Source organism: Escherichia sp. E10V5, from assembly GCF_004212315.1.
Classification (GTDB): domain Bacteria; phylum Pseudomonadota; class Gammaproteobacteria; order Enterobacterales; family Enterobacteriaceae; genus Escherichia.
Map to the genome: position 1 here is coordinate 57,672 of NZ_RHJM01000024.1, position 47,416 is coordinate 105,087.

The 47,416-nt window shown below is 51.6% G+C and carries 49 protein-coding genes (1 of these 49 running past the window's edge); 31 read left to right on the plus strand and 18 right to left on the minus strand.

Annotated features, from left to right (window positions below; genetic code table 11):
• On the minus strand, positions 1-455 hold the start of the coding sequence (gene hemL / locus D9738_RS17455; protein ID WP_130260753.1) for a glutamate-1-semialdehyde 2,1-aminomutase. 826 nt of this gene lie to the left of the window's left edge; only the first 455 of its 1,281 coding nucleotides appear in the window; the start codon lies at positions 453-455; its stop codon lies beyond the left edge, outside the window.
• 162 nt (positions 456-617) lie between these two features.
• On the opposite strand from hemL, the gene D9738_RS25195 reads away from it, so the two are divergent.
• Genes D9738_RS25195 through erpA form a run of 4 tightly spaced genes read left to right on the plus strand, consistent with a single transcriptional unit; the run spans position 618 to position 2,524 of the window.
• Complete coding sequence (locus D9738_RS25195) at positions 618-680, plus strand: hypothetical protein (protein WP_214251109.1); 63 nt, start codon at positions 618-620, stop codon at positions 678-680.
• Positions 677-2,098 carry a H(+)/Cl(-) exchange transporter ClcA gene (gene clcA / locus D9738_RS17465; RefSeq protein WP_130205006.1) on the plus strand — a complete coding sequence of 474 codons (1,422 nt, stop codon included), beginning with the start codon at positions 677-679 and terminating at the stop codon, positions 2,096-2,098. The genes D9738_RS25195 and clcA overlap by 4 nt, the downstream gene beginning before the upstream one ends.
• A gap of 23 nt (positions 2,099-2,121) precedes the next feature.
• Positions 2,122-2,187: a small protein YadW gene (gene yadW, locus D9738_RS17470; protein ID WP_130260766.1), complete on the plus strand. Its 66-nt coding sequence runs from the start codon at positions 2,122-2,124 to the stop codon at positions 2,185-2,187.
• Positions 2,180-2,524 carry an iron-sulfur cluster insertion protein ErpA gene (erpA, locus tag D9738_RS17475; protein WP_130260755.1) on the plus strand — a complete coding sequence of 115 codons (345 nt, stop codon included), beginning with the start codon at positions 2,180-2,182 and terminating at the stop codon, positions 2,522-2,524. Before yadW ends, erpA begins: the two co-directional genes overlap by 8 nt.
• Positions 2,525-2,570: 46 nt before the next feature.
• On the opposite strand, the gene D9738_RS17480 is transcribed toward erpA, so the two are convergent.
• From D9738_RS17480 to mtnN, 3 genes are read right to left on the minus strand one after another with little or no spacing between them, the layout of a single operon-like run.
• Positions 2,571-3,194, minus strand: coding sequence for a TRIC cation channel family protein (locus tag D9738_RS17480; RefSeq protein ID WP_064525034.1), 624 nt, complete (start codon positions 3,192-3,194; stop codon positions 2,571-2,573).
• 37 nt (positions 3,195-3,231) lie between these two features.
• Positions 3,232-4,032, minus strand: a complete 801-nt coding sequence (gene btuF, locus D9738_RS17485) for a vitamin B12 ABC transporter substrate-binding protein BtuF (RefSeq protein ID WP_130205008.1) — start codon at positions 4,030-4,032, stop codon at positions 3,232-3,234.
• Positions 4,025-4,723, minus strand: a complete 699-nt coding sequence (mtnN, locus tag D9738_RS17490) for a 5'-methylthioadenosine/S-adenosylhomocysteine nucleosidase (RefSeq protein ID WP_130260756.1) — start codon at positions 4,721-4,723, stop codon at positions 4,025-4,027. Before mtnN ends, btuF begins: the two co-directional genes overlap by 8 nt.
• Before the next feature lie 83 nt (positions 4,724-4,806).
• Here mtnN and dgt point away from each other — a divergent pair, with 83 nt between their 5' ends.
• The 3 genes from dgt (at position 4,807) to cdaR (ending at position 9,193) form a co-directional block, all read left to right on the plus strand.
• Positions 4,807-6,324, plus strand: a complete 1,518-nt coding sequence (gene dgt, locus D9738_RS17495; protein WP_130205010.1) for a dGTPase — start codon at positions 4,807-4,809, stop codon at positions 6,322-6,324.
• Between the two features lie 129 nt (positions 6,325-6,453).
• On the plus strand, positions 6,454-7,881 hold the full coding sequence (gene degP / locus D9738_RS17500) for a serine endoprotease DegP (protein WP_130205012.1): 1,428 nt from the start codon (positions 6,454-6,456) through the stop codon (positions 7,879-7,881).
• 154 nt (positions 7,882-8,035) lie between these two features.
• The gene (gene cdaR / locus D9738_RS17505) at positions 8,036-9,193 is read left to right on the plus strand and encodes a DNA-binding transcriptional regulator CdaR (RefSeq protein ID WP_130260757.1); all 1,158 of its coding nucleotides are present in this window, start codon (positions 8,036-8,038) and stop codon (positions 9,191-9,193) included.
• 88 nt (positions 9,194-9,281) lie between these two features.
• Here the strand turns inward: cdaR and D9738_RS17510 are convergent, their stop codons facing one another.
• From D9738_RS17510 to map, 5 genes are all read right to left on the minus strand, one after another.
• Complete coding sequence (locus tag D9738_RS17510) at positions 9,282-9,668, minus strand: DUF3461 family protein (protein WP_000272188.1); 387 nt, start codon at positions 9,666-9,668, stop codon at positions 9,282-9,284.
• A gap of 161 nt (positions 9,669-9,829) precedes the next feature.
• Positions 9,830-10,642, minus strand: a complete 813-nt coding sequence (gene yaeI, locus D9738_RS17515; protein WP_130260758.1) for a phosphodiesterase YaeI — start codon at positions 10,640-10,642, stop codon at positions 9,830-9,832.
• A gap of 53 nt (positions 10,643-10,695) precedes the next feature.
• The gene (gene dapD, locus D9738_RS17520; RefSeq protein WP_001186656.1) at positions 10,696-11,520 is read right to left on the minus strand and encodes a 2,3,4,5-tetrahydropyridine-2,6-dicarboxylate N-succinyltransferase; all 825 of its coding nucleotides are present in this window, start codon (positions 11,518-11,520) and stop codon (positions 10,696-10,698) included.
• A 30-nt stretch (positions 11,521-11,550) separates the two neighbouring features.
• Entirely contained in the window at positions 11,551-14,223 is a 2,673-nt protein-coding gene (gene glnD / locus D9738_RS17525) for a bifunctional uridylyltransferase/uridylyl-removing protein GlnD (RefSeq protein ID WP_130260759.1), read from the minus strand.
• Positions 14,224-14,402: 179 nt separating this feature from the next.
• Positions 14,403-15,197, minus strand: a complete 795-nt coding sequence (gene map / locus D9738_RS17530) for a type I methionyl aminopeptidase (RefSeq protein WP_001018190.1) — start codon at positions 15,195-15,197, stop codon at positions 14,403-14,405.
• Between the two features lie 367 nt (positions 15,198-15,564).
• Here map and rpsB point away from each other — a divergent pair, with 367 nt between their 5' ends.
• From rpsB to tilS, 20 genes are all read left to right on the plus strand, one after another.
• Positions 15,565-16,290, plus strand: a complete 726-nt coding sequence (gene rpsB, locus D9738_RS17535) for a 30S ribosomal protein S2 (protein ID WP_000246884.1) — start codon at positions 15,565-15,567, stop codon at positions 16,288-16,290.
• 258 nt (positions 16,291-16,548) lie between these two features.
• Positions 16,549-17,400 (plus strand): translation elongation factor Ts, encoded by an 852-nt coding sequence (tsf, locus tag D9738_RS17540; RefSeq protein WP_000818112.1) that lies wholly within the window; start codon positions 16,549-16,551, stop codon positions 17,398-17,400.
• Positions 17,401-17,546: 146 nt separating this feature from the next.
• Positions 17,547-18,272, plus strand: coding sequence for a UMP kinase (gene pyrH / locus D9738_RS17545; protein WP_000224573.1), 726 nt, complete (start codon positions 17,547-17,549; stop codon positions 18,270-18,272).
• A 291-nt stretch (positions 18,273-18,563) separates the two neighbouring features.
• Positions 18,564-19,121 carry a ribosome recycling factor gene (frr, locus tag D9738_RS17550; RefSeq protein WP_000622419.1) on the plus strand — a complete coding sequence of 186 codons (558 nt, stop codon included), beginning with the start codon at positions 18,564-18,566 and terminating at the stop codon, positions 19,119-19,121.
• A 92-nt stretch (positions 19,122-19,213) separates the two neighbouring features.
• On the plus strand, positions 19,214-20,410 hold the full coding sequence (ispC, locus tag D9738_RS17555; protein ID WP_130205022.1) for a 1-deoxy-D-xylulose-5-phosphate reductoisomerase: 1,197 nt from the start codon (positions 19,214-19,216) through the stop codon (positions 20,408-20,410).
• A gap of 188 nt (positions 20,411-20,598) precedes the next feature.
• Positions 20,599-21,357, plus strand: a complete 759-nt coding sequence (gene ispU / locus D9738_RS17560) for a (2E,6E)-farnesyl-diphosphate-specific ditrans,polycis-undecaprenyl-diphosphate synthase (RefSeq protein ID WP_112014149.1) — start codon at positions 20,599-20,601, stop codon at positions 21,355-21,357.
• Between the two features lie 12 nt (positions 21,358-21,369).
• Positions 21,370-22,227: a phosphatidate cytidylyltransferase gene (gene cdsA, locus D9738_RS17565; protein WP_130205024.1), complete on the plus strand. Its 858-nt coding sequence runs from the start codon at positions 21,370-21,372 to the stop codon at positions 22,225-22,227.
• A gap of 11 nt (positions 22,228-22,238) precedes the next feature.
• Positions 22,239-23,591, plus strand: coding sequence for a sigma E protease regulator RseP (rseP, locus tag D9738_RS17570; protein WP_130260760.1), 1,353 nt, complete (start codon positions 22,239-22,241; stop codon positions 23,589-23,591).
• A 29-nt stretch (positions 23,592-23,620) separates the two neighbouring features.
• Complete coding sequence (gene bamA, locus D9738_RS17575; RefSeq protein WP_130205028.1) at positions 23,621-26,053, plus strand: outer membrane protein assembly factor BamA; 2,433 nt, start codon at positions 23,621-23,623, stop codon at positions 26,051-26,053.
• Between the two features lie 121 nt (positions 26,054-26,174).
• Entirely contained in the window at positions 26,175-26,660 is a 486-nt protein-coding gene (gene skp, locus D9738_RS17580; RefSeq protein ID WP_000758958.1) for a molecular chaperone Skp, read from the plus strand.
• 3 nt (positions 26,661-26,663) lie between these two features.
• Positions 26,664-27,689 carry a UDP-3-O-(3-hydroxymyristoyl)glucosamine N-acyltransferase gene (lpxD, locus tag D9738_RS17585; RefSeq protein WP_064524990.1) on the plus strand — a complete coding sequence of 342 codons (1,026 nt, stop codon included), beginning with the start codon at positions 26,664-26,666 and terminating at the stop codon, positions 27,687-27,689.
• Between the two features lie 104 nt (positions 27,690-27,793).
• Complete coding sequence (fabZ, locus tag D9738_RS17590) at positions 27,794-28,249, plus strand: 3-hydroxyacyl-ACP dehydratase FabZ (RefSeq protein ID WP_000210739.1); 456 nt, start codon at positions 27,794-27,796, stop codon at positions 28,247-28,249.
• A 3-nt stretch (positions 28,250-28,252) separates the two neighbouring features.
• Complete coding sequence (gene lpxA / locus D9738_RS17595; protein WP_000565966.1) at positions 28,253-29,041, plus strand: acyl-ACP--UDP-N-acetylglucosamine O-acyltransferase; 789 nt, start codon at positions 28,253-28,255, stop codon at positions 29,039-29,041.
• Complete coding sequence (gene lpxB / locus D9738_RS17600) at positions 29,041-30,189, plus strand: lipid-A-disaccharide synthase (RefSeq protein WP_130260761.1); 1,149 nt, start codon at positions 29,041-29,043, stop codon at positions 30,187-30,189. Before lpxA ends, lpxB begins: the two co-directional genes overlap by 1 nt.
• Entirely contained in the window at positions 30,186-30,782 is a 597-nt protein-coding gene (rnhB, locus tag D9738_RS17605) for a ribonuclease HII (protein ID WP_130205032.1), read from the plus strand. Before lpxB ends, rnhB begins: the two co-directional genes overlap by 4 nt.
• 36 nt (positions 30,783-30,818) lie before the next feature.
• On the plus strand, positions 30,819-34,301 hold the full coding sequence (dnaE, locus tag D9738_RS17610) for a DNA polymerase III subunit alpha (protein WP_130205034.1): 3,483 nt from the start codon (positions 30,819-30,821) through the stop codon (positions 34,299-34,301).
• A gap of 12 nt (positions 34,302-34,313) precedes the next feature.
• Complete coding sequence (gene accA / locus D9738_RS17615; RefSeq protein WP_000055746.1) at positions 34,314-35,273, plus strand: acetyl-CoA carboxylase carboxyl transferase subunit alpha; 960 nt, start codon at positions 34,314-34,316, stop codon at positions 35,271-35,273.
• Between the two features lie 222 nt (positions 35,274-35,495).
• Positions 35,496-35,750, plus strand: coding sequence for a DUF4282 domain-containing protein (locus tag D9738_RS17620; RefSeq protein ID WP_130205036.1), 255 nt, complete (start codon positions 35,496-35,498; stop codon positions 35,748-35,750).
• Positions 35,751-35,914: 164 nt separating this feature from the next.
• Positions 35,915-36,304 carry a VOC family protein gene (locus tag D9738_RS17625; protein WP_130205038.1) on the plus strand — a complete coding sequence of 130 codons (390 nt, stop codon included), beginning with the start codon at positions 35,915-35,917 and terminating at the stop codon, positions 36,302-36,304.
• A gap of 64 nt (positions 36,305-36,368) precedes the next feature.
• On the plus strand, positions 36,369-37,667 hold the full coding sequence (gene tilS / locus D9738_RS17630; RefSeq protein WP_130260762.1) for a tRNA lysidine(34) synthetase TilS: 1,299 nt from the start codon (positions 36,369-36,371) through the stop codon (positions 37,665-37,667).
• Positions 37,668-37,715: 48 nt separating this feature from the next.
• Here tilS and rof read toward each other — a convergent pair whose 3' ends face one another.
• Together rof and D9738_RS17640 are read right to left on the minus strand one after the other, a co-directional pair.
• The gene (gene rof / locus D9738_RS17635) at positions 37,716-37,976 is read right to left on the minus strand and encodes a Rho-binding antiterminator (RefSeq protein ID WP_000062312.1); all 261 of its coding nucleotides are present in this window, start codon (positions 37,974-37,976) and stop codon (positions 37,716-37,718) included.
• Complete coding sequence (locus D9738_RS17640; protein ID WP_000417058.1) at positions 37,963-38,163, minus strand: YaeP family protein; 201 nt, start codon at positions 38,161-38,163, stop codon at positions 37,963-37,965. The genes rof and D9738_RS17640 overlap by 14 nt, the downstream gene beginning before the upstream one ends.
• Before the next feature lie 165 nt (positions 38,164-38,328).
• On the opposite strand from D9738_RS17640, the gene D9738_RS17645 reads away from it, so the two are divergent.
• The 3 genes from D9738_RS17645 to nlpE are packed head-to-tail and all read left to right on the plus strand — an operon-like array spanning position 38,329 to position 40,017.
• The gene (locus D9738_RS17645) at positions 38,329-38,874 is read left to right on the plus strand and encodes a YaeQ family protein (RefSeq protein WP_001185282.1); all 546 of its coding nucleotides are present in this window, start codon (positions 38,329-38,331) and stop codon (positions 38,872-38,874) included.
• The gene (gene arfB, locus D9738_RS17650; protein ID WP_130205042.1) at positions 38,871-39,293 is read left to right on the plus strand and encodes an alternative ribosome rescue aminoacyl-tRNA hydrolase ArfB; all 423 of its coding nucleotides are present in this window, start codon (positions 38,871-38,873) and stop codon (positions 39,291-39,293) included. The genes D9738_RS17645 and arfB overlap by 4 nt, the downstream gene beginning before the upstream one ends.
• 13 nt (positions 39,294-39,306) lie before the next feature.
• Complete coding sequence (gene nlpE, locus D9738_RS17655) at positions 39,307-40,017, plus strand: envelope stress response activation lipoprotein NlpE (RefSeq protein WP_130260763.1); 711 nt, start codon at positions 39,307-39,309, stop codon at positions 40,015-40,017.
• 29 nt (positions 40,018-40,046) lie between these two features.
• Here the strand turns inward: nlpE and D9738_RS17660 are convergent, their stop codons facing one another.
• From D9738_RS17660 to metN, 7 genes are all read right to left on the minus strand, one after another.
• Positions 40,047-40,871 carry a YaeF family permuted papain-like enzyme gene (locus D9738_RS17660; RefSeq protein ID WP_130260764.1) on the minus strand — a complete coding sequence of 275 codons (825 nt, stop codon included), beginning with the start codon at positions 40,869-40,871 and terminating at the stop codon, positions 40,047-40,049.
• A gap of 52 nt (positions 40,872-40,923) precedes the next feature.
• Positions 40,924-42,642, minus strand: coding sequence for a proline--tRNA ligase (proS, locus tag D9738_RS17665; RefSeq protein WP_001260707.1), 1,719 nt, complete (start codon positions 42,640-42,642; stop codon positions 40,924-40,926).
• 110 nt (positions 42,643-42,752) lie between these two features.
• On the minus strand, positions 42,753-43,460 hold the full coding sequence (tsaA, locus tag D9738_RS17670; protein WP_130205048.1) for a tRNA (N6-threonylcarbamoyladenosine(37)-N6)-methyltransferase TrmO: 708 nt from the start codon (positions 43,458-43,460) through the stop codon (positions 42,753-42,755).
• Positions 43,457-43,861 carry an Rcs stress response system protein RcsF gene (gene rcsF, locus D9738_RS17675; RefSeq protein WP_001202329.1) on the minus strand — a complete coding sequence of 135 codons (405 nt, stop codon included), beginning with the start codon at positions 43,859-43,861 and terminating at the stop codon, positions 43,457-43,459. Before rcsF ends, tsaA begins: the two co-directional genes overlap by 4 nt.
• 117 nt (positions 43,862-43,978) lie before the next feature.
• Positions 43,979-44,794, minus strand: coding sequence for a methionine ABC transporter substrate-binding lipoprotein MetQ (gene metQ / locus D9738_RS17680; protein ID WP_130205050.1), 816 nt, complete (start codon positions 44,792-44,794; stop codon positions 43,979-43,981).
• A 39-nt stretch (positions 44,795-44,833) separates the two neighbouring features.
• The gene (locus D9738_RS17685; protein WP_001294600.1) at positions 44,834-45,487 is read right to left on the minus strand and encodes a methionine ABC transporter permease MetI; all 654 of its coding nucleotides are present in this window, start codon (positions 45,485-45,487) and stop codon (positions 44,834-44,836) included.
• The gene (gene metN / locus D9738_RS17690) at positions 45,480-46,511 is read right to left on the minus strand and encodes a methionine ABC transporter ATP-binding protein MetN (protein ID WP_000593990.1); all 1,032 of its coding nucleotides are present in this window, start codon (positions 46,509-46,511) and stop codon (positions 45,480-45,482) included. Before metN ends, D9738_RS17685 begins: the two co-directional genes overlap by 8 nt.
• Positions 46,512-46,698: 187 nt before the next feature.
• Here metN and gmhB point away from each other — a divergent pair, with 187 nt between their 5' ends.
• On the plus strand, positions 46,699-47,271 hold the full coding sequence (gmhB, locus tag D9738_RS17695) for a D-glycero-beta-D-manno-heptose 1,7-bisphosphate 7-phosphatase (protein WP_130260765.1): 573 nt from the start codon (positions 46,699-46,701) through the stop codon (positions 47,269-47,271).
• Positions 47,272-47,416: the final 145 nt, after the last annotated feature.

The window sequence follows — 47,416 nt, forward strand, 5'->3', positions numbered from 1 at the left end:
TTCACCAGCAGGCAGTCAGCGTGACCGTGGTAACAACCTTCAAATTTAATGATTTTGTCGCGACCGGTAAAACCACGGGCCAGGCGGATGGCGCTCATCGTCGCTTCAGTGCCGGAGTTCACCATGCGCACCATATCCATGGTCGGGACCAGTTCGGTCACCAGTTGCGCCATTTTCACTTCCATTTCGGTCGGTGCACCAAAGCTTAAACCACGCTCAGCGGCTTCAATCACGGCATTGCGGATTGCCGGATGGTTATGGCCCAGCACCATCGGCCCCCAGGAACCGACATAATCGATATAGGCTTTGCCATCAACATCGTACAGATAAGCACCGTCCGCTTTTTCGATAAACAGTGGAGTGCCGCCCACGCCAGTAAAGGCGCGAACAGGGGAGTTCACACCGCCAGGGATCAGCTCACGCGCTGCGCTGTAAAGATTTTCAGACTTACTCATGGAGGGGTTCCTGATTCGTAGAAAAAGTGAATGGCTGCTATTCTAGGTTATTCATCACAAGTTAAATACTCGTCAACAAGTTGCTTTTACTACTGCAACTTTGACTTCGTAGAGTATAAAAGTTTTGTGCATTTGAAACATTACGCTTTGCAAAGGATTTTCATTGAATGTGCGAGTAAAATGCCGTCATCTTATTTGTATGACCAATATGTGATCATTGGATGAAAACTGATACTCCCTCTTATGAAATACCGCAGGCTGCGCGTCTGCGACGCAGACAACTCATTCGCCAGCTTCTTGAGCGTGATAAAACGCCATTAGCTATTTTGTTTATGGCGGCGGTCGTCGGTACCCTTGTCGGGCTGGCAGCGGTTGCTTTTGACAAAGGTGTCGCCTGGTTGCAGAACCAACGAATGGGCGCGCTGGTACATACTGCCGATAATTACCCACTTCTGTTAACCGTTGCTTTTCTCTGTTCGGCAGCGCTGGCGATGTTCGGTTATTTCTTGGTGCGCAAATACGCGCCGGAAGCGGGTGGTTCGGGTATCCCGGAAATTGAAGGGGCGCTGGAAGATCAACGTCCCGTTCGCTGGTGGCGTGTATTGCCAGTGAAATTCTTTGGTGGTCTGGGGACGCTGGGCGGCGGTATGGTCCTGGGGCGCGAAGGGCCAACCGTGCAGATTGGCGGTAATATTGGCCGGATGGTGCTTGATATTTTCCGCATGAAAGGTGACGAAGCTCGCCATACGTTACTGGCAACCGGTGCGGCGGCGGGTCTGGCGGCGGCTTTTAATGCGCCGCTGGCGGGTATTCTTTTTATTATTGAAGAGATGCGTCCGCAGTTTCGCTATACGCTAATTTCGATTAAAGCGGTATTTATTGGCGTCATTATGTCGACCATTATGTACCGGGTATTTAACCACGAAGTTGCACTTATTGATGTCGGTAAACTTTCTGACGCCCCGCTCAATACGCTTTGGCTTTATCTGATCCTCGGTATTATTTTTGGTATCTTCGGCCCTATTTTTAATAAATGGGTGCTGGGGATGCAGGATTTGCTGCATCGCGTGCACGGCGGCAATATTACCAAATGGGTACTGATGGGAGGTGCGATTGGCGGTTTGTGTGGGCTGCTGGGTTTTGTCGCTCCTGAAACCTCAGGCGGTGGTTTTAACCTGATTCCTATCGCCACGGCGGGGAACTTCAGCATGGGAATGCTGGTATTTATCTTTGTCGCGCGGGTCATCACCACCTTACTCTGTTTCTCTTCCGGCGCGCCGGGCGGTATTTTTGCCCCGATGCTGGCGCTGGGTACCGTGCTGGGAACCGCGTTCGGAATGGTTGCCGTTGAACTGTTTCCGCAATATCACCTTGAAGCAGGCACCTTTGCTATTGCCGGAATGGGCGCGTTACTGGCGGCATCCATTCGTGCGCCGTTAACGGGGATCATTCTGGTATTAGAGATGACAGATAACTATCAGCTCATTTTGCCAATGATTATTACCGGTCTTGGCGCAACACTATTAGCACAATTTACCGGCGGAAAACCGCTATACTCGGCGATTCTTGCGCGCACGTTGGCAAAACAGGAAGCGGAACAACTGGCGCGAGCCAAGGCCGCACCAGCCAGCGAGAATACTTGAACGAAATACCAGGGTATTAGATAATGGTGATTATTATTGGGTTAGAATTTGCCCAATTGCCGATGTCGTTTGGAGCAAAATATGAGTGATGACGTAGCACTGCCGCTGGAGTTTACCGACGCAGCAGCCAACAAAGTTAAAAGCCTGATCGCTGACGAAGATAACCCGAATCTGAAATTACGCGTGTATATCACCGGTGGCGGTTGCAGCGGCTTCCAGTATGGTTTCACCTTTGATGATCAGGTGAACGAAGGCGATATGACCATCGAAAAACAGGGCGTTGACCTGGTCGTTGACCCAATGAGCCTGCAATATCTGGTTGGTGGTTCCGTTGATTATACTGAAGGACTGGAAGGTTCGCGTTTCATCGTGACCAACCCGAACGCGAAAAGCACCTGTGGTTGCGGTTCTTCCTTCAGCATCTAATCTGCTGTTAATGTGCCGGATAAACTATCCGGCACATCTGCTCTCTTTAACGCCCATTCTCATCCAGCGCAAACGTCGGCAGTTTAAGATGCCAACGGATAGCTGCCAGTCGAATCAATAGCGTTACCACCATCCCCATCATACTGGCCGTTTCTAACGGGACGGAAAACGTATAATAAGCCGTAGCGTGGACAATACCGCCGATAATACAGGCTGTAGCGTAGATTTCTGTACGTAAAATCATGGGGATTTCGCGCGCCAGTACATCGCGAATGATCCCGCCGCCGACGCCCGTAATAACGCCCATACATACCGCAATCAATGGACCCGCATCCGCATTAAAGGCTTTGTTGACGCCAATGCCAACAAAGACTGCCAACCCAACAGCATCCAGCACCGGCAGCATCCATTTCGGCAAGCGTCTTGGCTGGCGTACCAGGACGATCGTCAGCATGCTGGTTACCATTGCAACGACCAGATCGGTGGGATCTTTCACCCAAAATACCGGACCGTGATCCAGCGCCATGTCGCGAATGGTTCCACCGCCTACCGCGGTAACCACGCCTAATACCAGGACGCCAAAAGGGTCCATACGCAATTTTCCGGCAAGTAAAACGCCGGAGATGGCAAATACCGCTGTGCCGACTATATCCAGCCAATAGACGAGCATTGTTCAATCCCCACTGAGCACCTGAAAAGGTCAGGCGCTAATCCACTTGTGAAAGCGCATTACAGAGTTGTTGTGCAGCGAGGATAATACGTGGGCTTGCACGTTCAAACCAGTCACTTGTGAGAGGAATAATGGGAATTTTGAGCTGTTCACCCCAGTATTGCTCGATTTTAGGAGTTTGGTCCGATCCGCCAGTGATGACAATTGCCTGTGGCGCGCGTGCTAATACCTGTTCGCGGCTAACCTGCGGCCAGGGAACATGGCTGTTTTTAAAGATGTTTTCTCCACCGCAAACTTCCAGTACCTGGTTCTGAATCGACTCTTTTCCGCTGGTGAACGGCGGATTTATGCCGAATTGTAAGAAAACACGTTTTTTAGGCTTATCGGCGAATTTAGCTTTGAGTTGCGCATACTGTTCCAGCAAGGTTTGCGCGGCTTTCTCGGCCTTGTCAGGTTGCGGGCTCCACGGGGCCAGTTGACGTAACGCATCGGCAATTTGTTCAATGCTTGTCGCATCGACCCACATCACTTTTATTCCCAGCGAAGCAAGCTGGTCAACTTGCCGCTCGGCGTTACCCCCGCGCCAGGCTACGACCAGATCGGGTTTTAGCGCCACAATACGTTCCAGATTCATCCCTTGCCAGGTGGAAACCTGCTCTATTTTTTGTGCTTCTGGCGGATAGTCGGAATAACTGCTGACCGCTACCGGCGTGATCCCGGCGGCAAATGCGAGTTCGGTGTTAGCGGGGGAAAGTGTGATGACACGCGGCGCGGCGTTGAGCCACAGTGGCGCAAGAAAAGACAGGGCGACCAGCGCCCTGAAGAGTGACTTAGCCATGAGCCAGTTTCTGCACCAGTGACTCAACCATCAGGCTGGACTGTTTGGCAGCAACGGCCAGGAACTCGTCGAAGCTAAGGTGAGACTGTTGATCGGCGACGTCAGAGATGGCGCGCACCACCACAAACGGGACGTTAAAATTGTGGCAAACGTGAGCGATAGCCGTCGCTTCCATTTCTACTGCAATGGCCTGCGGGAAATTGTGGCGGATTTTCGCCAGACCAACAGAGCCGTTGATGAAAGCGTCGCCGCTAACAATCAGGCCACGTACAGCGTTAAGATTCAGTTCGGCAATGCAGGACTCGGCGGCAGCGATCAGTTTATCGTTAGCTTTGAAGCCTGCAGGGCAGCCAGGCAGTTGACCGTATTCATAGCCAAACGCCGTGACATCCGCGTCGTGATAACGTGCTTCGTCCGAGACAACGATATCGCCCACTTTCAGCGTTGGCGCCAGGCCACCCGCGGAACCGGTGTTAATAATCACATCAGGCTTGCAGTGTTCCAGCAGCAGAGTTGCACCCAGCGCCGCTGCGACTTTACCAATGCCTGATTTCAGAAGCGCAACCTCGGTTCCGTTCAGTTGGCCGGTATAGATTTCGCAACCGCCCAGGCTGATAGTTTGACGGTTTTCGATTTTGTCACGCAGCAGCGTAACTTCTTCTTCCATTGCACCAATGATGCCGATTTTCATAGATTTACTCGCGATAAGCTCGATTTGAAGGCATAGTTTATCATGCGCTTGAGGGGAAGCGTATTTCTCACGCGGGAGAGGACATGGCACAGATTGATTTCCGAAATAAAATAAACTGGCATCGTCGTTATCGTTCACCGCAGGGCGTTAAAACTGAACATGAGATCCTGCGGATCTTCGAGAGCGATCGCGGGCGTATTATCAACTCCCCGGCGATTCGCCGTCTGCAACAAAAGACCCAGGTCTTCCCACTTGAGCGCAATGCTGCCGTGCGCACGCGTCTTACCCATTCTATGGAAGTTCAGCAGGTGGGGCGTTATATCGCTAAAGAGATTTTAAGCCGCCTGAAAGAGCTTAAATTGCTGGAGGCTTACGGTCTGGACGAGTTGACCGGGCCGTTTGAAAGCATTGTCGAAATGTCGTGTCTGATGCATGACATAGGAAATCCGCCGTTTGGTCATTTTGGCGAGGCAGCTATTAATGACTGGTTCCGTCAGCGTTTGTACCCGGCGGATGCCGAAAGCCAGCCATTAACCGACGATCGCTGTAGCGTGGCGGCGTTGCGATTGAGGGAAGGGGAGGAGTCACTTAACGACCTGCGGCGAAAAATTCGTCAGGACTTATGTCATTTTGAAGGTAACGCACAGGGTATTCGTCTGGTGCATACATTGATGCGGATGAATCTTACCTGGGCTCAGGTCGGCGGTATTTTAAAATATACCCGTCCGGCGTGGTGGCGCGGCGAAACGCCCGAGACTCACGATTATTTAATGAAAAAGCCGGGCTACTACCTTTCTGAAGAATTCTATATTGCGCGTTTACGTAAAGAACTTAATTTAGCACTTTACAGTCGCTTCCCATTAACGTGGATTATGGAAGCGGCCGACGATATATCTTATTGTGTGGCTGATCTTGAAGATGCGGTAGAAAAAAGAATATTTACCGTTGAACAGCTTTATCATCATCTGCATGAAGCGTGGGGCCAGCATGAGAACGGTTCTCTGTTTGCGCAGGTGGTAGAAAATGCCTGGGAAAAATCGCGCTCAAATAGCTTAAGTCGTAGCACGGAAGATCAGTTTTTTATGTATTTACGCGTAAATACCTTAAATAAACTGGTGCCGTATGCGGCACAACGATTTATTGATAACTTACCTGCAATTTTTGCCGGAACCTTTAATCATGCACTGTTAGAGGATGCCAGCGAATGTAGCCAGTTGCTGAAGTTATATAAAAATGTCGCTGTAAAACATGTGTTTAGCCATCCAGATGTCGAGCAGCTTGAATTGCAGGGCTACCGGGTGATAAGCGGTTTATTAGAGATATATCGACCGTTGTTAAACATGTCGTTATCAGACTTTACCGAACTTGTTGAAAAAGAACGTGTGAAACGTTTCCCTATTGAAACGCGTTTATTCCATAAGCTCTCAACGCGTCATCGGTTGGCCTATGTTGAGGCTGTCAGTAAATTATCGTCAGATTCACCTGAGTTCCCGCTATGGGAATATTATTACCGCTGCCGGCTGTTACAGGATTATATCAGCGGTATGACAGACCTTTATGCGTGGGATGAATACCGCCGTCTGATGGCCGTAGAACAATAACCAGGCTTTTGTAAAGACGGACAATAAATTTTTACTTTTTGCAGAAACTTTAGTTCGGAACTTCGCGCTATAAAACGAATCTGAAGAACACAGCAATTTTGCGTTATCTGTTAATCGAGACTGAAATACATGAAAAAAACCACATTAGCACTGAGTGCACTGGCTCTGAGTTTAGGTTTGGCGTTATCTCCGCTCTCTGCAACGGCGGCTGAGACTTCTTCAGCAACGACAGCCCAGCAGATGCCAAGCCTTGCACCGATGCTCGAAAAGGTGATGCCTTCAGTGGTCAGCATTAACGTAGAAGGTAGCACAACCGTTAATACGCCGCGTATGCCGCGTAATTTCCAGCAGTTCTTCGGTGATGATTCCCCGTTCTGCCAGGAAGGTTCTCCGTTCCAGAGCTCCCCGTTCTGTCAGGGTGGTGGACAAGGTGGTAACGGCGGTGGCCAGCAACAAAAATTCATGGCGCTGGGGTCTGGCGTCATCATTGATGCCGATAAAGGCTATGTCGTGACTAACAACCACGTTGTCGATAATGCGACGGTCATTAAAGTTCAACTGAGCGATGGCCGTAAGTTCGACGCGAAGATGGTCGGCAAAGATCCGCGCTCTGATATCGCGCTGATCCAGATCCAGAACCCGAAAAACCTGACCGCGATTAAGATGGCGGATTCCGATGCGCTGCGCGTGGGTGATTACACCGTCGCAATTGGTAACCCGTTTGGTCTGGGCGAGACGGTAACTTCCGGGATTGTCTCTGCGCTGGGGCGTAGCGGTCTGAACGCCGAAAACTACGAAAACTTCATCCAGACGGACGCAGCAATCAACCGGGGTAACTCCGGTGGTGCGCTGGTTAACCTGAACGGTGAACTGATCGGTATTAACACCGCGATCCTTGCACCAGACGGCGGTAACATCGGTATCGGTTTTGCTATCCCGAGCAACATGGTGAAAAACCTGACCTCGCAGATGGTGGAATACGGCCAGGTGAAACGCGGTGAGTTGGGCATTATGGGGACCGAGCTGAACTCTGAGCTGGCGAAAGCAATGAAAGTTGACGCCCAGCGTGGCGCTTTCGTAAGCCAGGTTCTGCCGAACTCTTCTGCTGCAAAAGCGGGTATTAAAGCGGGTGATGTGATCACCTCACTGAACGGTAAGCCGATCAGCAGCTTTGCCGCGCTGCGTGCTCAGGTGGGGACTATGCCGGTGGGCAGCAAACTGACCCTGGGCTTGCTGCGCGATGGTAAGCAGGTCAACGTGAATCTGGAACTGCAGCAGAGCAGCCAGAATCAAGTTGATTCCAGCTCTATCTTCAACGGCATTGAAGGCGCTGAAATGAGCAATAAAGGCAAAGATCAGGGCGTGGTCGTGAACAACGTGAAAACCGGTACTCCGGCTGCGCAGATTGGCCTGAAAAAAGGTGATGTGATTATTGGCGCGAACCAGCAGACAGTGAAAAACATCGCTGAACTGCGTAAAGTTCTCGACAGCAAGCCGTCAGTGCTGGCGCTGAACATTCAGCGCGGCGATAGCACCATCTACCTGTTAATGCAGTAATCTCCCTCAACCCCTTCCTGCAAACGGGAAGGGGTTCTCTTTTCAATTTGTGACCCCCTCCACAACTCCATATTTCTCTGTCGTCCTTTGTGCATTTGCACAATGCTGTGCGTTGCGTACTTCCTTATGCTAAACCGTGCACAACGGAGGGCTTATGGCTGGCTGGCATCTTGATACCAAAATGGCGCAGGATATCGTGGCGCGTACCATGCGCATCATCGATACCAATATCAACGTAATGGATGCTCGCGGGCGAATTATCGGCAGCGGCGATCGTGAGCGTATTGGTGAATTGCACGAAGGTGCATTACTGGTACTGTCGCAAGGGCGGGTGGTCGATATCGATGATGCGGTAGCGCGCCATCTGCACGGTGTACGTCAGGGGATTAACCTGCCGTTACGGCTGGAAGGCGAGATTGTCGGCGTTATCGGCCTGACCGGTGAACCGGAGCATTTGCGCAAATATGGTGAACTGGTCTGTATGACGGCGGAGATGATGCTGGAACAGTCGCGGTTGATGCACCTGCTGGCGCAGGATAGCCGACTGCGTGAAGAGTTAGTCATGCATCTGATTCAGGCTGAAGAAAATACGCCAGCGTTAACCGAATGGGCGCAACGACTGGGTATCGATCTCAATCAACCCCGTGTGGTGGCCATTGTCGAGGTCGATAGCGGCCAGCTTGGCGTGGACAGCGCGATGGCGGAACTACAGCAACTGCAAAATGCACTCACCACGCCGGAACGCAACAATCTGGTGGCGATAGTCTCGCTAACCGAAATGGTAGTGCTGAAACCGGCGTTGAATACGTTTGGGCGCTGGGATGCGGAAGACCATCGTAAGCGAGTAGAGCAACTTATTACTCGTATGAAGGAGTACGGTCAGCTGCGTTTTCGCGTGTCACTGGGCAATTATTTTACCGGCGCTGGCAGTATTGCGCGTTCTTATCGTACGGCGAAAACAACGATGGTCGTGGGTAAACAGCGAATGCCGGAGAATCGCTGCTATTTTTATCAGGATCTGATACTGCCAGTATTACTCGACAGTTTGCGTGGCGACTGGCAAGCCAACGAACTAGCGCGCCCTCTGGCACGGCTAAAAGCGATGGATAATAATGGCTTGCTGCGGCGGACGCTGGCAGCGTGGTTTCGCCATAATGTGCAGCCGCTGGCAACGTCAAAGGCGCTGTTTATCCATCGCAATACTCTGGAGTATAGGCTTAATCGTATATCGGAACTGACCGGGCTGGATTTGGGCAATTTTGATGACAGGTTGCTGCTGTATGTTGCGTTGCAACTGGATGAAGAGCGGTAGGTTACGCGTTAAGGTCGAGGCGGCGCTGGCTTGTTCCCCTCACCCCGAAGGGAAGAGGGGATTGCCCGAGCTAACTGTCTGTTCGGGATTATTTACGCGTCAGTTTTTCCAGATCGGCTTCAATCTCGCTGATCTTATTGGTTACTACTGACTCCAGGTGACGTAAGTCGTCGAGGATCTTACGTTTAAGATCAACTTCGCTGCGGTCACGCTGGCAGATTTGATCAAGCTCATCAATGATATAACGCAGATTCGGGCTGATCTCCTGCACTTCTTTATAACCCTGACCCACACCATCGGCGACCACTGTTTTGCGCTGACGCGGATATTTAAACTTCACGCTCTTAGCGAAAAACTCGCCTTTGTCTTTCTGAAAATAGATTTTCAGAATATCGTTGTTGGCTTCCTGCCGGAGGCTGTAACGATCAATTTCTTCAGGATTGGTAATACCCAGACTTTTCAGATTGTCGTACATAGCGTTACCTCAAAATGAGTCAGTAAATTGTGCTTATCTTAGCATTTGGCCTGGCCCGCCCGGCTCGACTGTGATCGCAGAAAGCCTTTTTCTTCCAGACTTCTATCATGGCGTAAAATTAAAAAAATTACCTGCTTTATTCTGGCGATATCATTCATGTTCTACACCAGTTCCAGCATTGTCACTTCCGGACGGCAGTTCAGACGCAAGCCATACAAACTTCCCACACCTCGAGTCGTGTTGATGTGTCGTTCGCCAAAAGCGTTTAACCCTGCGACATAGCGTTTATCTTTAACTGGCGCAAAAGGTTCGCCAACTAATGGCACGTGTAACTGACCGCCGTGAGTGTGACCACAAAGCATCAGATCCCACTTTTCATTACGCATGACTTCTTTGCTGTCGGGATTATGCGCCAACACCAGTCGTGGCAGATTGGCTTCGCTGGCGGGAGGCGGTTTGCATTGTCCGGCCCATAAATCACCAGTGCCTACCAGTTCGAATTGCCTGTTCGGCGTGGCGATCACGGTTGCCTGGTTAACCAACACCGTGATGCCCGCCGATTGCAACGCCTCGCCAATTAAGCGATTTTTCTCTGTACCAACAGGGCGATCGTGGTTGCCGAAGCAGGCAAACGTCGGCGCACATTCGGCAAGGGGGGAGAGTACGTCAGCAAACGCCGGAAAATTCAGCGGCATATCAAATAATACGTAATCGCCGCCCAGCAATATCAAATCGGGCTTTTGTGCTACGCCAAGAGCAATCGCGTCAGAAATCAGGCTTAGAGGAACAAAACGAGAGTAATGGAGATCTGCCAGAAAAAGGATTTTGAAAGGTGGAACGTTGTCTTTAAAAAAGGCGAGGCGGTGACGGATTAATTCAAGCCAGCCAGGTTCCCAGTAATGCATATAACCGAAACCTGAGCCCGCGGCTAACGTCGCGGCGGCAGCCTGCAAAAATCGTCGGCGTGAAATCATCGCTCATCCCTGCAAAAAAATCGGGCAGCGTCGTGCTGCCCGTGTGCATACTTTTAGTCGATGGTACGCAGCAGTTCGTTAATGCCAACTTTACCGCGAGTTTTCGCGTCAACTTTCTTAACGATAACCGCACAGTAGAGGCTGTATTTGCCATCTTTCGACGGCAGGTTGCCGGATACCACCACAGAACCCGCCGGAACGCGACCGTAGTGGATTTCGCCGGTTTCACGGTCGTAAATACGGGTGCTTTGACCGATGTATACGCCCATAGAGATGACGGAACCTTCTTCGACAATCACCCCTTCAACCACTTCAGAGCGTGCGCCGATGAAGCAGTTATCTTCAATAATGGTCGGGTTAGCCTGCAGCGGCTCCAGTACGCCACCAATGCCTACGCCGCCAGACAGATGCACGTTTTTACCAATCTGCGCACAGGAACCGACGGTGGCCCAGGTATCAACCATCGTACCTTCATCAACGTATGCGCCGATGTTGACATAAGATGGCATCAGCACGGTATTGCGGGCGATAAATGCGCCCTGACGCACTGCCGCTGGTGGCACTACGCGGAAGCCTTCTTTCTGGAAACGCGCTTCATCGTAGTTAGCGAATTTCATCGGCACTTTATCGAAGTAGCGGCTTTCTGCCCCTTCGATCACCTGATTATCATTAATACGGAAAGAGAGCAGCACCGCTTTTTTCAACCACTGATGCGTCACCCACTGACCGTCAATTTTTTCCGCTACACGCAGTGCGCCGGAATCCAGCAGGGCGATCACCTGATTTACCGCTTCGCGGGTAACGGTGTCTGCATTGGCTGGCGTGATCTCGGCACGGCGTTCAAAAGCGGTTTCAATAATGTTCTGTAACTGCTGCATTGTTAAACTCTTTTCATATCAGTAAACACATCACCCTTTATCGTTTGGATTGAGGGCCTCTGTCAACCGCTGATGCACTTCCTGCTGCAACTCGTTATTAAGTGCGCGCCGATCAGCGGTGGCGATTATGAATAAATCTTCTACTCGCTCGCCAATGGTTGTAATTCGAGCGCCATGAAGCGAAATTCCCAGATCGGCAAAAATTTTCCCAACTCGGGCCAGTAGTCCAGGTTGGTCGAGAGCGATCAGTTCGAGGAATGATTTTCGATCGGTATGGGTAGGCAAAAACGTCACTTCGGTTTCAACAGTAAAGTGACGTAGTTTGGCCGGTTGACGACGCGGCTGTGGTGGCTGCCAGCTACTTTGCGTCAGTGCCTGCTCAAGTCCAAAACGAATGACTTCATGGCGATCTGCGGACAGCGGGCTGCCATCCGGTTCCAGTACGATGAAGGTATCCATTGCCATTCCGTCGCGGGTAGTGAAAATTTGTGCGTCGTGAACGCTTAAATTGCGACGGTCTAGCTCGGCACAGACGGCGGCAAACAGATAGGGGCGGTCCGGGCTCCAGATAAATATCTCCGTTCCGCCGCGTGTGGCTTGCGGACTAAGCAATACCAGCGGCTTGCTTAAATCATGCTGCAATAAATGGCGCGCATGCCAGGCCAGTTGATTTGGGCTATGGCGGACAAAATAGTTAGCGCGACAGCGCGACCAAATCTGGTGCAGCGCCTCTTCGTCGATGTTATCCATACGCAGCAGCGCCAGCGCCTGAAGCTGATGATGGCGAACTCGTTCGCGCATATCCGGCGTGTTTTGCATCCCGCGTCGTAGCTGTTTTTCGGTGGCGAAATAGAGTTCGCGCAGCAGGCTTTGCTTCCAGCTATTCCACAGCGTTTCGTTGGTGGCGCAAATATCGGCCACTGTCAGGCATACCAGATAGCGCAGCCGGGTTTCCGTTTGCACTTCTTCGGCAAACTGCTTGATGACTTCCGGGTCCTGAATATCGCGGCGTTGGGCGGTGACCGACATCAGCAAGTGCTGGCGAACCAGCCAGGCTACCAGTTGCGTTTCGCGCGAGTTCAGCCCGTGGAGCTCGGCAAAATGCACTACGTCTTGTGCGCCGAGTATAGAGTGGTCGCCGCCGCGCCCTTTGGCGATATCGTGAAACAGTGCGGCGATAAAGATAAGCTCAGGTGACGGCAATCGCGGCCAGACATCCACACACAACGGATGGCGCTGGCGCGTTTCTTCACTGGCAAAACTCTCCAGTTTCAACATCACGCGAATAGTATGTTCATCCACCGTGTAGGCGTGGAACAGGTCAAACTGCATCTGCCCGACGATATGCGACCATTGCGGCATATAGGCACCGAGCACGCTATGGCGATGCATCGGTAACAGTCCACGACGCACCGAACCAGGGTGACGCAGAATGCTCAAAAATAGCTTTCGCGCTTGCGGAATATTGCACAGCGGTTGTTGCAGATGGCGACGGGCATGACGTAACTGGCGCAGTGTGGTGGAGTAAATGCCGGTGATCGCACTGTTGCGCACCATGGTATAGAACATGCGTAATATCGCTTCTGGTTGGCGCATAAACAGCGTTTCATCGCGCAGATCGATAAGCGTGCCGCGTAGCTGAAATTCATCGTCTATTGGTCGCGGTTTTTCGTCGGCAGGGAGGGCGAGGATAGCCTCGTCGAACAGTTGCAATAGCATATGGTTAAGTTCGCTAACGCGGCGCGTAACGCGAAAATAATCCTTCATCATCTGTTCGACAGGCTCGTTACCTTCGCCACCGTAATTCAGACGCTGGGCAACGCTAAGCTGGCGATCAAATAACAGGCGATTATCGTAACGGTTGACCACCAAATGCAGGGCGAAGCGAATTCGCCAGAGAATATGCAAACACTCATTTAGCTCTGCACGTTCCGCAGACGTTAAGAAACCAAATCCGACCATTTCATCGAGTGATGTTGCGCCAAAATGACGGCGGGCCACCCATTGCAGAGTGTGGATATCGCGCAAGCCGCCGGGGCTACTTTTGATATCTGGTTCAAGATTGTAGCTGGTGCCGTGATAACGCTGGTGGCGCTGGTTTTGTTCTTCAACTTTCGCCGCGTAAAACTTATCGGACGGCCAGAATCCTTCGCTGAAAATATGCTTTTGCAGTTCGAGAAATAGCGCTACATCGCCAATTAACAAGCGGGATTCGATCAGGTTGGTTGCGACGGTTAAATCTGATAATCCTTCCAGTAAGCACTCTTCAAGCGTGCGCACGCTATGACCGACTTCCAGCTTCACATCCCAGAGCAGCGTTAACAGCTCGCCCACTTTTTGTGCCTGATCGTCCGGAAGTTTTTTACGGCTTAAGATCAGTAAATCGACGTCTGAAAGCGGATGCAGCTCGCCACGACCATAGCCACCGACGGCGACCAGCGCCAGATCGGCGATCTGGCTGAATCCTGCTTCAATCCATAACCGTTGCAAGAGCTGGTCGATAAATTCAGTGCGGGCTTCAATCAATTGTTCAGCGGAGATCCCACTATCAAAGGCATCACCCAGCCAACGCTGGAAAATATCAATATGGGCTTTTATCCCACAGACAGTTAATTCATCACGGGGCCAGGCGCATGGATTTTGCGGTTGACCGGGCAGGGTGGGGAGAGCGGTATTTGCGTACTGTTCTGGAAGGGTATTCATCGTGCGCCACCCATAAGATTACATTATCACATTAAAAAAGCCGGCATTCGCCGGCTTCAGATTGTTGACAAAGTGCGCTTTGTTCATGCCGGATGCGGCGTGAACGCCTTATCCGGCCTACAACTCCTTGCAAATGGAGAAGGTCGGACGCATCAGGCATTTTTGCGTTTGTCTTCCTCTTATTCGTCGTGCGAGATTATCGCCGGGATGGTGTCATCCTTGCGTAACGTCAGAATTTCGCAGCCGTTATCAGTCACCACAATAGTATGCTCGTATTGTGCAGACAAGCTGCGATCTTTGGTTTTTACTGTCCAGCCATCTTTCATGGTGCGGATCTCTTTTTTACCCGCGTTGACCATTGGCTCGATAGTGAATGTCATCCCTGGTTTCAGCACGACGTTGGTTTCAGGGGAGTCATAGTGCAGCACCTGCGGTTCTTCATGGAAGCCGCGACCAATACCGTGCCCGCAATATTCACGAACGACAGAGAAGCCTTCTGCTTCGACAAATTTCTGAATCGCTGCACCGATTTCGCGCAGATTGATGCCTGGTTTCACCATACGCAGCGCCAGGTACAGGCTCTCTTGTGTGATGCGGCACAGGCGTTCGCCCATGATGGTTGGCTTACCGACGATAAACATTTTCGAGGTATCGCCGTGGAAACCATCCTTAATAACGGTGACATCGATGTTAACGATGTCGCCATCTTTCAGCAGCTTGGCATCGTCCGGAATACCGTGGCACACCACTTCATTAATAGAGATGCAAACAGATTTCGGATAACCATGATAGCCGAGGCAGGCAGAAACCGCGTGTTGTTCATTAACAATGTAATCATTACAGATGCGATCCAACTCGCCGGTGCTGACGCCCGGTTTAACATAGGGTTCGATCATCTCCAGCACTTCGGCAGCCAGGCGGCCAGCGACGCGCATTTTTTCAATATCTTCAGGGGTCTTGATTGAGATAGCCATTAATTCTGTCCATCAGCGTCGGTGATACCGACAATATATATGTAAGTGCTGTCAATGGTATCACACCCGGGCAAATTGAGAATCATTCTGAATTTCGCCAAACGTGCCACTGAACGTTTTCTATAATAGAAAATTCATCGTCTGGTGCTGTACACAGCGCCAACAATTATTGGTGTCCGCAACGTATTTGTGGTATAAAGCGCGCCGGACTTCCGATCCATTTCGTATACACAGACTGGACGGAAGCGACAATCTCACTTTGTGTAACAACACACACGTATCGGCACATATTCCGGGGTGCCCTTTGGGGTCGGTAATATGGGATACGTGGAGGCATAACCCCAACTTTTATATAGAGGTTTTAATCATGGCAACTGTTTCCATGCGCGACATGCTCAAGGCTGGTGTTCACTTCGGTCACCAGACCCGTTACTGGAACCCGAAAATGAAGCCGTTCATCTTCGGTGCGCGTAACAAAGTTCACATCATCAACCTTGAGAAAACTGTACCGATGTTCAACGAAGCTCTGGCTGAACTGAACAAGATTGCTTCTCGCAAAGGTAAAATCCTTTTCGTTGGTACTAAACGCGCTGCAAGCGAAGCGGTGAAAGACGCTGCTCTGAGCTGCGACCAGTTCTTCGTGAACCATCGCTGGCTGGGCGGTATGCTGACTAACTGGAAAACCGTTCGTCAGTCCATCAAACGTCTGAAAGACCTGGAAACTCAGTCTCAGGACGGTACTTTCGAAAAGCTGACCAAGAAAGAAGCGCTGATGCGCACTCGTGAGCTGGAGAAACTGGAAAACAGCCTGGGCGGTATCAAAGACATGGGCGGTCTGCCGGACGCTCTGTTTGTAATCGATGCTGACCACGAACACATTGCTATCAAAGAAGCAAACAACCTGGGTATTCCGGTATTTGCTATCGTTGATACCAACTCTGATCCGGACGGTGTTGACTTCGTTATCCCGGGTAACGACGACGCAATCCGTGCTGTGACCCTGTACCTGGGCGCTGTTGCTGCAACCGTACGTGAAGGCCGTTCTCAGGATCTGGCTTCCCAGGCGGAAGAAAGCTTCGTAGAAGCTGAGTAATAAGGCTTGATAACTCCCCCAAAATAGTTCGAGTTGCAGAAAGGCGGCAAGCTCGAGAATTCCCGGGAGCTTACATCAGTAAGTGACCGGGATGAGCGAGCGAAGACAACGCATCTACGGCGCGAAATATGAAGGGGGGAGAGCCCTTATAGACCAGGTAGTACACGTTTGGTTAGGGGGCCTGCATATGGCCCCCTTTTTCACTTTTATATCTGTGCGGTTTAACGCCGGGCAGATCACATCTCCGAGGATTTTAGAATGGCTGAAATTACCGCATCCCTGGTAAAAGAGCTGCGTGAGCGTACTGGCGCAGGCATGATGGATTGCAAAAAAGCACTGACTGAAGCTAACGGCGACATCGAGCTGGCAATCGAAAACATGCGTAAGTCCGGTGCTATTAAAGCAGCGAAAAAAGCAGGCAACGTTGCTGCTGACGGCGTGATCAAAACCAAAATCGACGGCAACTACGGCATCATTCTGGAAGTTAACTGCCAGACTGACTTCGTAGCGAAAGACGCTGGTTTCCAGGCATTCGCAGACAAAGTTCTGGACGCAGCTGTAGCTGGCAAAATCACTGACGTTGAAGTTCTGAAAGCACAGTTCGAAGAAGAACGTGTTGCGCTGGTAGCGAAAATTGGTGAAAACATCAACATTCGCCGCGTTGCTGCGCTGGAAGGCGATGTTCTGGGTTCTTATCAGCACGGTGCGCGTATTGGCGTTCTGGTTGCTGCTAAAGGCGCTGACGAAGAGCTGGTTAAACACATCGCTATGCACGTTGCTGCAAGCAAACCAGAATTCATCAAACCAGAAGACGTATCCGCTGAAGTGGTAGAGAAAGAATACCAGGTACAGCTGGACATCGCGATGCAGTCTGGTAAGCCGAAAGAAATCGCAGAGAAAATGGTTGAAGGCCGCATGAAGAAATTCACCGGCGAAGTTTCTCTGACCGGTCAGCCGTTCGTTATGGAACCGGCAAAAACTGTTGGTCAGCTGCTGAAAGAGCATAACGCTGAAGTGACTGGCTTCATCCGCTTCGAAGTAGGTGAAGGCATCGAGAAAGTTGAGACTGACTTTGCAGCAGAAGTTGCTGCGATGTCCAAGCAGTCTTAATTATCGAAAAGGAGCCGCCTGAGGGCGGCTTCTTTTTGCGCCCATCTTGTAAATTCAGCTAACCCTTATGGGGCTGCGCTGAAAAGCGACGTACAATGTCGCTGGTATTAATTCATTTCAATCGTTGACAGTCTCAGGAAAGAAACATGGCTACCAATGCAAAACCCGTCTATAAACGCATTCTGCTTAAGTTGAGTGGCGAAGCTCTGCAGGGCACGGAAGGCTTCGGTATTGATGCAAGCATACTGGATCGCATGGCTCAGGAAATTAAAGAGCTGGTTGAACTAGGTATTCAGGTTGGTGTGGTGATTGGTGGGGGTAACCTGTTCCGTGGCGCTGGTCTGGCGAAAGCGGGTATGAACCGCGTTGTGGGCGACCACATGGGGATGCTGGCTACCGTAATGAACGGTCTGGCAATGCGTGATGCACTGCACCGCGCCTATGTGAACGCTCGTCTGATGTCCGCTATTCCGTTGAATGGCGTGTGCGACAGTTACAGCTGGGCAGAAGCAATCAGCCTGTTGCGTAACAACCGTGTGGTGATCCTCTCCGCCGGTACGGGTAATCCATTCTTCACCACTGACTCCGCAGCTTGCCTGCGCGGTATCGAAATTGAAGCCGATGTGGTGCTGAAAGCGACCAAAGTTGATGGTGTGTTTACCGCTGATCCAGCGAAAGATCCAACTGCAACTATGTATGAGCAGCTGACTTACAGCGAAGTGCTGGAAAAAGAGCTGAAAGTCATGGACCTGGCGGCCTTTACGCTGGCTCGTGACCACAAATTACCGATTCGTGTTTTCAACATGAACAAACCGGGTGCACTGCGCCGTGTGGTAATGGGTGAAAAAGAAGGAACATTAATCACGGAATAATTCCCGTGATGGATAAATAAGGGTAAGATTCCGCATAAGTATCGCGGGGGCGTAAGTCTGGTTATAAGGCGTTATTGTTGCAGGCAGTCTGGTCACGGCCAGCGCGCAGCAACCGGAGCGTACATAAGTACGTGAGGATGGCGAGCACTGCCCGGGGCCAAAATGGCAAATAAAATAGCCTAATAATCCAGACAATTACCCGTAATATGTTTAATCAGGGCTATACTTAGCACACTTCCACTGTGTGTGACTGTCTGGTCTGACTGAGACAAGTTTTCAAGGATTCGTAACGTGATTAGCGATATCAGAAAAGATGCTGAAGTACGCATGGACAAATGCGTTGAAGCGTTCAAAACCCAAATCAGCAAAATACGCACGGGTCGTGCTTCTCCCAGCCTGCTGGATGGCATTGTCGTGGAATATTACGGCACGCCAACGCCGCTGCGTCAGCTGGCAAGCGTAACGGTAGAAGATTCCCGTACTCTGAAAATCAACGTGTTTGACCGTTCAATGTCTCCGGCCGTTGAAAAAGCGATTATGGCGTCCGATCTCGGCCTGAACCCGAACTCTGCGGGTAGCGACATTCGTGTTCCGCTGCCGCCGCTGACGGAAGAGCGTCGTAAAGATCTGACCAAAATCGTTCGTGGCGAAGCTGAACAGGCGCGTGTTGCAGTACGTAACGTGCGTCGTGATGCGAACGACAAAGTGAAAGCACTGTTGAAAGAAAAAGAGATCAGCGAAGACGACGATCGCCGTTCTCAGGACGATGTACAGAAACTGACTGATGCTGCAATCAAGAAAATTGAAGCGGCGCTGGCAGACAAAGAAGCAGAACTGATGCAGTTCTGATTTCTTGAACGACAAAAAACGCCGCTCAGTAGATCCTTGCGGATCGGCTGGCGGCGTTTTGCTTTTTATTCTGTCTCAACTCTGGATGTTTCATGAAGCAACTCACCATTCTGGGCTCGACCGGCTCGATTGGTTGCAGCACGCTGGACGTGGTGCGCCATAATCCCGAACACTTCCGCGTAGTTGCGCTGGTGGCAGGCAAAAATGTCACTCGCATGGTAGAACAGTGCCTGGAGTTCTCTCCCCGCTATGCCGTTATGGACGATGAAGCGAGTGCGAAACTTCTTAAAACGATGCTACAGCAACAGGGTAGCCGCACCGAAGTCTTAAGCGGGCAACAAGCTGCCTGCGATATGGCGGCGCTTGAAGATGTTGATCAGGTGATGGCGGCGATTGTGGGCGCTGCTGGCCTGTTACCTACCCTTGCCGCGATCCGCGCCGGTAAAACCATCCTGCTGGCAAACAAAGAATCACTGGTCACCTGCGGACGTCTGTTTATGGACGCAGTAAAGCAGAGTAAAGCACAGTTATTACCGGTCGATAGCGAACACAACGCCATTTTTCAGAGTTTACCGCAACCTATTCAGCATAATCTGGGATACGCTGACCTTGAGCAAAATGGCGTGGTGTCCATTTTACTTACCGGGTCTGGTGGCCCTTTCCGTGAGACGCCCTTGCGTGATTTGGCAACAATGACGCCCGATCAAGCATGCCGTCATCCGAACTGGTCGATGGGACGTAAAATTTCTGTCGATTCGGCTACCATGATGAATAAAGGTCTGGAATACATTGAAGCTCGCTGGTTGTTTAACGCCAGCGCCAGCCAGATGGAAGTGCTGATTCACCCGCAGTCAGTGATTCACTCGATGGTGCGTTATCAGGACGGCAGCGTTCTGGCGCAACTGGGCGAACCCGACATGCGTACGCCAATTGCCCACACCATGGCATGGCCGAATCGCGTGAACTCTGGCGTGAAGCCGCTCGATTTTTGCAAACTAAGTGCGTTGACATTTGCCGCACCGGATTATGAGCGTTATCCATGCCTGAAACTGGCGATGAAGGCGTTCGAACAGGGCCAGGCAGCGACGACCGCATTGAATGCTGCAAACGAAATCACTGTTGCAGCCTTTCTTGCGCAACAAATCCGCTTTACGGATATCGCCGCGTTGAATTTATCCGTGCTGGAAAAAATGGATATGCGCGAACCACAAAGTGTGGACGATGTGTTGTCTGTTGATGCCAATGCGCGTGAGGTCGCCAGAAAAGAGGTGATGCGTCTCGCAAGCTGAGGATAATCCGGCTACAGAGAGTCGTGCTATTTGTTAGCGTAGGGCTTCAGTGATATAGTCTGCGCCATCTGATCGTCAGTAGTTGGCTTTGTAAGGTCAGATATGCCGTGGTTTTACACGGCTTTTTTTTGTATAGGCTTCAGTATTCCTGAGTACCGTAAACCCTATCAGGGAATAAAAAACGCGTGATGTTGTCTGCTACTCAACCACTTAGCGAAAAATTGCCAGCACATGGCTGTCGCCATGTTGCGATCATTATGGACGGCAATGGTCGCTGGGCAAAAAAGCAAGGGAAGATTCGTGCCTTTGGGCATAAAGCCGGGGCAAAATCCGTCCGCCGGGCTGTCTCTTTTGCGGCCAACAACGGTATTGAGGCGTTAACGCTGTATGCCTTTAGTAGTGAAAACTGGAACCGACCAGCGCAGGAAGTCAGTGCGTTAATGGAACTGTTTGTGTGGGCGCTTGATAGCGAAGTAAAAAGCCTGCACCGACATAACGTGCGTCTGCGTATTATTGGCGATACCAGTCGCTTTAACTCGCGTTTGCAAGAACGTATTCGTAAATCTGAAGCGTTAACTGCCGGGAATACCGGTCTGACGCTAAATATTGCGGCGAACTACGGTGGACGTTGGGATATTGCCCAGGGAGTCAGGCAACTGGCTGAAAAGGTGCAGCAAGGAAACCTGCAACCGGATCAGATAGATGAAGAGATGCTTAACCAGCATGTCTGTATGCATGAACTGGCCCCTGTAGATTTAGTAATTAGGACTGGGGGGGAGCATCGCATTAGTAACTTTTTGCTTTGGCAAATTGCCTATGCCGAACTTTACTTTACAGATGTTCTTTGGCCCGATTTCGATGAACAAGACTTTGAAGGGGCGTTAAATGCCTTTGCTAATCGTGAGCGTCGTTTCGGCGGCACCGAGCCCGGTGATGAAACAGCCTGATGGGGGTCGCTTTTGCTGAAGTATCGCCTGATATCTGCTTTTGTTTTAATACCCGTAGTCATCGCGGCGCTGTTTTTGTTGCCGCCGGTGGGGTTCGCCATTGTTACGCTGGTAGTTTGTATGCTGGCGGCGTGGGAATGGGGACAGCTTAGCGGTTTTACCACTCGCTCGCAGCGGGTATGGCTGGCGGTGCTGTGCGGGTTATTGCTGGCGCTGATGCTTTTTCTATTGCCGGAATATCATCGGAATATTCATCAACCACTGGTTGAAGTCTCACTTTGGGCTTCGCTTGGTTGGTGGGGTGTTGCGTTATTATTGGTGCTATTTTACCCCGGTTCGGCGGCAATCTGGCGCAACTCTAAAACGTTACGCATTATTTTCGGTGTATTAACCATTGTGCCTTTCTTTTGGGGCATGCTGACGTTACGTGCCTGGCACTATGACGAGAATCATTACAGTGGTGCGATATGGCTGCTCTATGTCATGATCCTGGTCTGGGGAGCTGACTCAGGGGCATATATGTTTGGCAAATTATTTGGCAAACATAAGCTGGCGCCGAAGGTTTCTCCGGGTAAAACCTGGCAAGGTTTTATTGGCGGACTCGCGACCGCAGCAGTAATCTCATGGGGTTACGGTATGTGGGCGAATCTCGACGTCGCCCCCGTCACCTTACTCATTTGCTCTATTGTCGCAGCTCTAGCCTCTGTGCTCGGCGACTTAACTGAGAGCATGTTTAAGCGCGAAGCAGGAATTAAGGACAGCGGTCATTTAATTCCAGGACACGGTGGTATTTTAGATCGTATTGATAGCCTGACGGCTGCTGTGCCGGTCTTTGCTTGCCTGTTGTTGCTGGTATTCAGGACGCTTTAACGGAAGGTATTATGCTGAGTTTTCTCTGGGATTTGGCTTCGTTCATCGTTGCACTGGGTGTGCTTATCACCGTGCATGAATTTGGTCATTTCTGGGTTGCCCGGCGCTGTGGTGTTCGCGTTGAGCGTTTCTCGATAGGTTTTGGTAAGGCGCTCTGGCGCCGCACTGACAAACTCGGCACCGAATATGTCATCGCCCTGATCCCCCTGGGCGGTTATGTCAAAATGCTGGATGAACGCGCAGAACCGGTTGTTCCGGAACTTCGCCACCATGCCTTCAACAATAAAACTGTTGGCCAGCGTGCAGCGATAATCGCCGCAGGTCCGGTTGCAAACTTCATTTTTGCTATCTTTGCTTACTGGCTGGTTTTTATCATTGGTGTTCCCGGCGTTCGCCCGGTTGTTGGTGAAATATCAGCCAACTCGATTGCCGCACAAGCACAAATTGTACCTGGCACGGAACTAAAAGCTGTAGATGGTATCGAAACGCCTGATTGGGATGCCGTGCGCTTACAACTGGTTGACAAAATCGGCGACGAAAGCACCACCCTTACGGTGGCACCTTTTGGCAGCGATCAACGACGAGATGTAAAGCTTGATTTGCGAAACTGGGCGTTTGAGCCTGATAAGGAAGATCCGGTATCTTCTTTGGGTATTCGCCCTCGTGGTCCGCAAATTGAACCTGTACTGGAAAATGTGTCACCAAACTCAGCGGCAAGTAAGGCGGGTTTGCAAGCAGGCGACAGGATCGTTAAAGTCGATGGTCAGCCATTAACGCAATGGCTGACGTTTGTGATGCTTGTCCGGGATAACCCGGATAAACCGTTAGCGTTAGATATCGAAAGACAGGGGAGTCCCTTGTCTGTGACATTAATCCCGGAGAGCAAACCGGGTAAGGGTAAAGCGATTGGTTTTGCCGGCATTGAGCCGAAAGTCATTCCTTTGCCAGACGAGTATAAAGTTGTACGCCAGTATGGACCGTTCAACGCCATCGTTGAGGCCACGGACAAAACGTGGCAATTGATGAAGCTGACGGTCAGTATGCTGGGAAAATTGATCACCGGTGATGTGAAACTGAACAACCTCAGTGGGCCGATCTCTATCGCCAAGGGGGCTGGGATGACAGCGGAACTCGGGGTTGTTTATTACCTGCCGTTCCTTGCGCTTATTAGCGTGAACTTAGGGATAATTAACCTGTTTCCGTTGCCCGTACTTGACGGGGGGCATCTGCTGTTCCTTGCGATCGAAAAGATCAAGGGCGGACCGGTATCCGAGCGGGTTCAAGACTTTTGTTATCGCATTGGCTCGATTTTGCTGGTGCTGTTAATGGGGCTTGCACTTTTCAATGATTTCTCTCGGTTATGAGAGTTAGTTAGGAAGAACGCATAATAACGATGGCGATGAAAAAGTTGCTCATAGCGTCGCTGCTGTTTAGCAGCGCCACCGTATACGGTGCTGAAGGGTTCGTAGTGAAAGACATTCATTTCGAAGGCCTTCAGCGTGTCGCCGTTGGTGCGGCCCTCCTCAGTATGCCGGTGCGCACAGGCGACACGGTTAATGATGAAGATATCAGTAATACCATTCGCGCTCTGTTTGCTACCGGCAACTTTGAGGATGTTCGCGTCCTTCGTGATGGTGATACCCTTCTGGTTCAGGTAAAAGAACGTCCGACCATTGCCAGCATCACTTTCTCCGGTAACAAATCGGTGAAAGATGACATGCTGAAGCAAAACCTCGAGGCTTCTGGCGTGCGAGTGGGGGAATCCCTCGATCGCACCACCATTGCCGATATCGAGAAAGGTCTGGAAGACTTCTACTACAGCGTCGGTAAATACAGCGCCAGCGTAAAAGCTGTCGTGACCCCACTGCCGCGTAACCGTGTTGACCTAAAACTGGTGTTCCAGGAAGGTGTGTCAGCTGAAATCCAGCAAATCAACATTGTTGGTAACCATGCTTTCACCACCGACGAACTGATCTCTCATTTCCAGCTGCGTGACGAAGTGCCGTGGTGGAACGTGGTAGGCGATCGTAAATATCAGAAACAGAAACTGGCGGGCGACCTTGAAACCCTGCGCAGTTACTATCTGGATCGCGGTTATGCCCGTTTCAACATCGACTCTACCCAGGTCAGTCTGACTCCAGATAAAAAAGGTATCTACGTCACGGTAAACATCACCGAAGGCGATCAGTACAAACTCTCTGGCGTTGAAGTGAGCGGTAACCTTGCCGGGCACTCTGCGGAAATCGAACAGTTGACTAAGATCGAGCCGGGTGAGCTGTATAACGGCACCAAAGTGACCAAAATGGAAGATGACATTAAAAAACTTCTCGGTCGCTACGGTTATGCCTATCCGCGCGTGCAGTCGATGCCTGAAATCAACGACGCCGACAAAACCGTTAAATTACGTGTGAACGTTGATGCGGGTAACCGTTTCTACGTACGTAAGATCCGTTTTGAAGGTAACGACACCTCGAAAGATGCCGTCCTGCGCCGCGAAATGCGCCAGATGGAAGGTGCCTGGTTAGGCAGCGATCTGGTCGATCAGGGTAAAGAACGTCTGAATCGTCTGGGCTTCTTTGAAACGGTTGATACCGATACCCAACGTGTTCCGGGTAGCCCGGACCAGGTTGACGTGGTCTACAAGGTAAAAGAGCGCAACACCGGTAGCTTCAACTTTGGTATCGGTTACGGTACTGAAAGTGGTGTGAGCTTCCAGGCTGGCGTGCAGCAGGATAACTGGTTAGGTACCGGTTATGCTGTTGGTATCAACGGGACCAAAAACGATTACCAGACCTATGCTGAATTGTCGGTAACCAACCCGTACTTCACTGTAGATGGTGTAAGCCTTGGCGGTCGTGTCTTCTATAATGACTTCCAGGCAGATGACGCTGACCTGTCCGACTATACCAACAAGAGTTATGGTACAGACGTGACGTTGGGCTTCCCGATCAACGAATATAACTCGCTACGTGCGGGTTTGGGTTATGTCCATAACTCCCTGTCCAACATGCAGCCGCAGGTTGCGATGTGGCGTTATCTCTACTCTATGGGTGAGCATCCAAACACCTCTGATCAGGATAACAGCTTCAAAACGGACGATTTCACGTTTAACTATGGTTGGACCTATAACAAGCTCGACCGTGGTTACTTCCCGACGGATGGTTCCCGTGTCAACCTGACCGGTAAAGTGACCATTCCGGGATCGGATAACGAATACTATAAAGTGACGTTAGACACGGCGACCTATGTGCCGATCGACGACGATCACAAATGGGTTGTTCTGGGTCGTACTCGTTGGGGCTACGGTGATGGTTTAGGCGGCAAAGAAATGCCGTTCTATGAAAACTTCTATGCAGGTGGTTCCAGCACCGTGCGTGGCTTCCAGTCCAATACCATCGGTCCGAAAGCGGTTTACTTCCCGCATCAGGCCAGTGATTATAATCCGGACTACGATTATGAATGTGCAACTCAGGACGGTGCAACCGACCTGTGTAAATCGGATGATGCAATCGGGGGGAACGCTATGGCGGTTGCCAGCCTGGAACTCATCACTCCGACGCCGTTCATAAGCGATAAGTATGCCAACTCGGTCCGTACCTCCTTCTTCTGGGATATGGGTACCGTTTGGGATACTAACTGGGATTCAAGTCAGTACTCTGGATATCCGGACTATAGTGATCCAAGCAATATCCGTATGTCTGCGGGTATCGCATTACAATGGATGTCCCCATTGGGGCCGTTGGTGTTCTCCTACGCCCAGCCGTTCAAAAAGTACGATGGAGACAAGGCTGAACAGTTCCAGTTTAACATTGGTAAAACCTGGTAAGTGTTCTCCACAAAGGAATGTAGTGGTAGTGTAGCGATGACTTTAGGCGATCTCGATAAGATCGCCGGGCCACGCAAAGAACTGCACCTTCCGGTGCAAATGGGATGGTAAGGAGTTTATTGTGAAAAAGTGGTTATTAGCGGCAGGTCTCGGTTTAGCACTGGCAACTTCTGCTCAGGCGGCTGACAAAATTGCAATCGTCAATATGGGCAGCCTGTTTCAGCAGGTAGCACAGAAAACCGGTGTTTCTAACACGCTGGAAAATGAGTTCAAAGGCCGTGCCAGCGAACTGCAGCGTATGGAAACTGATCTGCAAGCTAAAATGAAAAAGCTGCAGTCCATGAAAGCCGGCAGCGATCGCACTAAGCTGGAAAAAGACGTGATGGCTCAGCGCCAGACTTTTGCTCAGAAAGCGCAGGCTTTTGAGCAGGATCGTGCACGTCGTTCCAACGAAGAACGCGGTAAACTGGTTACTCGTATCCAGACTGCTGTGAAATCCGTTGCCAGCAGCCAGAGCATCGATCTGGTTGTTGACGCAAACGCCGTTGCTTACAACAGCAGCGATGTAAAAGACATCACTGCTGACGTACTGAAACAGGTTAAATAAGTAATGCCTTCAATTCGACTGGCTGATTTAGCGCAGCAGTTGGATGCAGAACTACACGGTGATGGCGATATCGTCATCACCGGCGTTGCGTCCATGCAATCTGCACAAACAGGTCACATCACGTTCATGGTTAACCCTAAATACCGTGAACATTTAGGCTTGTGCCAGGCGTCCGCGGTTGTCATGACTCAGGACGATCTCCCTTTCGCGAAAAGTGCCGCGCTGGTAGTGAAGAATCCCTACCTGACTTACGCGCGCATGGCGCAAATTTTAGATACCACGCCACAGCCCGCGCAAAACATTGCACCGAGTGCAGTGATCGACGCGACGGCGAAGCTGGGTAACAACGTATCAATTGGCGCTAACGCGGTGATTGAGTCCGGCGTTGAACTGGGCGATAACGTGGTTATCGGCGCCGGTTGCTTCGTTGGTAAAAACAGCAAAATCGGTGCAGGTTCGCGTCTTTGGGCGAACGTGACGATTTACCATGAGATCCAGATTGGTCAGAATTGCCTGATCCAATCCGGAACTGTGGTAGGCGCAGACGGCTTTGGCTATGCCAACGATCGTGGTAACTGGGTGAAGATCCCGCAGATTGGTCGCGTAATTATTGGCGATCGCGTGGAGATCGGCGCATGTACCACCATCGATCGCGGTGCGCTGGACGACACCGTTATTGGCAATGGCGTGATCATTGATAACCAGTGCCAGATTGCACATAACGTCGTGATTGGCGACAATACGGCGGTTGCCGGTGGCGTCATTATGGCGGGCAGCCTGAAAATTGGTCGTTACTGCATGATCGGCGGTGCCAGCGTAATCAACGGGCATATGGAAATATGCGATAAAGTGACGGTTACGGGCATGGGTATGGTGATGCGTCCCATCACTGAACCAGGCGTCTATTCCTCAGGCATTCCGCTGCAACCCAACAAAGTCTGGCGCAAAACCGCTGCACTGGTGATGAACATTGATGACATGAGCAAGCGTCTGAAGTCGCTTGAGCGCAAGGTTAATCAACAAGACTAACGTTCCATCTTTTGTTCGCCAAACTTTACGGCCTGTCTCATTCTTACGATTGCGGCAGGCCGTGTTATTATTGTCGTTTCTTATATTTTGACAGGAAGAGTATCTTGACTACTAACACTCATACTCTGCAGATTGAAGAGATTTTAGAACTTCTGCCGCACCGTTTCCCGTTCTTACTGGTGGATCGCGTGCTGGATTTTGAAGAAGGTCGTTTTCTGCGCGCAGTAAAAAATGTCTCTGTCAATGAGCCATTCTTCCAGGGCCATTTCCCTGGAAAACCGATTTTCCCGGGTGTGCTGATTCTGGAAGCTATGGCACAGGCAACAGGTATTCTGGCGTTTAAAAGCGTAGGAAAACTGGAACCGGGTGAGCTGTACTACTTCGCCGGTATTGACGAAGCGCGCTTCAAGCGCCCGGTCGTGCCAGGCGATCAAATGATCATGGAAGTCACTTTCGAAAAAACGCGCCGCGGCCTGACCCGTTTTAAAGGGGTTGCTCTGGTCGACGGTAAAGTAGTTTGCGAAGCAACGATGATGTGTGCTCGTAGCCGGGAGGCCTGATACGTGATTGATAAATCCGCCTTTGTGCATCCAACCGCCATTGTGGAAGAGGGCGCGTCGATTGGCGCTAACGCCCACATTGGTCCTTTTTGTATCGTTGGACCCCATGTCGAAATTGGTGAGGGTACCGTACTGAAATCTCACGTTGTCGTGAATGGTCATACTAAAATTGGCCGCGACAATGAGATTTATCAGTTCGCCTCCATCGGTGAAGTTAACCAGGATCTGAAATATGCTGGCGAACCGACCCGCGTGGAAATCGGCGATCGTAACCGCATTCGCGAAAGCGTCACCATTCATCGTGGCACGGTCCAGGGCGGTGGATTGACGAAGGTGGGCAGCGACAACTTACTGATGATCAACGCGCACATTGCGCACGATTGTACGGTAGGTAACCGCTGCATTCTCGCCAACAACGCAACGCTGGCGGGTCACGTATCGGTAGACGACTTCGCGATCATCGGCGGCATGACCGCAGTCCATCAGTTCTGCATCATTGGTGCGCACGTGATGGTAGGCGGTTGCTCTGGTGTGGCGCAGGACGTCCCTCCTTATGTCATTGCGCAGGGTAACCATGCAACACCGTTCGGTGTCAATATCGAAGGGCTGAAGCGCCGCGGATTCAGCCGTGAGGCGATTACCGCTATCCGCAATGCGTATAAGCTGATTTATCGCAGCGGTAAAACGCTCGATGAAGTGAAACCGGAAATTGCTGAACTGGCGGAAACATATCCGGAAGTGAAAGCGTTTACCGATTTCTTTGCACGCTCAACGCGCGGTCTGATTCGTTAATGACTGAACAGCGTCCATTAACGATTGCCCTGGTCGCCGGAGAAACCTCCGGCGATATCCTGGGGGCCGGTTTAATCCGTGCTCTGAAAGAACGTGTGCCCAATGCCCGCTTTGTTGGTGTTGCCGGGCCACGAATGCAAGCCGAAGGTTGCGAAGCCTGGTACGAAATGGAAGAGCTGGCGGTGATGGGCATTGTTGAAGTGCTCGGGCGTCTGCGTCGCTTACTGCATATTCGTGCCGATCTGACAAAGCGTTTTGGCGAACTGAAGCCAGATGTTTTTGTCGGTATTGATGCGCCTGACTTCAATATTACCCTTGAAGGTAACCTTAAAAAGCAGGGTATCAAAACCATTCATTATGTCAGTCCGTCCGTCTGGGCGTGGCGACAGAAACGCGTTTTCAAAATAGGCAGAGCCACCGATCTGGTGCTCGCATTTCTGCCTTTCGAAAAAGCGTTTTATGACAAATATAACGTGCCGTGCCGTTTTATCGGTCACACCATGGCTGATGCCATGCCGTTAGATCCAGATAAAAACGCCGCGCGTGATGTGCTGGGGATCCCTCACGATGCCCACTGTCTGGCGCTGTTGCCGGGAAGTCGTGGCGCGGAAGTTGAGATGCTTAGCGCCGATTTCCTGAAAACTGCCCAGCTTTTGCGCCAGACGTACCCTGATCTGGAGATCGTGGTGCCGCTGGTAAATGCCAAACGCCGTGAGCAGTTTGAACGCATCAAAGATGAAGTCGCGCCAGACCTGTCGGTTCATATGCTGGATGGAATGGGCCGTGAGGCGATGGTCGCCAGCGATGCGGCGCTATTGGCATCGGGTACGGCTGCACTGGAGTGCATGCTGGCGAAATGCCCGATGGTGGTGGGGTATCGCATGAAGCCTTTCACCTTCTGGTTGGCGAAGCGGCTGGTGAAAACCGATTATGTCTCGCTGCCAAACCTGCTGGCGGGCAGAGAGTTAGTTAAAGAATTATTGCAGGAAGAGTGTGAGCCGCAAAAACTGGCTGAGTCGCTGTTACCGCTGTTGGCGAACGGGAAAACCAGCCACGCGATGCACGACACCTTCCGCGAGCTGCATCAGCAGATCCGCTGCAATGCCGATGAACAGGCGGCACAAGCCGTTCTGGAGTTAGCACAATGATCGAATTTGTCTATCCGCACACGAATCTGGTTGCGGGTGTGGATGAAGTTGGGCGCGGGCCGTTGGTTGGCGCGGTCGTTACCGCTGCCGTGATCCTCGATCCGGCGCGCCCGATTGTCGGGTTGAATGATTCCAAAAAGCTAAGTGAAAAACGTCGTCTTGCGCTCTGTGAAGAGATCAAAGAGAAAGCGTTAAGCTGGAGCCTGGGCCGTGCGGAACCTCATGAAATCGACGAACTGAATATTTTACACGCGACCATGCTGGCGATGCAGCGTGCCGTCGCTGGGCTGCATATTGCGCCGGAATATGTGTTGGTTGATGGTAACCGCTGCCCGAAATTACCGATGCCGTCGATGGCTGTAGTTAAAGGCGATAGCCGCGTACCGGAAATCAGTGCTGCGTCTATCCTGGCGAAAGTGACGCGCGACGCTGAAATGGCGGCGCTGGACATCGTTTATCCACAATATGGCTTTGCCCAACACAAAGGGTATCCAACCGCTTTTCATCTGGAAAAACTGGCTGAATATGGCGCGACTGAACATCATCGTCGCAGCTTTGGGCCTGTCAAACGCGCACTGGGACTTGCGTCCTGATTCTTGTGTCGAGATTAAGTAAACCGGAATCTGAAGATGTCTGAACCACGTTTCGTACACCTGCGGGTGCACAGCGACTACTCGATGATCGATGGCCTGGCCAAAACCGCGCCGCTGGTAAAAAAGGCGGCGGCGTTGGGTATGCCTGCGCTGGCGATCACCGATTTCACCAACCTTTGCGGTCTGGTGAAGTTCTACGGAGCGGGACATGGCGCAGGGATTAAGCCCATCGTCGGGGCGGATTTTAATGTCCAGTGCGACTTATTGGGTGATGAGTTAACCCACCTGACGGTGCTGGCGGCGAACAATACCGGCTATCAGAATCTGACGTTGCTGATCTCAAAAGCGTATCAGCGCGGTTACGGTGCCGCCGGACCGATCATCGATCGCGACTGGCTTATCGAATTAAACGAAGGGTTGATCCTTCTTTCCGGCGGGCGCATGGGCGACGTCGGACGCAGTCTTTTGCGTGGTAACAGCGCACTGGTGGACGAGTGTGTCGCGTTTTATGAAGAACACTTCCCGGATCGCTATTTTCTCGAACTGATTCGCACCGGCAGACCGGACGAAGAAAGCTATTTGCACGCGGCGGTGGAACTGGCGGAAGCGCGCGGTTTGCCCGTCGTGGCGACCAACGACGTGCGCTTTATCGACAGCAGCGACTTTGATGCACACGAAATCCGCGTCGCGATCCACGACGGCTTTACCCTCGACGATCCTAAACGCCCGCGTAACTATTCGCCGCAGCAATATATGCGTAGTGAAGAGGAGATGTGCGAGCTGTTTGCAGACATCCCCGAAGCCCTTGCCAACACCGTTGAGATCGCCAAACGCTGTAACGTGACTGTGCGTCTTGGTGAATACTTCCTGCCGCAGTTCCCGACCGGGGACATGAGTACTGAAGATTATCTGGTCAAGCGTGCAAAAGAGGGGCTGGAAGAGCGTCTGGCATTTTTATTCCCTGATGAAGAAGAACGTGTTAAGCGCCGCCCGGAATATGACGAGCGTCTGGAGACTGAACTTCAGGTTATCAACCAGATGGGCTTCCCGGGCTACTTCCTCATCGTTATGGAATTTATCCAGTGGTCGAAAGATAACGGCGTACCGGTAGGGCCGGGCCGTGGCTCCGGTGCAGGGTCACTGGTGGCCTACGCGCTGAAAATCACCGACCTCGATCCGCTGGAATTTGACCTGCTGTTCGAACGTTTCCTTAACCCGGAACGTGTCTCCATGCCTGACTTTGACGTTGACTTCTGTATGGAGAAACGCGATCAGGTGATCGAACACGTGGCAGACATGTACGGTCGTGATGCGGTATCGCAGATCATCACCTTCGGTACGATGGCGGCGAAAGCGGTGATCCGCGACGTAGGCCGCGTGCTGGGGCATCCGTACGGCTTTGTCGACCGTATCTCGAAACTGATCCCGCCCGATCCAGGGATGACGCTGGCGAAAGCGTTTGAAGCCGAGCCACAGCTGCCGGAAATCTACGAAGCGGATGAAGAAGTTAAGGCGCTGATCGACATGGCGCGCAAACTGGAAGGGGTCACCCGTAACGCCGGTAAGCACGCCGGTGGGGTGGTTATCGCGCCGACAAAAATTACTGATTTTGCGCCACTTTATTGCGATGAAGAGGGCAAACATCCGGTCACCCAGTTTGATAAAAGCGACGTTGAATACGCCGGGCTGGTGAAGTTCGACTTCCTCGGTTTGCGTACGCTCACCATCATCAACTGGGCGCTGGAGATGATCAACAAGCGGCGAGCGAAGAATGGCGAGCCGCCGCTGGATATCGCCGCGATCCCGCTGGATGATAAGAAAAGCTTCGACATGCTGCAACGCTCGGAAACCACGGCGGTATTCCAGCTTGAATCGCGCGGCATGAAGGACCTGATCAAGCGTCTGCAACCTGACTGCTTCGAAGATATGATCGCACTGGTGGCACTGTTCCGCCCCGGTCCGTTGCAATCAGGGATGGTGGATAACTTTATCGACCGTAAACATGGTCGCGAAGAGATTTCCTACCCGGACGTGCAGTGGCAGCATGAAAGCCTGAAACCGGTACTGGAGCCAACCTACGGCATCATCCTGTATCAGGAACAGGTCATGCAGATTGCCCAGGTGCTTTCTGGTTATACCCTCGGTGGCGCGGATATGCTGCGTCGTGCGATGGGTAAGAAAAAGCCGGAAGAGATGGCTAAGCAGCGTTCTGTATTTGCTGAAGGTGCAGAAAAGAACGGGATCAACGCCGAACTGGCGATGAAAATCTTCGATCTGGTGGAGAAATTCGCCGGTTATGGATTTAACAAATCGCACTCTGCGGCCTATGCTTTGGTGTCATATCAAACGTTATGGCTGAAAGCGCACTATCCGGCAGAGTTTATGGCGGCGGTAATGACCGCCGATATGGATAATACCGAGAAGGTGGTGGGCCTGGTGGATGAGTGCTGGCGGATGGGGCTGAAAATCCTGCCACCAGATATAAACTCCGGTCTTTACCATTTCCACGTCAACGACGACGGCGAAATCGTGTATGGTATTGGCGCTATCAAAGGGGTGGGTGAAGGTCCGATTGAGGCCATCATCGAAGCCCGAAATAAAGGCGGCTATTTCCGCGAACTGTTCGATCTCTGCGCCCGTACCGACACCAAAAAGTTAAACCGGCGAGTGCTGGAAAAACTGATCATGTCCGGGGCGTTTGACCGTCTGGGTCCACACCGCGCGGCGCTGATGAACTCGCTGGGCGATGCGTTAAAAGCGGCAGATCAACACGCGAAAGCGGAAGCCATCGGTCAGGCCGATATGTTCGGCGTGCTGGCCGAAGAGCCGGAACAAATTGAACAATCCTACGCCAGCTGCCAGCCTTGGCCGGAGCAGGTGGTGTTAGATGGGGAACGTGAAACGTTGGGGCTGTACCTGACGGGCCACCCCATCAATCAGTATTTAAAAGAGATTGAGCGTTATGTCGGAGGCGTAAGGCTGAAAGACATGCACCCGACAGAACGTGGTAAAGTCACCACGGCTGCGGGGCTCGTTGTTGCCGCGCGGGTTATGGTCACCAAGCGCGGCAATCGTATCGGTATCTGCACGCTGGATGACCGTTCCGGGCGCCTGGAAGTGATGTTGTTTACAGACGCCCTGGATAAATACCAGCAATTGCTGGAAAAAGACCGCATACTTATCGTCAGCGGACAGGTCAGCTTTGATGACTTCAGCGGTGGGCTTAAAATGACCGCTCGCGAAGTGATGGATATTGACGAAGCCCGGGAAAAATATGCTCGCGGGCTTGCTATCTCGCTGACGGACAGGCAAATTGATGACCAGCTTTTAAACCGACTCCGTCAGTCTCTGGAACCCCACCGCTCTGGGACAATTCCAGTACATCTCTACTATCAGAGGGCGGATGCACGCGCGCGGTTGCGTTTTGGCGCGACGTGGCGTGTCTCTCCGAGCGATCGTTTGTTAAACGATCTCCGTGGCCTCATTGGTTCGGAGCAGGTGGAACTGGAGTTTGACTAATACAGGAATACTATGAGTCTGAATTTCCTTGATTTTGAACAGCCGATTGCAGAGCTGGAAGCGAAAATCGATTCTCTGACTGCGGTTAGCCGTCAGGATGAGAAACTGGATATTAACATCGATGAAGAAGTGCATCGTCTGCGTGAAAAAAGCGTAGAACTGACACGTAAAATCTTCGCCGATCTCGGCGCATGGCAGATTGCCCAACTGGCACGCCATCCACAGCGCCCTTATACCCTGGATTACGTTCGCCTGGCATTTGATGAATTTGACGAACTGGCTGGTGATCGTGCGTATGCAGATGACAAAGCTATCGTCGGTGGTATCGCACGTCTTGACGGTCGTCCGGTGATGATCATTGGTCATCAGAAAGGTCGTGAAACCAAAGAAAAAATTCGCCGTAACTTTGGTATGCCAGCACCAGAAGGTTACCGCAAAGCTCTGCGTCTGATGCAAATGGCTGAACGCTTTAAGATGCCAATCATCACCTTTATCGACACTCCTGGAGCTTATCCGGGCGTGGGCGCAGAAGAACGCGGTCAGTCTGAAGCCATCGCGCGCAACCTGCGTGAAATGTCTCGCCTTAGTGTACCGACTATTTGTACCGTTATCGGTGAAGGTGGTTCTGGCGGCGCGCTGGCGATTGGCGTGGGCGATAAAGTGAATATGCTGCAATACAGCACCTATTCCGTTATCTCGCCGGAAGGTTGTGCGTCCATTCTGTGGAAGAGCGCCGACAAAGCGCCGCTGGCGGCTGAAGCGATGGGTATCATCGCTCCGCGCCTGAAAGAACTGAAACTGATCGACTCCATCATCCCGGAACCGCTGGGCGGCGCTCACCGTAACCCGGAAGCGATGGCGGCGTCTTTGAAAGCGCAACTGCTGGCGGATCTGGCCGATCTCGACGTGTTAAGCACTGAAGATTTAAAAAATCGTCGCTATCAGCGCCTGATGAGCTACGGCTACGCGTAATCAGCAAATATTCTGAAAAGGGTCACTTCGGTGGCCTTTTTTTCTATGTAGTTTATTTAGTCATATTATAAATACATTTAGATAATCTTACTTTCGTTTTCCCCTGCCATAAAATTCTTGAACTCATGTTGATAACTCCGATTTCGGAGGCATATACCAATATACACAGTGGTCAAAAATAATATAAATTTATCAATCTCATAGAATTTTTAAGGATAAAATATGAAAGCAATTTTAGGATTTGATCATCTTCTTATGCCGCGTGTTCTGGTGTTTTTTTACTGGCTGGCTATGGTGCTGACACTGATAGGCGGTGTCTTCTCCATATTTAGCGGAAACATTATCTTAGGGTTAGCTTATACCGTCATTGGTCTTATAAGCTGTCGTATGACTTTCGAATTAATTATGATAGCGTTTAAGAATAACGAATATTTGCGCCGCATTGCCGAGAGTGTTAGCAAGAATAGCGCAGAGTAATCTCCCGCAAAGCGCTTCACCAAACCGCATCTCAACCGCTATTACAGGCGTTTGAGATGTTGTTTTAAAGTCAGTGTAAATGTCTGATTCATCTTTCCTGTAATTTGTGCGTATTATCAATATATAGCGATGCACGTGCGTATCATATCAATGCAGGAGATTCTATGTTGGGGTTAAAACAGGTTCACCATATTGCGATTATTGCGACGGATTATGCGGTGAGCAAAGCTTTTTACTGCGACATTCTCGGCTTCACGTTGCAAAGCGAAGTCTATCGTGAAGCGCGAGATTCGTGGAAAGGGGATTTGGCACTTAACGGGCAGTACGTGATTGAGCTTTTCTCATTTCCGTTTCCGCCGCAACGACCCAGCCGACCGGAAGCCTGCGGCCTGCGCCATCTGGCTTTTAGCGTTGATGATATCGATACGGCAGTGGCGCACCTGGAAAGCAATAACGTGAAATGTGAAGCGATACGTGTCGATCCATACACGCAAAAACGCTTCACGTTCTTTAACGACCCTGACGGACTGCCGCTGGAACTGTATGAGCAGTAAGGCTTGTCATTACTGCATTTGCCCGGTAACGTGCCGGGCATCGCTACTGTAAAATCGCGCTATCATGACACTCACACTGAATACACAACTTCTCACCTCACGCCAGATTCTGGCGGCCTTTAGCGGCGGGCTTGACTCTACCGTTCTGCTGCATCAACTGGTGCAGTGGCGGGCGGAAAATCCGGGCGTCGCTTTGCGCGCTATCCATGTGCATCATGGGTTAAGTGCCAATGCTGATGCCTGGGTGAAACATTGTGAAAATATCTGCCAGCAGTGGCAGGTGCCGCTGGTGGTTGAGCGTGTGCAGCTTGCGCAAGAGGGGTTAGGCATTGAGGCCCAGGCGCGGCAGGCGCGTTATCAGGCATTTGCCCGCACCTTGTTACCTGGCGAAGTGCTGGTCACAGCGCAACATCTTGACGATCAATGTGAAACCTTTCTGCTGGCGCTAAAACGCGGAAGCGGCCCCGCCGGGCTTTCGGCTATGGGGGAAGTCTCGGAGTTTGCCGGAACGCGGCTTATCCGTCCGTTGCTCGCCCGTACGCGGGGAGAACTGGCGCAGTGGGCATTGGCGCATGGTTTACGCTGGATTGAAGACGAAAGTAATCAGGACGATTCCTACGATCGTAACTTCCTGCGCCTGCGCGTGGTGCCGTTATTGCAGCAGCGTTGGCCACATTTTGCCGAAGCGACGGCCCGAAGTGCCGCACTTTGCGCCGAACAAGAGAGCCTGCTGGATGAACTGCTGGCGGATGATTTAGCGCACTGCCAAACGCCGCAAAGGACGCTGCAGATTGCGCCAATGCTGGCGATGAGTGATGCCCGTCGCGCCGCGATTATCCGCCGCTGGCTGGCAGGGCTGAATGCCCCAATGCCTTCCCGCGACGCGCTGGTGCGGATCTGGCAGGAAGTGGCGCTGGCGCGGGAAGATGCTTCCCCCTGTTTACGTTTTGGCGCGTTTGAAATCCGCCGCTATCAGTCGCAATTGTGGTGGATTAAATCCGTCGCCGGGCAAAGCGAAACCATTGTGCCGTGGCAGACGTGGCTACAACCGCTGGAATTACCGGCGGGGCTGGGAAGTGTACAGCTTACTGCGGGAGGCGATATTCGCCCTCCGCGTGCAGACGAAGCGGTCAGCGTGCGTTTCAAAGCGCCAGGATTGCTGCATATTGTCGGGCGCAACGGCGGACGTAAGCTGAAGAAAATCTGGCAGGAGCTGGGCGTGCCGCCGTGGCTACGTGACACCACGCCACTGCTGTTTTATGGCGAAACGCTGATTGCGGCGGCAGGGGTATTTGTGACGCAAGAAGGTGTGGCTGAAGGTGAGAAGGGCGTAAGTTTTATCTGGCAGAAAACACTTAGTTAAGTGAAAGCCGGATAAGACGCTTCAAACGTCGCATCCGGCGAAAGTCAATCAGGACTCGCTCACTACCACCGTACCGATTTCCGGGTGGCTAAAGCTGGTAATTTTATCCAGACGTAGCTCGCGGGTTTCGCCAGCGGCCTCGACGACCAGATACTCCACATTTTTGCGGGAGACTAAATCGCTGGCCTTCGCCTGCAATTTTTCGCCATCTTTCAGCTCAAGTGTCAGCATTAAATGATGCTGGCAGGCGAGCTCAAGATTATCGTAATCATCACAATTGATTGGTTGATACGTATCATTCATTGACATAATCGCTCACCAGTAAGTTTGCCGCAGCGTATGCTGCTTTTTCCCTGACAGCCTCAGAAAGGGCGTCGTCGGCAGCCATTTCATTCAGCACTTTCAAAACGCAGCCCAGCGCGTCCGGAACGTATCCTAAGTCTCCGCTGGCGATTTCCGCGTACCGCTTGCGTATTAACTCACAATATTTTTCCACATGCCCTCCTGTCAGCACTCTGACTTAACCGTGGATGCAAGTCTAAGCCTACGAAGATAAACTCTGTTTCGCAAGGTGACTATACCACACTCATTTCTGCAATATCAGCGCCGCAACTGCACGTATTCCGTTACAATGGCCTCCTGATTCGAAAGGAGTTTTCTTATGGCGCTTAAAGCGACAATTTATAAAGCGACGGTTAATGTGGCCGATCTCGACCGCAACCAGTTTCTCGATGCCTCTCTGACGCTGGCGCGCCATCCTTCAGAAACTCAGGAGCGCATGATGCTGCGCCTGCTGGCGTGGCTGAAATATGCTGATGAACGTCTGCAATTTACCCGAGGTTTGTGTGCCGATGATGAGCCGGAAGCGTGGCTGCGTAACGATCACCTGGGCATTGATTTGTGGATTGAACTGGGGCTGCCGGATGAGCGACGGATTAAGAAAGCCTGCACTCAGGCCGCAGAAGTGGCGCTGTTTGCCTATAATAGTCGGGCGGCGCAAATCTGGTGGCAGCAAAATCAGAGCAAATGTGCGCAGTTTGCCAATCTTTCCGTCTGGTATCTGGACGACGAGCAGCTGGCGAAAGTGAGTGCCTTTGCCGATCGTACCATGACGCTGCAGGCAACGATTCAGGATGGCGTGATCTGGTTATCGGATGATAAGAATAATCTGGAAGTGAACTTAACCGCCTGGCAACAACCTTCATGATTGTGATTTCCCGACATGTTGCTATCCCCGATGACGAGCTTGAGATCACTGCTATTCGTGCACAGGGCGCGGGTGGGCAGCATGTCAATAAGACCTCAACGGCCATTCATCTGCGTTTTGACATTCGGGCGTCCAGCCTGCCAGAGTATTACAAAGAGCGCCTGCTTGCCGCCAGCCATCATTTAATCAGCAGCGATGGCGTGATTGTCATTAAGGCGCAGGAATACCGTAGTCAGGAGCTCAACCGCGAAGCGGCGCTGGCCCGGTTGGTGGCAGTGATTAAAGAATTAACAACAGAACAAAAAGCCCGACGACCCACGCGGCCCACCCGCGCATCAAAAGAGCGCAGGCTGGCATCGAAGGCACAAAAATCAAGCGTGAAGGCGATGCGCGGCAAAGTGCGCAGCGGTCGGGAGTAAAAAGAAGGAATGGATGGTGAGAAAAGCGATAGTGACAGCGATGGCTGTAATCAGCCTCTTTACTCTGATGGGATGTAACAATCGGGCCGAAGTCGATACGCTTTCTCCGGCGCAGGCTGCCGAACTGAAACCGATGCCGCAAAGTTGGCGCGGCGTGCTGCCGTGTGCCGATTGCGAAGGGATCGAAACCTCTCTGTTCCTCGAAAAAGATGGAACCTGGGTGATGAACGAACGCTATCTTGGCGCTCGTGAAGAGCCTTCATCCTTTGCCTCTTACGGTACATGGGCGCGAACTGCCGACAAGCTGGTATTAACCGACAGTAAAGGCGAAAAGTCATATTATCGGGCGAAAGGGGATGCGCTGGAGATGCTCGATCGCGAAGGCAATCCGATTGAATCGCAGTTCAACTACACGCTGGAACCGGCAAAATCGAGCATGCCAATGACGCCGATGACCCTGCGTGGCATGTATTTCTATATGGCAGACGCAGCAACTTTTACTGATTGCGCGACCGGAAAACGTTTTATGGTGGCGAATAACGCAGAGCTGGAGCGTGGCTATCTGGCGGCTCGTGGTAACAGTGAAAAACCGGTGTTATTGTCAGTTGAAGGTCACTTTACGCTGGAGGTTAATCCGGATACCGGTGCGCCGACCAAATTATTAGCGCCCGATACGGCGGGTAAATTTTACCCGAACAAGGATTGCGGCAGTTTGGGGCAGTAATTGAACGCCGGAGCATTCTCCGGCTTTTATCACCGAGTCAGCCCAACGAAGCGACTCGCTTTAATATAAATCCCAGGCTTCAGGTGCCCAACATACTGTAACTGCGTTTCTGGCTTAAACGCAGAGACATCACCAGTACGCATATGCATCAGATCGGCAGGGCTAATCCAACCTGACTGCGCCAGCGTAAGCGGATGCCCGGCTTTGGCAAATGCATCAGTGACAAATTCCGAACAAAACCACGACTTTTTGTCTCCTTCGCCCACACTGCTTAACTGCGCTTTCGCCAGGCCGCTGACGCACTGTTGGCGAAAATCCTCGGAAAAAGGATTTAGTGAGCACATCTGGCGGGTCACCATAAATGGAATGAACTCGACAATGCCGCGATAGTTATACCCGCTATCTTTGATTTTGTTGGCGAACGCGGTGATTTCTGTGGCTTGTTGCGGGGTAAGGTCCGGGACTCGTAAAACGAAAAGCTTATCACTGTGCTTCATGGCTTTTTTCAGGGAAACAATCTGGACGCCAGCGCCTGTCGCTTCTGCAACGTTATTATCACCCAGATAGATTGCAACGTGACTCACAGAGGAAGTGCTGAAAACGCGGATCCCAAATGAGGTTACCCCCAGACTTGAGGAGAAAAGCAAATCGCCGGGTTTGAGATCTGGTTCCGTTATTTCTTTTATTGATTGTTCGGTGAAAGAGCTTTGATGCTGGAATTTAACTGCCCATGTTTTTGCCTCGGCATCTACCGCTGTGGCAGAGGAGTCTGGCTGGCTGATATCAACGGTACAGGCCGAAAGTAAAAGAAAGCAGGGGAGAAGCTGGCGGCAGTACGCCTTTAGTTTATCCATTTTATACAATCCATGTAAAAAAGGGCCCTGAAATTCAGGACCCTTTCTGGCATCAGCCTTTAATCTGTTTCACCAGATAATCGACGATGTCACCAGTCTTAATTAACTGTTTCTCGCCGTTGCGACGATATTTATATTCGATATCGTCGTTGTCGAGGTTACGGTCGCCCAGCACAATAGTGTGCGGAATACCGATCAGTTCCATATCAGCAAACATCACGCCCGGACGCTCTTTGCGGTCATCCAGCAGCACTTCGATACCTTGTGCACGCAGTTCGCTGTACAGTTTCTCAGCAAGCTCTTGTACGCGGAAGGATTTGTGCATGTTCATCGGCAGAATCGCCACCTGGAACGGCGCGATAGCGTCAGGCCATACGATGCCGCGTTCGTCGTAGTTCTGCTCAATCGCCGCAGCTACCACACGCGTTACCCCGATACCGTAGCAACCCATTGTCAGGATTTGGTTACGGCCATCTTCACCCTGTACGGAGGCTTTCAGTGCTTCGGAGTACTTGGTACCCAGCTGGAAGATGTGACCGACTTCGATACCACGTTTGATCAGCAGCGTACCCTGACCATCCGGGCTTGGATCGCCCGCCACCACGTTGCGGATATCCGCAATTTCCGGGGTAGCGACATCGCGATCCCAGTTGATACCGAAGTAGTGTTTACCATCGATGTTAGCACCAGCAGCGAAATCACTCATCGCCGCAACGGTACGGTCAATCACCACCGGAATCGGCATGTTTACCGGACCCAGTGAACCCGGACCGGCTTTAACCACGGCACGAATTTCTTCTTCGGTCGCGAAAGTCAGCGGGCTGGCAACCTGCGGCAGTTTTTCTGCTTTAACTTCGTTCAGCTCGTGATCACCGCGCACCAGCAGCGCAACCAGCGGGAAGCTACTGCCTTCAACCGCTTTAACCAGCAGAGTCTTAACCGTTTTCTCAATCGGCAGATTGAACTGTTCAACCAGTTCCGCGATGGTTTTCGCGTTCGGCGTATCAACCAGCGTCATCTCCTGGGTAGCAGCAGCGCGCGGTTCTTTCGGCGCGATAGCTTCTGCCAGTTCAATGTTCGCTGCATAGTCAGAGGTGTCGGAGAAGACCACATCGTCTTCACCGCTCTGCGCCAGCACCTGGAATTCGTGAGAGGCGCTACCGCCGATAGAACCGGTGTCGGCCTGTACGGCGCGGAAATCCAGCCCCATGCGGCTGAAGATTTTGCTGTAGGCCGCATACATTGCATCGTAGGTTTCCTGTAGGGATTCCTGAGAAGTATGGAAAGAGTAAGCATCTTTCATCAGGAATTCGCGGGAACGCATGACGCCGAAACGTGGACGCACTTCGTCGCGGAACTTGGTCTGGATCTGATAGAAGTTCAGCGGCAGCTGTTTGTAAGAGCTAAGCTCGTTACGAATCAGGTCAGTGATAACTTCTTCATGAGTTGGGCCGAGTACGAACGGACGCTCGCCACGGTCAACAAAACGCAGCAGTTCCGGACCGTACTGTTCCCAACGACCACTCTCTTGCCACAAATCGGCTGGCTGAACCACCGGCATCGACACCTCGATCGCACCGGCGTTGTTCATCTCTTCACGCACGATGTTTTCGACTTTTTTCAGAACGCGCACGCCGGTCGGCAGCCAGGTATATAACCCGGAGGCCAGCTTGCGGATCATCCCGGCGCGCAGCATCAGCTGATGGCTGATCACCTCGGCGTCGGCAGGTGTCTCCTTGAGAGTGGAGAGCAGGTATTGGCTAGTACGCATGTTGTTACGGTTCCAGTTGGAAGGTAGAACAGGCTCAAGGCGAGCCTGGGACAAAAAAAGTGATTTAGTTTACCAGTGCAAAAGAAATGTCAAAAGAGAAGGGCGTGAATTTAACGCGGTTCCAGCGCAAAGACTTCAAAACCTGCGTCGGTGACGCGCCAGCGAACGTTAAAATCATGCAGCCAGACGGCATAGGTTTTGCCCGTTTCCTCACCTTTACGATAGGCCGGGCGCGGGTCCTGCGCCAGTACTTCGCGGATAAACAGCGTTAACTGCGGATAACGCTTCTCCAGTGTCAAAAGCTGCTTTTCGACCTCTGCGGTAAAGCTCACCGCCATTTCTGCCGCTGGCGCATTTTGCGCATAGCTGGCGCTGGCATCGGGAAGCGATTCGGCAAAGGGGAGATACGGTTTGATATCCACCACTGGCGTCCCATCGACCAGATCCAGACTGCCAAGCTTCAGAATCACGCTGTCTTTATGGCAAACAACCTCTTTCAGCTCTACCAGCGACATACCAATCGGATTAGGACGGAAAGTAGAGCGTGTGGCGAAAACGCCCATTCTGGCATTACCACCAAGACGAGGCGGACGCACAGTTGGGCGCCAGCCGCCTTCCATCGTTTGATGAAAGACGAAAAGGATCCATAAATGGCTGAACGCTTCCAGGCCGCGCACGGCGTCGGCCTGGTTGTAGGGAGCAATGAGATGCAGTTCGCCGTTGGCGCTTTTTACCAGACCTGGCTGGCGCGGAACGGCGAATTTTTCTTTATAGGGCGAGCGAATAACGCCTATTTGCTCGAACTGGAAACTGCTCATTTCGCCGTAATGTTAAGCGCAGAACCGATACATACAGCCTGACGATAGCAGCCTGGCGTACCGCTGGTGACTTCGCAGCTATGCAGTAATACCGCATTGGCTTTCATTTTAGAGGCGTTGATTTGCATCCGCTTACGCGCGGTTGGAATGCTTGGCGGAGAGTCCTGATTAGAGGCCTGGCAAGAGTCGCCACTGACTTCACCGAGATCGCGGAACGGTTTGCCGACTAATTCTTCTGCATTGGTATAAATTCGGACCGGTGTGGCGCGCGGCGCTTTCGGTTTTGCTGGCTCCGCTTTCGGCTGGGGTGCAGTGCTTTGAACGGGTTCGACAGGGGATCTGCTTAACATGGAACAGCCGCTTAGCATGAGTGCTACTAAACAGATCGGTAAAGCACGCATAGTATTTCCTCAATGTATGATCAAAACGTCAATATTGAATCAGGAGCTTGTAAAAATGACAAGACGGGCAAGCGCCCGTCCTGAATGATATTACAAATTGTGGAAACAGCCTAAAAATTACCAGCCTTTAACAGCGCCGCCGTTAAACACTTTGTTTGCTGCTTCGTAAACTTCGTCAGACTGATAAGCCTGAACGAATTTCTTCACGTTCTCGGCGTCTTTGTTGTCTTCACGCGTTACGATCAGGTTTACGTACGGGGACTCTTTATCTTCGACAAAGATACCGTCTTTCGCCGGAGTCAGACCAATCTGGCTGGCATAAGTGGTATTGATAACCGCCAGCTCAATTTGGGCATCATCCAGAGAACGCGGCAACTGCGGTGCTTCCAGTTCAACAATTTTCAGATTTTTTGGGTTCTCAACAACATCAAGAACGGTCGGCAGCAGGCCAACGCCATCTTTCAGTTTGATCAAGCCCACTTTTTGCAGCAGCAGCAGTGAACGACCAAGGTTAGTTGGGTCGTTTGGCACGGCAACCTGCGAACCATCCTGCAGTTCATCCAGTGATTTGATTTTCTTGGAGTAACCAGCAATCGGATAAACAAAAGTGTTGCCTACTGCGACCAGTTTGTAGCCACGATCTTTCAGTTGCTGATCAAGATACGGTTTGTGCTGGAAGGCGTTGGCGTCGATATCGCCTTTGCTCAATGCTTCGTTTGGCAGAACATAGTCGTTGAAGGTTACCAGCTCAACGTCCAGGCCATATTTGTCTTTCGCAACTTTCTGCGCGACTTCTGCAACCTGCTGTTCGGCACCAACAATCACGCCAACTTTAATGTGGTTCGGATCTTTTTCATCCTGGCCGCAGCCTACCAGTGCCAGTGATCCAATCAGGGCTCCCACTGCCGCAAAGGTTTTGAATTTGAACGCCATACCTTATTCCTTCTTCAATTATTTATGTTGTGTTGAACGTTACTTGCGAGTGACAGCCCGGACGATGCGGTCGCCTGCGAACTGAATTAAATAAACCAGAATGACCAGCAATACCAGTACCGTGTTCATGACAGTCGCGTTATAGCCGATGTAACCATATTGATAGCCAATCTGACCTAAACCACCGGCACCGACTGCACCACCCATCGCGGAATAACCGACCAGGGTAATCAGGGTAATAGTTGCCGCATTTACCAGACCTGGCAACGCTTCCGGTAACAGCACTTTACGGACGATCTGCATTGGCGTGGCACCCATTGCGCGGGAAGCTTCAATTAACCCGGTTGGGATCTCCAGCAGGGCGTTCTCGACCATGCGGGCAATAAACGGTGCTGCACCAACGGTTAACGGAACAATCGCTGCCTGCAAACCAATCGATGTACCGACAATAACGCGGGTAAACGGAATCATCCATACCAGCAAGATAATGAACGGGATGGAACGGAAAATGTTCACAATCGCAGAAACGGTACGATACAGCTTCGCGTTAGCAATAATTTGCCCCGGACGCGTGACATAAAGCAGAACGCCAACCGGCAGACCAATCACAAACCCAAAAAAACCGGATACGAAGGTCATTGCCAGCGTTTCCCATACGCCACGAACCAGCAGCCACATCATCGGCTCAGACATAACCCAGTACCTCTACTTTTACATGGTGTTCCTGCAGCCAGGCAATGGCGGCTTGCGTATCTTGTTGTGTGCCGTGCATTTCAGTCAGCATGATGCCGAACTTAACGCCACCGGCGTAATCCATCTGCGCGCTAATAATGTTGTTATTAACGTTGAAACGACGCGCGGTTTCGGAGAGCAGTGGGGCATCGACCGACTGACCGGTAAACTCCAGACGCAGCATCGGCACGCAGTCAGTGAACGGCTCCGCTTGCAGACGTTCCTGGTAATCTTCCGGGATATCCAGATGCAGAGTCGACTGAATAAATTTTTGCGCCAGCGGCGTTTTCGGATGCGAGAACACTTCACTTACCTTGTCCTGCTCGATCAGTTCGCCATTGCTGATGACCGCCACGCAATCACAAATGCGCTTCACAACGTCCATTTCGTGGGTGATCAACAGAATCGTCAAACCCAGACGGCGGTTGATATCTTTCAGCAGTTCGAGAATAGAACGTGTCGTTGCCGGGTCCAGCGCGCTGGTGGCTTCATCACACAGCAATACTTTGGGATTGCTGGCTAATGCACGGGCAATCGCCACACGCTGTTTCTGCCCACCGGAAAGGTTCGACGGATAGCTATCATGCTTATCACCAAGACCAACCAATGACAGCAATTCCGTCACGCGACGTTTGATTTCGTCTTTCGGCGTGTTGTCCAGCTCCAGCGGCAGAGCCACGTTGCCAAAAACAGTACGCGAAGAGAGCAGGTTAAAATGCTGGAAAATCATACCAATCTGGCGGCGAGCTTTAGTCAACTCAGATTCTGACAGCGTGGTCAGCTCCTGGCCATCGACCAGCACGCTACCCTCGGTTGGGCGCTCCAGCAGGTTTACACAACGTATAAGCGTACTCTTACCCGCGCCTGAGGCACCGATAACGCCATAAATTTGTCCAGCTGGCACATGCAGGCTGACGTTGTTCAACGCCTGGATGGTGCGGGTGCCCTGGTGGAACACTTTGGTGATATTCGAAAGTTTTATCATTGATTATTTATTATCGTCATTAAGTTAGTCGTGGCATTTCGAATGCCTGGAACGGGCAACGCCGTCAATGAAATGGATGTTAAGGCATCCAGACGTCTAAATCAATCAGGTTTATGCGAAGAGCACTTTCTTGCTGGTCGAAACATGCGATACTAGCGTCACATGCCTTATTAAGGAGCTATAAAAGGTGGCGAAGAGCGTACCCGCAATTTTTCTTGACCGTGATGGCACCATTAATGTCGATCACGGCTATGTCCATGAGATCGACAACTTTGAGTTTATCGACGGTGTTATTGACGCCATGCGCGAGCTAAAAAAAATGGGCTTCGCGCTGGTGGTAGTAACTAACCAGTCTGGCATTGCTCGCGGTAAATTTACTGAAGCACAGTTTGAAACGCTGACCGAGTGGATGGACTGGTCGCTGGCCGACCGCGATGTTGATCTGGATGGCATCTATTATTGCCCGCATCATCCGCAGGGTAGTGTTGAAGAGTTTCGCCAGGTCTGCGACTGCCGCAAACCACATCCGGGGATGCTTTTGTCGGCACGCGATTATTTGCATATTGATATGGCCGCTTCTTATATGGTGGGCGATAAATTAGAAGATATGCAGGCAGCGGCTGCGGCGAACGTGGGAACAAAAGTGCTGGTGCGTACGGGTAAACCTATTACCCCTGAAGCAGAAACGGCGGCGGATTGGGTGTTAAATAGCCTGGCAGACCTGCCGCAAGCGATAAAAAAGCAGCAAAAATCGGCGTAATGACTAAAAGATGAGCGGTTGAAATAAAAATGCATTTTTCCGCTTGTCTTCCTGAGCCGACTCCCTATAATGCGCCTCCATCGACACGGCGGATGTGAATCACTTCACACAAACGGCCGGTTCGATTGAAGAGAAAAATCCTGAA

Excerpts from the sequence above, each read along its gene's own strand:
- map (WP_001018190.1), bottom strand. The coding sequence starts at position 15,197 with ATGGCTATCTCAATCAAGACCCCTGAAGATATTGAAAAAATGCGCGTC.
- tilS (WP_130260762.1), top strand. The coding sequence starts at position 36,369 with ATGACACTCACACTGAATACACAACTTCTCACCTCACGCCAGATTCTG.
- rpsB (WP_000246884.1), top strand. The coding sequence starts at position 15,565 with ATGGCAACTGTTTCCATGCGCGACATGCTCAAGGCTGGTGTTCACTTC.
- yaeI (WP_130260758.1), bottom strand. The coding sequence starts at position 10,642 with ATGATTTCACGCCGACGATTTTTGCAGGCTGCCGCCGCGACGTTAGCC.
- nlpE (WP_130260763.1), top strand. The coding sequence starts at position 39,307 with ATGGTGAGAAAAGCGATAGTGACAGCGATGGCTGTAATCAGCCTCTTT.
- cdaR (WP_130260757.1), top strand. The coding sequence starts at position 8,036 with ATGGCTGGCTGGCATCTTGATACCAAAATGGCGCAGGATATCGTGGCG.
- rseP (WP_130260760.1), top strand. The coding sequence starts at position 22,239 with ATGCTGAGTTTTCTCTGGGATTTGGCTTCGTTCATCGTTGCACTGGGT.
- D9738_RS17625 (WP_130205038.1), top strand. The coding sequence starts at position 35,915 with ATGTTGGGGTTAAAACAGGTTCACCATATTGCGATTATTGCGACGGAT.
- dgt (WP_130205010.1), top strand. The coding sequence starts at position 4,807 with ATGGCACAGATTGATTTCCGAAATAAAATAAACTGGCATCGTCGTTAT.
- proS (WP_001260707.1), bottom strand. The coding sequence starts at position 42,642 with ATGCGTACTAGCCAATACCTGCTCTCCACTCTCAAGGAGACACCTGCC.
- tsf (WP_000818112.1), top strand. The coding sequence starts at position 16,549 with ATGGCTGAAATTACCGCATCCCTGGTAAAAGAGCTGCGTGAGCGTACT.
- metQ (WP_130205050.1), bottom strand. The coding sequence starts at position 44,794 with ATGGCGTTCAAATTCAAAACCTTTGCGGCAGTGGGAGCCCTGATTGGA.
- dapD (WP_001186656.1), bottom strand. The coding sequence starts at position 11,520 with ATGCAGCAGTTACAGAACATTATTGAAACCGCTTTTGAACGCCGTGCC.
- pyrH (WP_000224573.1), top strand. The coding sequence starts at position 17,547 with ATGGCTACCAATGCAAAACCCGTCTATAAACGCATTCTGCTTAAGTTG.
- D9738_RS17645 (WP_001185282.1), top strand. The coding sequence starts at position 38,329 with ATGGCGCTTAAAGCGACAATTTATAAAGCGACGGTTAATGTGGCCGAT.
- metN (WP_000593990.1), bottom strand. The coding sequence starts at position 46,511 with ATGATAAAACTTTCGAATATCACCAAAGTGTTCCACCAGGGCACCCGC.
- degP (WP_130205012.1), top strand. The coding sequence starts at position 6,454 with ATGAAAAAAACCACATTAGCACTGAGTGCACTGGCTCTGAGTTTAGGT.
- mtnN (WP_130260756.1), bottom strand. The coding sequence starts at position 4,723 with ATGAAAATCGGCATCATTGGTGCAATGGAAGAAGAAGTTACGCTGCTG.
- rcsF (WP_001202329.1), bottom strand. The coding sequence starts at position 43,861 with ATGCGTGCTTTACCGATCTGTTTAGTAGCACTCATGCTAAGCGGCTGT.
- D9738_RS17510 (WP_000272188.1), bottom strand. The coding sequence starts at position 9,668 with ATGTACGACAATCTGAAAAGTCTGGGTATTACCAATCCTGAAGAAATT.
- rnhB (WP_130205032.1), top strand. The coding sequence starts at position 30,186 with ATGATCGAATTTGTCTATCCGCACACGAATCTGGTTGCGGGTGTGGAT.
- lpxD (WP_064524990.1), top strand. The coding sequence starts at position 26,664 with ATGCCTTCAATTCGACTGGCTGATTTAGCGCAGCAGTTGGATGCAGAA.
- D9738_RS17660 (WP_130260764.1), bottom strand. The coding sequence starts at position 40,871 with ATGGATAAACTAAAGGCGTACTGCCGCCAGCTTCTCCCCTGCTTTCTT.
- rof (WP_000062312.1), bottom strand. The coding sequence starts at position 37,976 with ATGTCAATGAATGATACGTATCAACCAATCAATTGTGATGATTACGAT.
- clcA (WP_130205006.1), top strand. The coding sequence starts at position 677 with ATGAAAACTGATACTCCCTCTTATGAAATACCGCAGGCTGCGCGTCTG.
- lpxB (WP_130260761.1), top strand. The coding sequence starts at position 29,041 with ATGACTGAACAGCGTCCATTAACGATTGCCCTGGTCGCCGGAGAAACC.
- D9738_RS17685 (WP_001294600.1), bottom strand. The coding sequence starts at position 45,487 with ATGTCTGAGCCGATGATGTGGCTGCTGGTTCGTGGCGTATGGGAAACG.
- bamA (WP_130205028.1), top strand. The coding sequence starts at position 23,621 with ATGGCGATGAAAAAGTTGCTCATAGCGTCGCTGCTGTTTAGCAGCGCC.
- accA (WP_000055746.1), top strand. The coding sequence starts at position 34,314 with ATGAGTCTGAATTTCCTTGATTTTGAACAGCCGATTGCAGAGCTGGAA.
- erpA (WP_130260755.1), top strand. The coding sequence starts at position 2,180 with ATGAGTGATGACGTAGCACTGCCGCTGGAGTTTACCGACGCAGCAGCC.
- dnaE (WP_130205034.1), top strand. The coding sequence starts at position 30,819 with ATGTCTGAACCACGTTTCGTACACCTGCGGGTGCACAGCGACTACTCG.
- D9738_RS17620 (WP_130205036.1), top strand. The coding sequence starts at position 35,496 with ATGAAAGCAATTTTAGGATTTGATCATCTTCTTATGCCGCGTGTTCTG.
- glnD (WP_130260759.1), bottom strand. The coding sequence starts at position 14,223 with ATGAATACCCTTCCAGAACAGTACGCAAATACCGCTCTCCCCACCCTG.
- ispC (WP_130205022.1), top strand. The coding sequence starts at position 19,214 with ATGAAGCAACTCACCATTCTGGGCTCGACCGGCTCGATTGGTTGCAGC.
- tsaA (WP_130205048.1), bottom strand. The coding sequence starts at position 43,460 with ATGAGCAGTTTCCAGTTCGAGCAAATAGGCGTTATTCGCTCGCCCTAT.
- D9738_RS17480 (WP_064525034.1), bottom strand. The coding sequence starts at position 3,194 with ATGCTCGTCTATTGGCTGGATATAGTCGGCACAGCGGTATTTGCCATC.
- ispU (WP_112014149.1), top strand. The coding sequence starts at position 20,599 with ATGTTGTCTGCTACTCAACCACTTAGCGAAAAATTGCCAGCACATGGC.
- arfB (WP_130205042.1), top strand. The coding sequence starts at position 38,871 with ATGATTGTGATTTCCCGACATGTTGCTATCCCCGATGACGAGCTTGAG.
- btuF (WP_130205008.1), bottom strand. The coding sequence starts at position 4,032 with ATGGCTAAGTCACTCTTCAGGGCGCTGGTCGCCCTGTCTTTTCTTGCG.